Source organism: Comamonas avium (genome assembly GCF_014836675.1).
In the GTDB taxonomy this organism is placed as follows: Bacteria; Pseudomonadota; Gammaproteobacteria; order Burkholderiales; family Burkholderiaceae_C; genus Comamonas; species Comamonas avium.
On the sequence record NZ_JACSQK010000009.1, the window covers coordinates 56,800 to 110,456 of the forward strand.

Here is a 53,657-nt window from a genome sequence, read left to right on the forward strand (position 1 = left end):
GCTGCTCGGCCAGTGATTGGATCGACTGTGGTGCACAGCCCTCGGCATCATTGCTGATCGTGACAAACGCAGTCTGACCTGCTTGGGTTATCCCGCGGATAGTGGACGCTAATACCGATCGCGTATGCGGGTCAGGTGTACGAAGCTCATTGAATGGCTGGTGTTTTTCCTGTGCATCTGCGTAGCCAAAAGGACCAAAACAGTGGTTGAGGTTCCAGCGACAAACGAAAGGTGAGGGCCACAGTTTGCGCAGGATTGGCAGTTGTTGCTCAATGGGGGGCATTTTTCCGTGCAACCCCAGGCACATGGTGGCGTTGTGTGCTTTGAGCACTTGGGCAAAGCCATCTTCAAGCAAGAGGGGGTCTCGCACCTCCACCGCCACGATCACATGGGGCGCATGCTGCAAAGCCTGGCGTGTGGCGGCCAGAACCAGGCCCAACTGGTCAAAGAGCTGCTGGCTCTTGCACAGCAAATCCCAGGGCAAGGGGCTGAGCTGGTATACAAGGACGCCCAGTTTGTCACCTAAGCCTTGCAAGGCGGGGGTGACAAATTGCTCGACTGCCAAAGAGGCATTTAAAAAAGCGCGATTGCGTTGCTGGCCTTTGCCCTCTTCGGAGCGAACCATGGCATCGGTGACTACGTTGGGGCACTTCACAACAAAGCGAAAGTCTGGCGGAACTTGGGCCGCCATTTTTGCGTACTGCTCTACGCTCAACGGGCGCCAGAAAGAGCGGTCTACACATACGGTGCGCATGAGCGGGTGCTGGCTCAGTGCGGTCAAGCCTGTGCGCGATAGGACGGAAGCGTCGTAGGCGCCATCCCAGACCAGGCCTTCCCAGCCGGGATAAGACCAGGTGGAAACACCCATGCGCAGTGACAGGGGTAGAGATTGGGCCAAAACACGCAGCGTCTCGGTTGCTGGAGCCGGGAGTACGCCCTTGGCCTTTCGGGGCGGCGCAGAAGATGGCTGCGGTAACGCAGCATCTGTGCCAAACAGATCGTCTTGCATATCAAAGAATAATTTGAACGATTTTGCAGTTCAACGCAGGTATGGCTACCGCTTCTTGCTATCAATTAAGTATGTATGCAATCGGTAACTTAAAGAAGGTAGCAAGCACTTGTGTCTATGGCACACTTGCCCGCTTCCGGAGAACAAGCGCCGCGGGGCGTGTAACGCATGCAAAAAATCATTGGGCAGATTGCCACAGAGATCAAAGTCAGTGTGCAGCAAGTGAATGCTGCAGTGGAGTTGCTGGATGGTGGTGCCACCGTTCCATTTATTGCCCGCTACCGAAAGGAAGTTACAGGCGGTCTGGACGATGTGCAGTTGCGAGAGCTGGAGGCACGGCTGTCTTACTTGCGCGAGCTGGAAGACCGTCGTGGCACGGTGCTCAAAGCGATTGATGAGCAAGGCAAGCTGACAGATGCACTGCGTCTGGCTATTGCCAGCGCGCCGACCAAGCAAGAGCTGGAGGACATTTACCTGCCTTTCAAGCAAAAGCGTCGCACCAAAGGGCAGATTGCCAAGGAGTTTGGTCTGGAGCCGCTGGCTGACATGCTGTTTGCGGACCCGAGCCTTGATCCGCACAAAGAGGCTGAGGCTTTTTGCAAGCCCGCCACGGTGCTGGATGACGGCAAGCCGGGCCCCGATTTTTCGACTACCTTTGCTGTGCTCGATGGTGTGCGCGACATTTTGTCGGAGCGCTGGGCCGAAGACCCGGCTTTGGTGCAAAAGTTGCGCGAGTGGTTGTGGGCCGAAGGCCTGCTGCGCTCCAAGAAGGTGGAAAGCAAGAACGAGGCTGATGCAGAGGTCGCTAAATTCCGCGATTACTTTGATTACGACGAGCCCATTGGCCGTGTGCCTTCGCACCGTGCTTTGGCGGTGTTTCGTGGGCGTGCACTGGAGATTCTCGAAGCCAAGCTGGTGCAGCCGGTCGAGCCTGAAGTGGGGCAGCCAAGCCTGGCTGAAGGCCACATTGCCTTGCACCTGGGATGGAGCCATGCCAAACGTGCCTCGGACGATTTGCTGCGCAAGTGCGTGGCCTGGACGTGGCGCGTCAAGCTGAGCCTGTCCACTGAGAGAGATTTGTTCAGCCGTCTGCGTGAAGATGCTGAAAAAGTGGCTATCAAGGTGTTTGGTGACAATCTGCGTGATTTGCTGCTGGCAGCTCCAGCAGGTTCACGTACGGTCATGGGTCTTGACCCGGGTATCCGTACGGGCGTGAAGGTGGCTGTTGTGGATAGCAATGGCAAGCTGGTGGATACCGCAACGGTGTACCCGCACGAACCACGCAAGGACTGGGAAGGTTCTCTGCATACCTTGGCCAAGCTGGTAGAAAAACACGGTGTAAATCTGATTGCTATTGGCAATGGAACGGCCAGTCGCGAGACCGATAAGCTGGCTGCTGACCTGATCAAGCTGGCTGGGAAGGCTGAAAAATCGATCGAAAAGGTTGTGGTCAGTGAGGCGGGTGCTTCGGTGTATTCGGCCAGTGAATTTGCCTCGCAGGAGTTGCCAGATGTGGATGTCAGCCTGCGTGGTGCAGCCAGCATTGCTCGCCGGCTGCAGGACCCTCTGGCTGAACTGGTGAAGATTGACCCCAAGAGCATTGGCGTAGGCCAGTATCAGCATGACGTGAACCAGAGCGAGCTGGCGCGCCAGCTCGATGCTGTGGTGGAAGACTGTGTCAACTCTGTGGGCGTGGATTTGAATACGGCTTCGGCACCGCTGCTGAGCCGTGTTTCGGGATTAAGTGGTTCGGTTGCCAAGTCGGTGGTGCGCTGGCGCGATGCCAATGGCTCTTTCAAAAGTCGCAAGCAACTGATGGAAGTGTCTGGACTGGGCGCCAAGACGTTTGAGCAAGCGGCAGGTTTCTTGCGCATTCGTGATGGCGTGAACCCACTGGACATGACTGGCGTGCACCCTGAGACCTATTCGGTGGTGGAGCAAATTATTGCTACCACTGGCAAGCCGGTCGATCAGCTGATGGGCAGAAGTGACGTTATCAAGACCTTGAAGCCTGAGCAGTTTGCCAACGAGCAGTTCGGCGCCATCACCGTCAAAGATATTTTGGGTGAGTTGGAAAAACCCGGTCGCGACCCGCGTCCTGACTTTGTGGTTGCCCGCTTTAATGATGATGTGGAAGACATCAAGGACCTGAAAGAGGGCATGACGCTGGAGGGTACGGTGAGCAACGTGGCGCAGTTTGGCGCGTTTGTGGATCTGGGCGTGCACCAGGACGGTCTGGTACATGTCAGCCAGATGAGCCACAAGTTCATTGAGGATGCGCGCGAAGTGGTCAAGACGGGCCAGATTGTCAAAGTGAGGGTGCTGGAGGTGGATGCGGCGCGCAAACGCATCAGTTTGACCATGAAGCTTGACTCTGCACCTGCCCGCCGCGATGGCCCTCGGGACAATCGCTTTGAGAGTGCGGGCCGTGGTCACAGCAGTGCGCGCAGTGGTGGCTCCGGACAGCCACAGCGCCGGGATGCGCCGCAGGCACAAAATGCCATGGCTTCGGCGTTCGCCAAATTGCAGAGCCTCAAGAAGTAAGCACTGGGTGTGTACAAAACGAAAAAGGCAGCAGTTGCTGCCTTTTTTGTTTTTGCGGTTTTGTGTTTTGCTTTTTTGCTTCAGGTTTGCTACTTGCGCCAGCGTGCGTCAATGTAGTCGTACAGCGGCGTGGGATCACGCTGCAAGCTGGTGGGGGCGCTGGGTGAATGAATCGGCGTATTGCTGTTTTTACTGACGTCGGCATAGGCTAATTGCTGCATCCAGGCAGTATCCAGACTGCCATCTGCTAGCGGACGCGAGTAGATCAGGGCCAGCATGCGCCTGGCTTGGATGTTGCCCATGTCTGAGGCGCGTTTGTAGAGCCTTATTGCTTCTGTGTAATTGGCCGGTACGCCTTCTCCCCGGTGATAGATGCGCGCTTGGCGAAAGGTTTGCCAGGCGCTGCCAGCCTGGCCGATATTGCCACTGGCATGCATGCGCTGGCTGCTCTGCTCTGCCATGACCTGCATATTGCGGCGTGCAGCTTCAGAGGTGGCTGAGGCCGCGCGAAACTGTGCAAGCGCTTGGCTGGTCTGGTTTTCTGCGGCCAGCTCCAGACCCCATTCCACGCGCGCATGGGGGTCATTGGCTTTCACTGCACGTTGCAGGGCCTGCTGTTTGCGTTGCTGCATGGCGTTGTTGACTTGCGGGGAGGTCGATGCCACATCTGCATCCATCGGGGCTACGTCCTCCAGAAGCAGCCAGTCAAGGTATGCAGCGCGGCCTGGGTCCTGCTGGCGCAGCTCCTGCAGCCACCTTGGAGCTTTACTGGGCTGGGGGCGCTGACCACAGCCATCAATAGCACACCAGGCCAGGCCTGCACTCGCCAGCGGATGACCGAGTGCATGGGCACGCTCGAACATGATGTTTGCCTGCGCAGGATCCAGCGGCACATGCAATCCATGCAGCTGTAGCAGACCGAGCTGCCAGATCGCTTGTGCCTGCTGTTTTCGGGCCTGGGCAGTGCGCGGGGCAGGTGCATTGGCAAGGCTTTGCAGCTCTGCCAGGGCTGGAGACACTGCAGGGGTGCTGGCATCCATGCCGGCACTTGGCTTTTGCAACTGCTCAGAGTCAATGCGCGGTGGTGTTTGCGCTTCTTGCACGCTAATGACTGCACGTGGCTGGGCACTTGCTGCGCCCATTGCTATGCCAGCCAGCAAAGCGACCACTGTACGTATATAGGGGTGGCTCATGATGGTGCTCTTATTGCGGGGCAGCTGCGGAAGCTTTGGGTGCTGTGACCTGCCACTTGAGGCTGCTTTGACCAACGAGGCTGTCACCACCCGCTGCCTGGCGCAGCTGCACTCCAATGTCTTCCAGAGAGGAGGCCCCCTGCAATGGGCGAAATGCTGGTTGCTGCAAGCTGGCAGGCAGCTTGCCTGTCAGGTCATTGGCACTGGCAAAACAGGCTACCCGCTCTTGCCCTGGTATGCCGGCATCAAGCACAAAACCTGGTGTAGGACTCATCCAGTCCGGGATGCGAATGGCCTGATTGGCGGCAATCCAGCCAGAGCTATTGGTTGCGTTGGGTAACAGGCGGATAACCTGTTTTTCAGCGTTCTCCATGTAGCAGTACAGGTAGGAGGTGCGTGAGACGGTCGCTGACAAGAAGATTTGCTCACCTGGAAGAAAGTGCTCACGCCCGACCATCAGATTTTCTATCTGCATATCAATGTGCGCAGGCTGCCCTTGCTGGCTGGTGTCTGCGGCCATGCTGATGCCAGCGTTATTGACCCAGCCAACGCGCTGCAAATGACCTTGGGGTGTCAGGCTGACAAAGTTGCGCATGGCCCGTTCGTAGGTCGGGAAATCTAAAACCCCTGTCACCACGAGACGTTCATCTGCCTGGAATTGGGTCAGAGCCTGGCGCAGTGCGCTGTCATCGGGGGTTTCAGTCTCCAGGTAGCCACGGCGAACCAGCGAGCGACGCACGAGCAGGCTGCGGTTGGCAGGCCCTGCATCTTCAAACCATTCACGCATCTGTCGAATAAATTCAGGGTGGGTTTGCTCAAGAGTCAGGCATTGCCAATAGGGCACCCGGGCCCACTTGCCCAAAAGCTCAATCATGGCCAGCTCTACCAATGTACGGATGGCGGGGCCTGAGCCCTGCGCGTAATCCCTGCCGACGTTGAACTGCACACCGTAATTGCCAATACGCCCTGATAAATCCAGCCCCTGACCTCCGCTGCCAATCACAATTTCGTTGGCTGAATCCAGGCCGGGAATAAAGGTACGGCTGCGAAAGTCACCCAGGTGCATTTCAAGGCCAATCACCGTCGAGCGCTTGTTTTGGCTGTACCCCGTCTCCAGGCGCGAGGCAGAGGTGCCTACCTCGACGTTGTTGCTGATCACTTGCTGGTCAACGAAAGCCACCGCCCCAGAAACATAGAGTGCAGGTCGCTGCAAGCGAATTTGGTTGTTGTTGAGCAAAAGGGTGGTGAGGTTTTGTACGGTATCTTGCTGGGCGATATTCACTTCGTAATCCACGAAGCGAAAAGCATTGCTCACGCGAGACATTTGCGACAGGGCCGTCACAATCATTTCTTTGGTTGCTACCGCAATGCGGCCTGAATAGTCAGGAATGGATTTGCTGGTAATCAGCACCGTTCCCATGCCGCTTTCTCTAAACAGGTGATCCATGCACATCAAGGAGTCTGAGAAACTGCTCAGCGACCTTGTCGGGCGTACTGCGGGGCGGTTGATTTCAGGTGCGCGCGCATGATAGGGCGCATCTTTGGCGGGACTCATCGGTGCACAGCCTGCGAGCAGGCCCACAGCGCTTAGCAAAGCGATCGCGGCTTGCCAGCGGGGATGGCTCGTCAAAGAGAAAGTAGGTAGGTAGGGCATGGTGGCTCTCAGGGGTTGTGGGGCTTTACTGAAAACCTGCTTTTCAACGGCAAATATTGACCAGATCCCCGCGCAACACCACGATCTGATCTCTGCCGCCAACGCCAGAGGGGGGCGCTACATTACTGCCAACATCCTGGATGCAGGTTTTACGATTGGCTTGGGTCTCGACCATGCGGTTCACGTCACCGTCGGTATAAATTCCATCTTTCTGGTCACTGAACGTCTTCGCTTCATACCGGACAATCTTGGCCTTCAAGCTGGTGGGAATGCCATCGCCTTCCTGATCCAGACCTTTGGATACGCCAGGGCCGCCAATCGGCAACTGAAGGTGTTCAACCGGATTTTTAAGCTGAATGGTGTCTTCGCCTGGCGCAGACCAGGAGGCAGGGGCCATCAAGCTAAGGCCAGCTGCCAAGATCCAACGGGTGATCTGGATACGCATGATGCTCTCCTGTGTGCCAGCAATGACACGAAGATGCTGGTGTCAGCGTCTTCGTGTTCAAGGGGGGGCTTGTGAAGGCCGCACTATTTACTGGCAAGTTACGCAAGCGTTGTTTGTGGAGATGTTCTGCACAGCGGATGACTGGTCAGAGGCATAGTTGCGCACGGATGTGTTCTTGAGCAGAACCACCTGGGTCAAAGCCTGCTTGACGTCAACATTGCCAACGTTGCTGGCCAGGTTCTGCGAAGCGTAGGCCTGATCTTCAGCGTAGTTGCTGATGTACGCGCCTTTGCCCACTGTGGCCTGCGTAAGAGCTGCACCGACTTTCACCCCTGCAGTGTTGGAGGAGATGTTCTGACGTGCCGTGGCCTGATCTTCGGCCTTGTTGCTCACGTGGCTCCAGCTCAGCGAGGTCAGCTGCAAAGTGGGGCCATTGATTTCAATCGATGGAGCCGCAGCAGGTGTCGGGGTTGGCGTAGGCGTTGGGTTGGGGTGCGTGGGTCGAGAAGATTGAGCAAATGCTGTGGCCGCAATCAGGCTGAGCGAGAAGGCTGCAATGGACTTTTTCATGATTGGCTCCTAGGTGGTTGACGTGTCGCATGAAGCAACTGACAGAGAGCTTGTCTGCCAGTGGGCCTGGTCGGATGTATTGACGAGGCTTGGAGTCAGTGTCTGTTTGCACCCAGGAACAGCCAATCCCATAAATTAGGTAAGTACTCGTTGGCAGAGATCAGGGCTGAAGTTGTAACGCCCATGGCTATAGGCTTTTGACTACTGACGGGCGGTAGTAAGAGGGAGTAAAAAACTAGGTAGTGACAGCTTGTAAGCAGTGCAATGGTTTGAAGGAAAGTCATGACCCCGAGCCAGCAAGGCATCTCACAGCCATATAAGTGGGAAGTGTCGGCAGGAGGCTGTACTCCAGCGATGTCTCAGTGGCCCGACTTCATGGTTGGTCAAAAGAGCAAACCTGTCCGCGTATTTCTGGTGGACGATGATGTGCACCTGCGTCATGTGGTGGAGCGCGAACTGATGGCGGACCCTCGCGTGCAACTGGTGGGGCAGACAGGTGGTTTGCGAGAAGCCAAGCGTGCGATGCGGCAAGAAGTATTTGACGTGCTCCTGGCCGACTTGAATTTAGAGGATGGCTGCGGTCTGGAGCTGATTAGCCTGCAACGCTCTATTCGGCCTGCTGCAGAGACCATCATTATTTCGGTCATGGAGGGTGATGCGCAGTTGCTGCGTGCCATAGAGCAAGGGGCTGCCGGGTATCTGGTGAAGCACTGCTGGTTTGGAAGCTATGTTCAGGCAGTTTTGCAGGTCGCCAATGGCGGTGCATCCATTACCCCGCATGTCGCGCGCCGTTTGCTGCAACGGATGCGAAGCAATACGCCTGAGCCCAAGTGCACCGACAGCGAACAATTATCTGGACGAGAGCGCGAAATTTTGCGTCACGTAGCCAGTGGGTATACCAGCCAAGAAATCGCGGCTCAATTGCTGATTACTTCTATGACTGTTAACACGCACGTGCGTAATATTTACCGGAAACTGCAAGTCAAAAGTCGCGCGCAGGCAGTGCGGGCTGCGTTGCTGCATGGTTTGCTTTGATTGTTATGTGGCAACCAGTTGCTTGGCGGGGGTGGCACATGCTCTGGGAGATTGCAGCCCTGTGGTTTTTCAATGTGGCTGTATTGCTGTTTTGCCTCTGGATACTTCCGCCTGATTTTGAGCAGACGGGCTGGATGCATTGGCTGGTAGTCTTGCTGCTGCAGAGTTTATGTGCAGCGGTTTTTTTTCTGCTGTCACGAAAAGCGATACGCTGGAAAAAGCGTAAAAGTCAGCGCACCTCACCAGAGGTCAAGGCGGAACGCGCACGCATCGCACAGGATTTACACGACGGAGTTGGGGCGCACCTGTTTCAGGCACTGGCTTTGCTGGATGCACGGAATGCCTCTTTCGAAGACGTTCGCCACAGCATTGAAAATGCCATGTGGTGTTTGCGTGTGGAGATGGAGTGCTTGGACGATGTGGATGCGAGTTTGATTGAGCGTCTGGCCATGATGCGCTGGCGTCTGCAGCCGTTGCTGCAAGCGCGAGGGGTGTCGATGGACTGGCAGATGCCAACAGGCGAGAGTGACCTCAGCCCGCATGCCAACCAAGGGTTGCAGCTGGCCATGCTTGCCCAGGAGGCTATCAGCAATGCACTCAGGCACGCGCAATGCAAAGTGCTGCGTATCAGGCTGACATGCCATGAAGCTACGTGGCAGCTAGAGATTGCTGATGACGGATGCGGCTATCAGCCATCACTTGACGATGACAGCTCACAGGAGTGTGCCGGGCGAGGGCTGCAGAGCATGCGCACCCGTGCCCAACAAGCATGTGCTGTGCTGTCCATTGATGCGCAGGCCGGGCGCGGTACGCACGTTGGCGTGCAATGGAGTGCTGTCCGCTAAGTGCCACAAGAGCATGCGGCTCAAGTGACCAATGCTCAGACTGCCGCTATGCTTAGCTGAGCACTAACCGGCGAACTCACGCCCTGACTTTGCCCTCCTATGCACATTGCTGAAGAACTTACTCTGCCCTGTCAGCCTCGTGTCCTGGCGCTGTTAATGCGTGAGCTGCTCAGTGATATGCCTAATTTGCGCCGGGTGAACCAGCTTTTTGGTGGTGACCCGGTTCTGGCTGCGCAACTGATGGAATGCGCCAACGCCAGTGCTTATCAAATGCAGGGCCTAGTGCGTGGCATTCCGCAGGCGATTACGTTGCTGGGTGACAGGCAGTTGCGGGCATTGTTGAAAAAAGCCCAGACGGGTATGACCTTGCGGGCCAGACCGGGCCTGGATATGGTGCAATTTGTACGTGTCAGCCATGCCAGTGCCAAATTGGCGCGCAGTCTGGCTGGCTTAACGGGGCTGGATGCCAGTGCGGCCTATGTGGCGGCTTTGCTGCATGGAATTGGCCAGGTCTTTATGCACCAAACGCAGCCAGAGCGCGTAGCTGCGCTGAATGTGGAAACCAGCGTCTGGGATCCACGCCGGCCTCGTCTGGAGGTGCGTCACTGGGGCTATAGCGCCAACAGTACAACGGCAGCTTTGCTGCGGCAGTGGAATCTGCCTGCCGACGTGATTGCCGCGGTCAAGGCCATGGAGGCGCCGATGGAGACGGCGCAGTTTGATCCGATGGCGGGCGTTTTGCATCTGGCGGTGTGGTGCAGCCGTGTCAAACACTGTGGCTGGAGTGAGCGCACCGTGGCAGATGCTTTCCCCGTTGACGTGGCGTTAGCGCTGGGCGTGGATGTGGACGTGGTCTTGCAGCAGGACGCGGCAGACTGGAGCCAATCCTTGTATTGATTGCTTGCAGCTGTAAAGCAGATGACGGCCAGAGCGCTGAAAAGTCAAAAAGCCATGCGCAGCTTGGCGTAAAAGGATGACAAGGGCACCCAGGTAAGCGCTGTCATTGTTGTGCAGTTAAAACCTGAAGCTGTCCTATGTCTGAGCATCCGCCAACCTCCTCAGGGAAGCACCGCCTGCAGGAGCCATCAACCCAGCCGGTTGCTCCCCCTCCAAAGTCCAGTCACCACAACGAGATACCGCCTTCTGTGCTCGATGACAGAGGCTTGCAGGCGCTGGCGGCGATGGTTCCGGGCCTGCGCTGGCTGGTGGGGCTGCTGATTGCTTCCGTCATCATTGCGGCCCTGTATTTTGGGCGCGATATCTTGATCCCCCTTGCCTTGGCGGTACTGCTGGGTTTTTTACTCGACCCTGCGGTCAGTTTGCTAAAGCGCTGGGGCTTGCCGCGCATGGCAGCAACGTTGCTGGTGGTGGCCCTGTCGCTGGGCGCTCTGACTGGCATGGGGTTTTATTTGGGCAAGCAGGTGCAGTCGCTCAGTGCTGACTTGCCCACCTACCAAAACACCATCAAGCAAAAGCTCAGGAACCTGCGCACGCTCAGCAGTGGCCCCGGCGCGTGGGATGGTGCCCTCAAGACCTACAACGCGGTGGAGGGCGAAATTTCTGCCGCCAGCGCGCAGGCCGAGCGCAGCCAGCCGCGCGTGCAAAAAGTGGAAGTGATCCGCGAAGATGGCAAGCCACTGGAGATTGTGATGAAGTGGCTGGGCAAAGTGAGCGAGCCTGTTGCCATGGTGGGCATCGTGCTGCTGTTTGTGATTTTGATCTTGCTGGACAGGGATGACCTGAGGGACCGGCTGCTGCGCTTGATGGGAGGGAACATGCATGTGGCCACCGATGCTTTGGATGAAGCGTCGGAGCGCATTGGCAAGTACCTGCGCATGCAGTTCATTGTGAACGTGACTTATGGCATCCCCATGGCGCTGGGATTGTGGCTGATTGGTGTGCCCGGGGCCATTTTGTGGGGCGTGCTGGCCACCATCATGCGTTTTGTACCCTATGTGGGGCCCATGATTTCTGCGGTGTTTCCGATAGCACTGGCTTTTGCTGTGGCTCCCGGCTGGGATATGTTGCTGTGGACGCTGGGGCTGATTTTGGTGCTGGAGCTCATCAGCAACAATGTGGTGGAGCCGTGGCTGTATGGTGCCAGCACTGGCCTGTCGACGCTGGCCATCATCATGGCCGCTACGTTCTGGACAGCCTTGTGGGGCCCTGTGGGCTTGATTTTGTCGACGCCTTTAACGGTGTGCTGTCTGGTATTGGGCCGCTATTTGCCGGGGTTGCAGTTCATGGAAGTGCTGCTGGGCAGCCAGCCAGTACTGGACGCGCCGCACCGTTTGTATCAGCGCTTGCTGGCAGATGACGTGCACGGTGCGATTGACGTCGTGCAAGATGCCATTGCTCAGCGCATGCCAGTCAAACCCACAGCCGCAGACAAGGGGCAAGCGCTTGTGCGGTTTTACGGCGATGTAGCGCTGCCAGCTTTGCAGCTGGCCTACAGACACCACTCGGAAAGGGCCACAGTAGGGCATCGTATGCGCTTGTCCAATGGCATGGAGGAGGTGCTGGAGGAGTTGCAGGATGAGTTTCCTGCGCAGCCTTCATCTGCTGGTGCAGGCCTGAATGGGCGTGTGCATTGCGTGGGTGCGAGCTGGGAGGTGGATGCGCTGGCAGCACGCATGGTCTCGCACAGTCTGAATCTCCACGGTATTCACGCTAGCTGCACTGGTCATGCCTTGACGACCACTGTCCGGCCAGATGAGACGCAAGACTGGGCCGATGTGCAGTGGCTGGTTGTATCGGCTTTTCATGTTCAGCCGCAGGCCATGGTGCGCCAGCTTGTGCGCAGGTTGCGTCGCCGTCACCCCAACATGCCAGTCATTTTGGCGCTGTGGAATGCCACGCCAGCGGTTTTGACCACCGATTTTGTGGAGCGTACGGGGGTGAACGCAGTGGTCACCAGCATGCAAGAGCTGGTGCTGCGCATGCAGCAATTGCTCTCTCCTGAGCAAGTGGCGCATGGGTATGTGCCGGCTCCATTGCCGGAGCATGACGATGAACGTGTGCAGCATTTGCAGCGCAGTGGTGCGCTATTGCCTGTGCATTGGCCTGCGTATAAGCAGCTGGCTTTGAAAGCGGCGAATGCATTCGATGTGAAGTACGCGCAAGTGTCGCTGGTGGATCACAACTGGGTGCATACGCCGGGCAGCTTGCTGGCGAGCAGTGACGGGGCGGACGGGCAGGCAGGCCTGCCCCGGGACTTATCGATTTGCGCTTATGTCGTGCACGAGGGTGAAGACGTGGTTGTGGAAGACGTGGCGCGGGATCCGCGCTTTGCTGATAACCCAGTGCTGACCGAAGCGCACGTGAAGTTCTATGCCGGGGTGCCGCTCAAGAACCAGCAAGGCATGGTGCTGGGCAGCCTGTGCATCATGCATGACATGCCGCGACGCATGAATGCCTCGGACATGGATGCCCTGCACGACATGGCTAAAGATTTGATGGAGCGTTTGCGAGAACAGGGACGTGTCACGCAAGAGCCCGCTGCCCCCGCACCGCCAGCGTCATGACTGCCGGGCAACCGTACGCCGCAGATGTATGGTTACAGGCTGCTGTGCAGCATCTCCTCGTAGTCGTGCGCACTGGCCGTGCGTGGGTTGGTGCCATGGCAGTGGTCTTTGAGCGCACCGTCTATCACCTGGGCAAACCATGCAGGCTCTACACCCATGGCGGTCAAGCCTGCGGGCAACCCAAGCCGTGCATTCATGTCACGGATGGCAGCGGGTATGTCGCTGGCACGGCTCAGGCCCATGGCGTGTGCCATTTTTTCAAGCCGCTGCTCGCGCTGCACCGAATCTGCCTGTGCGTTAAAACGTACCACGGCGGGCAAAAACATGGCGTTGAGCGTGCCATGGTGCAGGCGTGGCGAGATGCCGCCCAGGCTGTGACTCAGGCTGTGGACGCAGCCCAGGCCTTTTTGAAAGGCCATGGCGCCTTGCATGCTGGCGCTCATGAGCTGGCGGCGCGCCTCGGCGTCCTGCCCATTGCGTGTAGCGCGTTCGATGTGCGCCCAGCCACGCGTCAGGCCGTCCAGTGCAATTCCGTCGGCGGGGGGGTTAAAGGCTGCTGACATGAAAGTTTCCATGCAATGAGCCACCGCGTCCATGCCGGTGGCCGCTGTGAGCATGGGGGGCAGGCCATAGGTCAGTTCGGGGTCGCAAATGGCCGCCTTGGGCACCAGGTGCCACGAGTGAAAGCCCAGTTTGCGGTGGTCTTGGACGATGATGATTGCGCCACGTGCTACTTCGCTGCCAGTGCCGCTGGTGGTGGGGACGGCAATGATGGGGGCCACGGCCTCGGTGATTTTTGCAGAGCCGCCTTCAATGGTGGCGTACATCTTGAGTGGGCCTTCGTGCGTGGCGGCAATCGCCACGCCCTTGGCGCAGTCAATGGCGCTGCCTCCGCCAACGGCAATCAATCCATCGCAGTGGTGCTGCTTGTACAGGGCGGCGGCCGCGTGAACCGCTGCCTCTGTGGGGTTGCTGGGGGTGCTGTCAAAGACGGTGACGGGCAGATCACCCAGTGCATCCAGTGCCTTTTGCAGCACTCCGGCGGCTTTGACGCCCGGGTCGGTCACGACCAGCGGGCGTGTGATGCCTACGCGCTGGCATTCCTGCGCCAGCAGGCGCACGGCACCAAAGTCAAACTGAATGTGCGTGACGTAATTGATAAAAGCCATATCCTGCCCCCAGCCCCGTGGTGTTCAAACAGACCTTATTTTGGACAAGTGGGGGGTGGATGACCAGCTTGGCAACCCTCAGGCAAGGCTGCGTTGGGTCACGCAAGGGACAATCCACTTGCCTGCAGCGGCCCTGTGATTGCTGCATGATGTGCAGCTTTGTGATTGCTGCTTGCGTGCTGTGAACGACGAAAACGATCTGAATCCCCATCCCCTGACCCCTGCCATGCGCGATGTGCTGCGTCGCATGCGACGTGCCAACCGCCCGCATCTGCATACCTTGTCTGCGCAGCAGGCACGTGTCGCTTATGAAGCGGGCGCGGGTGTGCTGGAAATTGCCAAGCAGGCACTGCCCCGTGTAGAAGACATACGTATTGCCGCACGCGATGGCACTGCATTGCCTGCACGCCTGTATGCGCCAAGCACCTGTGCGCCTTTGCCTGTACTGCTGTACCTGCATGGCGGTGGCTTCACCATTGGCAGTGTGGCTACGCACGATGTGCTTTGCCGCCAGCTGGCGCATCTGGCGGGTTGCGCCGTGGTGTCGCTGGACTACCGGCTTGCGCCGGAGCACCAGTTCCCCACGGCCATTAACGACGCGTGGGATGCCCTGCAATGGCTGGCTGCTCACGGAGACACGCTGGGGCTGGACACCCAGCGCATGGCCGTAGGCGGTGACAGCGCAGGCGGCACACTGGCTGCCGCCTGTGCGATTTTGGCGCGTGATGCAGGCCTGAGCCTGCAGCTGCAATTGCTGATTTACCCCGGCACCTGTGCCCACCAGGATACGGATTCGCACTTTCGCTATGCCCACGCACTGGTGCTGGAGCGCGAAGGCATTCTCTGGTTTTTTGACCAATATGTGCGCAATGACGCAGACCGCGAAGACTGGCGCTTTGCACCTTTGCTGGCTCCTGATGTTGAAGGCGTGGCACCGGCGTTTTTATGCCTGGCTGAGCTGGACCCCCTGGTGGATGAGGGGGTGCAGTACGCCGATATGCTGCGCATGGCCGGGGTGCCGGTGGATCTGGAGATCTACAAAGGCGTGACACACGAATTCATCAAGATGGGCCGCGCCATTCCTGAAGCGCGCCAGGCCCATGCCGACATGGCCGCTGCATTGCGCGCGGCACTGGGCACATCGCCCACTGTTTGAACTGCACCAGAAAGAGAACCACATGCTCCCTCAAGACTTTCGCTGCCGCCATCGCCTGACCGTGCGCTGGGCGGAGGTAGATGCCCAGAAAATTGTCTTCAATGCACACTATCTGATGTACGCCGATGTGGCGATCACAGACTACTGGCGCCAGATGGCTTTGCCATACGCCCAAAGCTGGGGCCATCTGGGCGGCGAGCTGTTTGTCAAGAAGGCCACCGTCACTTACTTTGCATCAGCACAAATGGGCGATGTGCTGGACATTGGCATTCGCTGCGTCAAGCAAGGCAACACCTCGCTGCAGTTTGAGGCGGGCATCTTCCGGGGTCAGCAATTGCTCAACACAGTAGAGCTGGTGTATGTGTTTGCCGATGCGCAGCGCCAGCCGCAACCCGTGCCGCAGCAATTGCGCGACATGCTGACCGCGTTTGAAGCAGGTCAGGAGATGGTGCAACTGCGTTCGGGCAGCTGGAACGATCTGGGTCGTCTGGCTGAGCGCTTGCGCATGGAAGTGTTTGTCAAAGAGCAGGGCGTTCCAGCTGAGATCGAAATGGATGAGTTTGACCCTGTCTGCCGCCACGTTGTAGCGGTAAACGGGCTGGGCCATGCCGTGGGCACAGGCCGCCTGATCACCGATGCCCCCGGTGTGGCGCGCATTGGGCGCATGGCCGTGGCGCGTGAAATGCGCGGCAGCCGCGTGGGTCGCCAGGTGCTGGATGCATTGATGGCTGCTGCACGCGAGCGTGGTGACAAGGAAGCCGTACTGCATGCGCAAGTGCATGCGAAAAACTTCTACGCTCGCGCTGGCTTTGTGCCTGAAGGCCAGGTGTACGACGAAGCCGGCATTGACCACATCACCATGCGTCTGAAGTTTTAATAGCTGCATACGCTCAATAACAAAGGGTTTCAGATACTTTTGATCTGAAACCCTTTGTCGTATAAGCGATGGCTGCTCTTAAATTTTGAATGCCTGCACGCTGTGCGCCATGTGCACGGTTTGATCGTGCAGGCTGGCGGCAGCAGCGCTGGACTCTTCTGCCAGGGCCGAGTTCTGTGACATGGCGTGCTCCAGCTGGTTGATGGCCTGGGAGATGTCTGCCATGGCCGCGTTTTGTGCGTGGGTCGAGCTGACAATTTCACGCATGTGGTCTGTCACGTTGCCTGACGCCTGCTGCAGCAGATGCATGGCGCTGAGTGCCTCCTTGCTTTGCGCTGCTCCCACGCCGATAGATTGTTCCGAGGTCTCAATCAGCTGGCGGATCTGCTTGGCAGACTCGGCCGAGCGCAGTGCCAGACGACGTACTTCTTCTGCAACCACGGCAAAGCCACGGCCTTGCTCCCCGGCACGGGCGGCTTCAACGGCAGCATTCAACGCCAGCAGGTTGGTTTGAAAAGCCAGACTGTCCACCACGGAGACGATGTCCGAAATCTGCTCCGACTGCTGGCTGATGGAAGCCATGCTCTGCGCCAGCTCGTTCACTACGTGCTGGCCTTTTTGTGCGGCCTGCGTGGCGTTGCGTGTCATGGTGTCCGCCTCTGAGGCCAGAGCGCGGGCTTGCTCGACAGTGGCCAGCACGCGGCCAGCCGCATTGGCGGTTTCTTCCAAAGCGCTGCAAGCGGTTTCAGTGCGCAAAGACAGGTCGCTGCTGCCCGCCTCAATTTCCTGGCTCGCCGTCTGTACCTGTGTTGCGCTGTGGCTGACGGTGCGCACAATCGCATTGAGTTTCAGAATAAATTCTTTTAAATCCTGCGCCAATGGCGTTTGAACAGATTGATGGTGAATATTGAGGTTGAATTTGTCGCCGTCGTGAATGGCATCTACAAGGCTTTGCAATTCAATGCCTTGCAAATAGGATTCAGACATTTTCTTGACGATTAATATTTCAACAGCAGTCTGCACAATGACAAATGCGGCGTGCAGAACAATTTTTGCAAAATCCGCTTCAGTGGTGCAGTAAATGCCGTAGCCCCAGGCTTGCAGGCGGTCAAATAAAATATGGTGAATGGCAAAAAAAGCAGCGCAGGCCAGTATGACCCGCCATTGGCGGTACACCATGACCAGTGCCAGCGTGACAAAAACACCAAAGTGAAATTCCAGGGTGCCCAGCGACACCTGAATATGCAAGACAACGGCAGCGCACAGCAGTATCGGCAGCACATAGCGCGCCAGTGCTGTGCCGCTGCTGGTAAAGAAAACCACAGCAGCCAGACCTATGAGGCTGGGGCCGGCAATCAAGGCTATATCAACGCTGGAGTAATGCCAGCCAATTGGAATGGCCAGTAGCGCATAAATGCTGATCAAAATCAGCATCAAACGGTCTGCCTGGCGGCTGACGTCCGTCAGTGCCTCTTGCGTATTGGTTTTTTTGCTTGAATAGCTGAACGAAGACGAGTCTTTTTGAATTGCAAATGAATTCATGAGAAATGCTGAAAGCTTCAATCAGAGATAGAAGCTTTAATGGGTAAAGTAGTAAATGAATGCAGAGGCTCTGAATTTAAATATTTAACATTTATTGGAATAATATAAATATTAATTTCAAGGGAGTCTGCAGCCTTAAATCATAGCAGTGCGCGAGATTTTGTTTTTTCGTCCCTGGCAAAGGGGAGTTAATCGTGGGGGCAGATTGTTAATAAATGACAAATAAGCACAAGTTTCAATTTTGAGTTAATGCAGCCAGATTGGCCAGCTGCAGGCGCTGCAATGCCAGAGCCTGCAGCTGCTGCGCAAGGCCTCCTTCAATGGCGGGGTGCAGGGCCAGATGGCTGCGCAGCAACTGCAGCAGGGCCTGTGCTTCTTGTACCTGGGCGGTGTTCAGGATGGCTACGGTCATGCCTCGGCGTGGGTGTGCTGTCAGAAGGCCCTCATGGCACAGCAGCTTCATGGCTTCGCGCACGGGTGTGCGGCTGACTCCCAGGCTGCTGGCAATCTCTCCATCCAGCAAGCCCGTGCCGGGAAGCCATTCGCCCTGCAAGATGCGCTGGCGCAGGCGATCGGCAATGGCCGTGCTCAGGGATTGGGGCTGGAGGGGCAGGCAGGCAGTCATTCACGCACGGGCGCGCGTTGCACGCGCCACTTTCACAGATAAAGGCGGCGATTGTCTGTGAGGTGCCGGGTGTGTGCTGCAACGCCGCGCAATGGGCGGAGCGCTGCAGCGGTTTTGCCCTGTGGCTTATGCGCGGCTGCGGCCCCAGCTCATGACGGCAGTGCCTGCAATGGCCATGGCCCCGCCCAGCAGCATGGGGGTGTCAATGCGCTCGCCCAGCAAAAAGGCAGAGATCACTACGCCAAACAGCGGCACCAGCGTGATGTAGCCTGAGGCAGCGCCCGCGCCCAGCGCTTTGACCCCGTCAAAATACCAGGCGTAGGCCAGTGCAGTGGCGCCAAACGCCAGAAAGAGCAGGGCCACCCACGCTGTGGTGCCGCTGTCAACCGCGCTTGCCAGGCCGCTGGGGCCTTCCACAATCAGGCTGCCTGCCAGCAAGAGCAGGGCGCCAATGGTGCTGGTGACGGCGGTGGTCGATAGCGCATCTACCCCCGTGAGCATCCAGCGGCCAATCAAGGTGTAGAGCACCCAGCAGACCACGCAGCCCAAAATCAGCAGCTCGCCAATACCCATGGCACCTTGCAAGATTTCAAGTGGTTTGCCGTGCGAAAGGACAACCACGGCCCCCACCACAGCCAGCAGCATGCCTGCGGCAATGATGGCGTTCAGGCGCTCTTTAAACAGCCATGCAGCCATCAGCAGTGTCATGACGGGGTTGAGTGTGATGACCAGCGCGGCTTTTCCTGCTGGCAGGTGCTGCAGGCCTGACAAAAAGAATGCGGCATAGCCAAACACGCCTGTGGCGCCCGCTGCGGCCATGCCCAGCCAGCGCTGTGCGCTCCAGCTCCTGAGCTGGCTAAAGCCGCCTGCCCAGTACATCCACGGAATTAGCACCATGGCAGCCAGCACAAAGCGCAGGCATGCGCCTGCCAGTGGCGGCATGGATTGCGCAATGATGCGCCCTGCAGGCCATGATGCCCCCCATAAAACGGCCATGCCGATAAGCCGCAGGTGCGGGCCAAAACGCGGATGTGATTGCATAGGCATGACTATGCACCAGCGCAGCTGCGCGGCGCAGCAAAACATGTCGCTCAGGCACGGTGCCTTGCGCTGCAATGACGCTTTAGCGCATTACGGCAAAGCGCAGACAGCTATGTTTTTATAGGCTCATATTTCGCTAAGAGCGCATGCGTGCATGAGCAAGCCTTGGCCACGCCGACTAGGATGCGTGGCTGCGAGAAACTGGAATTTTTGGATGCTTGAAGATAAAAAAGCACGCACTTTGCGTGCTGCGCTGTTTGGTTTGTTTGTAGTGATTGGCGTGGCTACATCTACCTGGGTGACACGCACGCCGGCCTTGCGCGATGCGCTGCAGGCCAGTACCGAGCAGATGGGCATGATTTTGTTCGGTTTCTCACTGGGCTCCATGGCGGGAATTTTGTCGTCCAACTGGCTGGTTGAGCGATTGCATGCACGCCGGGCGATGGTGGCGGGCATGGCCGCCAACCTGGCGGGTCTGGCACTGCTGGCAGTGGGCGCAGGCATGGCCAGCGTGACGGTGGTGGTGCTGGGCTTCATGCTGTTTGGTGTGGGCATGGGCTGGGCCGATATTGCGGTCAATGTGGAGGCAGGAGCCATCGAGAAGCTGCAGCAGCGCCCGCTGATGACCACGTTGCACGGCTGCTTCAGTCTGGGGGCCATGCTCGGTGCCCTGCTGGGCACGCTCATGGCCTGGCTGCAGGTGCCGGTCATGCACCATTTGCTGGGTGTGGTCGTGGTGGGCGGCGTGCTGACGGCTCCCTTAGTGCGCCGGGTGGAAAACCTCAGTGCGGTCAAGGCAGCAACTGGGGATGCAGGGGACGCCGGACATGGCGGCTTTGTGCTCAATGCTTTCAAAGACCCCCGCGTGCTGCTGATTGGCTTGTTTGCACTGGGTCTGGCGCTGACCGAAGGTGCTGCGCACGACTGGCTGCCTTTGCTGATGGTCGATGGCTACCAGTTCAGCAATGCGCAGGGCACGTTGATCTACATGCTGTTTACTCTGGGCGTAACGGTGGCGCGCCTGGGCGGACAGTGGCTGCTGGAGCGCTTTACACGCCTGGCATTGATGCGTGCCAGTGCCGTGCTGGCAGGCTCGGGTTTGCTGGTGGTCGTGTTTGCGCAAAACCCCGTGCTGGGTGCCATCGCCGTGGTGCTGTGGGGGCTGGGTGCTGCGCTGGGTTTTCCGCTGGCTTTGTCCGCAGCGGCAGAAGGAGAGGGCAACAGTGCCCAGCGAGTGGGCGCGGTGGCCTCACTGGGTTATGTGGCTATTTTGGTGGGGCCACCAGCGCTGGGCTTTGTGGGTGAGGTGTGGGGTTTGCGCTTGGCCATGCTGCCTGTGCTGCTGGCGTGCTGCGCGGCCCTGGTGCTGACGTGGTACTTCAAGCCGCAGCCGCTCAAGCTGCGCACCATAGCCACCAAAGGGTAATGCTGTAAATCGCTTGGAGCGCCTATGGACCATGGGCGCAGCGAGCTATGGATTCAGAAAATGCCCATCTGCAAACCACTGGCCAAGGCAGCGCCCAGCGCGTGGCATTGCGCCAGGTCGGTATCGCTGATGTGCTTGGCAGCTGCGATCGCCTCTGGCGTTTGGGCGTGGGTGCAGATAATCAGTGGCTCGGCCACGGCGTTCAAGCGCCAGCCAGTGGCAATGCGTGCAATTTGCCGTGCTGCGTTGCTGCCATCACTGCCCGCGCACACCAGCGTGGCATAAGGGCGGCCATTGATGCGCTCTAGTGCGCCGTAGTAGCTGCGGTCGAAAAAGTCTTTCAGCAAGCCGCTCATGGCAGCCAGATTTTCAGGTGTGGCAAACACATAGCCATCGGCCTGCAGTACGTCGTCAGGTCCAGCCTCGCTGGCATGCAGCAGGTGCACTTGCACGCTGCCTTCCGTCAACGCGCCTTCACGCAGCGCATGCACCATCTGGCGCGTGCCGCCGGTGTGGCTGTGGTAGATGATGAGCAGGGTTTTGGCGCGGTTCATGCCTAGCAGCATACGCAAACTGTGCTTAATAAAAAAGAGAGCTGCTATCGCTTATGTATGCTTGTTTTAAGAGTGTTTAAGTTCTGAAAACGTTTCACACAAAGCGATAGCAGCTCTCTTTTAAGGTTCGCTTTACAGCTCTTCGACGCGGCGTGCCGGGTAGCTGTCCCAGCTTTGGCAGCCCGGGCAGTGCCAAAAGTGCTGGCGTGCCTCAAAGCCGCAGGCGGCGCAGCGGTAGCGGCTCAGGGGCTTGCTTGCGTGCTCCAGCGCTTTTTGAATGGCCGGGTGGTGCTCTTCGTGCTCCAGTGTCTCGCCTGCCAGCCATTTGGTGGCGGCCACCAGTGATGGTTCTTTGGACAGGTGCTGCACATACCAGTCGCGGCTGTCGCCACTGGCAGAAGCAGCTGGCGCAGTGTTCAGCGTGACCAAGGCATCAAGCAAATCCAGCGACGGCATCTGCGCATAACGGCTGCGCAGCAGTTGCTCTGCAGCTGCCTGCTGGCCTGTGGCAGCAGCCACTTCCAGCATCAGTGGAGCGGCCAGTGGCAGGCCCTGGGGCGTGGTCTGTGCCAGATCCTGCAAGGTGTTCCAGGCGTCTTGCGATTGGTTCAGCCGGTGCTGAATGCGAGCCAGCTCAATCCGGGGGCGTGGTGTTTGCGGCGCAATGCGTACTGCTTCGTGCAGCAGCTGGCTGGCCACATCGAGCTGCGCATGGCTGGCCTGCTCGTTGGCTTGTTCGCACAGATAGTGCGCCAAGCGGCCACTGAAATCGCCCTGATTGGCGGTTTGCATGCGGCGGGCAATTTCTGCAGCCTGCGCCCAGTCGCGCGAACGTTCATAAATTGCCAGCAACGCCAGGCGTGCTTCAGCTTCGTAGGCAGAGCCTTCCAGGCGACGCAGGGCTTCTTCTGCACGGTCGAGCAGGCCTGCCTTTAAAAAGTCCTGGGCCAGCCCATGCTGGGCACGGTCCCGGTCTTCGCGGCTTAAATCTGCCCGAGACAGCAGGTGCTCATGCACGCGCACGGCGCGGTGGTACTCACCGCGGCGGCGAAACAGGTTGCCCAGTGCAAAGTGCAGATCGGCGGTCTCGGGGTCGTTTTGCACAGCCTCAATGAACGCATCAATCGCTTTGTCTTGTTGCTCATTGAGCAAGAAGTTCAGACCCTTGAAGTACGCCTTGGGCGCTTGGCGGTTGTCCTGACGCACCTGACGCAAGTCCATGCGCGAGGCCAGCCAGCCCAGTACAAAAGCCAGAGGCAGGCCCAGAAGAATCCAGCTGAGATCAAAGTCCATGGAGTGTCGGTGGGATGGGTTCAGGGAGTGTGCTGTTGGCGGCGGCAGGGGTGTCAGCCGCAGCAGCAGGCTGGCTCAGCTTGACGGCGGTGCTGCGCTGTTTCCACCATCGGGGAACCATCACGAGCACGCCCGCGATCAGGCCGCCCACGAAAGCCGTCAGTACCACCAGCACCAATGGTGCTTGCCACTGTGTGCCAAAGAAAAAATGCACAGTCGCGTTTTGCTGGTTGTTGAGCGCGAAGGCAAACAGGGTGAAAAAAATGGCTGCTTTGAGCAGCCACAGCAGGTATTTCATGCGAGCCCTTCCTTGTTGGCCTGAATTTTAGGCGCACAGGGGGGCTGGCGAGCAAACAGTGCGTGTAAGACTGTGGTCTTCAGTCTGCAGCAGGTGCTGCGACAGGCGTCGCAGGCGATGTCTGGAAATCGACGGACTCACGCAAGGCCTTGCCGGGCTTGAAGTGAGGAACGCGTTTTTCCGGAATGCTGACAGATTCGCCGCTGCGAGGGTTGCGACCAATGCGGGCAGGACGGCGCGAAACGGAGAAGCTGCCAAAACCACGAATCTCAATGCGCTGGCCTTGCACCAAGGCATCGCTGACGGCATCTTGAATGGTTTTAACGGCGTGTTCTGCGTCACGCTGGGTGAGCTGGGCAAAACGGGCTGCCAGTTCTTCAACTAAATCGGATCGAGTCATGGAGCAATCATCCCAAGCGGTACTTGGAAAAAACGACGGGCGCCTTGACAGCGCCCGTCGAGGGTCTTAGCCACTGCTCAGGTGAGCAGTTTTAAAGACTTTTTACTTGTCGGCGTCCAGCTTGGCGCGCAGCAAAGCGCCCAGGCTAGTTGTACCGGCATTTTCCTTGGAGGACTGAGCCGACAGGGAAGCCATGGCTTCTTGCTGCTCAACCATGTCCTTTTGCTTGATGGACAGCTGGATGTTGCGGGTCTTGCGATCCACGCTGATCACCACGGCAGTCACTTCGTCGCCTTCCTTGAGGATGGAGCGAGCATCTTCCACGCGGTCACGCGACAGCTCGGAGACACGCAGGTAACCCAGAATGTCTTCGCCCAGGTCGATTTCAGCGCCCTTAGCGTCCACAGTCTTGACCTTGCCGGTCACGATCTGGCCCTTGTCATTCACAGTTGCGAATGTAGTGAACGGATCGCTGTCCAGCTGCTTGATGCCCAGGGAGATGCGCTCGCGCTCGACGTCAACGCCCAACACGATGGCTTCAACTTCTTGGCCCTTCTTGTAGTTACGAACAGCGGCTTCGCCAGTTTCGTTCCAAGACAGGTCAGACAGGTGCACCAGGCCGTCGATACCAGCAGCCAGACCCACGAACACGCCGAAGTCGGTGATGGACTTGATAGGGCCCTTCACGCGGTCGCCGCGCTTGGTGTTCTGAGCAAATTCTTGCCAAGGATTGGCCTTGCATTGCTTCATGCCCAGGGAGATGCGACGCTTGTCTTCGTCGATTTCCAGAACCATGACTTCCACTTCGTCGCCCAAAGACACGAGCTTGGAAGGAGCGATGTTCTTGTTGGTCCAGTCCATTTCGGAAACGTGCACCAGGCCTTCGATGCCGGGTTCCAGTTCCACGAATGCGCCGTAGTCAGCAATGTTGGTGACCTTGCCGAACAGGCGAGTAGCCGAAGGATAGCGGCGAGCAACGCCCATCCATGGGTCATCACCCATTTGCTTCAGACCCAGAGACACGCGGTTCTTTTCGGTGTCAAACTTCAGGATCTTGGCTGTGATTTCCTGACCAGCTGTCACCACTTCGGATGGGTGACGTACGCGACGCCATGCCATGTCAGTGATGTGCAGCAGGCCGTCGATACCGCCCAGGTCCACGAACGCACCGTATTCGGTGATGTTCTTGACCACGCCTTGAACAATGGCGCCTTCCTTCAGGGTTTCCATCAGCTTGGCGCGTTCTTCGCCCATGGAAGCTTCCACCACAGCGCGGCGCGACAGCACCACGTTGTTGCGCTTGCGATCCAGCTTGATGACCTTGAATTCCAGGGTCTTGTTTTCGTAAGGAGTCAGATCCTTGACGGGACGTGTGTCGATCAGCGAACCGGGCAGGAATGCACGGATGCCGTTGACCAGAACGGTCAGGCCGCCCTTGACCTTGCCGGAAGTTGTACCGGTCACGAATTCGCCAGATTCCAGCGCCTTTTCCAGCGACAGCCAGGAAGCCAGACGCTTCGCTGTGTCACGGGACAGGATGGTGTCGCCGTAGCCGTTTTCGATCGAACCGATCGCCACGGACACGAAGTCACCAACTTGAACTTCAATTTCGCCCTGGTCGTTCTTGAATTCGTCGATTGGCACATAGGCTTCCGACTTCAGGCCAGCGTTTACCACCACGAAGTTGTGCTCAACGCGCACGACCTCAGCAGTGATAACTTCGCCGGGACGCATTTCAGTGCGTTGCAACGATTCTTCGAATAGGGCGGCAAAAGATTCAGACATGTATTTCCTTGTCCACTTACAGGTTTCCGGCTGCACTATTGCGGCACGTTTTTATGGCTGTAAGCGAAGGTGCAGGCAAAACCTGCGGGTTAAATGGTTGATAACCGCAGAGCCAGTGCGCATGTAGCGCGGATGTGGTCTGCGGGCCATGGGTGTCAGCTTCAAGCGACGGGCGCAAAAGGCTGGCGTTGCTCCCACCAGGTCAACACTTGCTGCACGGCCTCATCAATCGTGCTGTCGGAGTTGTCCCAGTGAAGGGCGTCTTGTGCGGGCTTGAGGGGCGATGCCGCGCGATTGATGTCGCGCGCGTCGCGGGCTTCAAGGTCCGCAATCAGGTCTGCCATGTTAGCAGAAAGTCCCTTGGAAATCAATTGCTTGTAGCGGCGTTCTGCGCGGCATTGCACACTGGCCGTTAAGTACACTTTCAAAGGGGCGTCGGGGAATATGGTGGTGCCCATGTCGCGGCCATCACCGACCAGCCCTGGCAGCCGGCAAAAGTTGCGCTGCACCTGCAGCAGCGCTTGGCGCACGGCAGGAAATGTGGCCACTTGCGAGGCATTCATGCCCGCCTGTTCGGTGCGGATGTCCAGCGAAATATCATCGCCATCGAGCAAGACTTGCTGATCGGGCAAGAAGGTGATGACCTTGCTGCTGACAAGGTCTGCAATGGCCTGGGCATTGGCTTCGGTCAGCTCAATGCCTGCGCGAGAGGCCGCCAAGCCGGTGATGCGATAGAGCGAGCCAGAGTCCAGCAGGTGATAGCCCAGGCGCTCGGCAACGATGGCGGCAATGGTGCCTTTGCCGGATGCGGTGGGTCCGTCAATGCAGATGACGGGCGCGGGCTCAGAGGGCTGGGTCACACTGAAGAATGCTTCGAAATAGTCCGGGAAGGTCTTGCCCACGCACTGGGGGTCTTGGATGCGCACGGGCAGGCCTGCGGGGTTGAATGCGGCCAGCGAAAAACACATGGCGATGCGGTGATCGTCATAGGTGTGGATGCTGGCGGCTGTCCAGTCGCTGCGCGAGGCGGGTGGAGTAATGCGGATGTAGTCCGCACCTTCTTGCACAGTGGCGCCCAGTTTGCGCAGCTCATTGGCCATGGCAGCAATGCGGTCGGTCTCTTTGACGCGCCAGCTGGCGATGTTGCGCAGCGTGGTGGTGCCGTCGGCAAACAAGGCCATGGCACCCAGCGTCATGGCGGCATCTGGAATGTGATTGCAATCCATGTCGATGGCCTTCAAAGGCCAGGTGCCGCGTGAGATGTGCAGCCAGTTGGGGCCACTTTGCACCACAGCGCCCATGGCCTGTGCCGCTTCAACAAAGCGGATATCTCCCTGAATGGAGTCTTTGCCTACGCCCAGCACGTTGATGCCATTTTGACCATTAGCGCCCGTAGTTAGTGCACCTAGCGCTATGAAATAGCTGGCAGATGAGGCATCGGCCTCCACATGGATGTCGCCGGGCGACTGGTAGCGGCTGCCAGCGGCAATGGTGAAGCGCTGCCAGTTGTCGTTTTTTACGGCAATGCCAAAGCGCGCCAGCAACTGCAGCGTGATGTGGATGTAGGGCTTGGAGATCAGCTCGCCGATCACCTCGATGGTGATGTCCTGCTCGGTAGCCAGCAAAGGCAGGGCCATGAGCAGCGAGGTCAGGAACTGGCTGGAGACATCCCCGCGCACCTTGATGGATTCGCTGCCCAGCTGGCTGAAGTCGGGCTGGCCGATCTTCAGGGGCGGAAAGCCTTCATCCTTAAGATAGTCGATCTTGCATCCCAGCTGGCGCAGCGCATCCACCAAGTCGCCGATAGGGCGCTCGTACATGCGGGGCACACCTGTCATCTCAAAATTGCCACCCAGCACGGCCAATGCCGCCGTCAGCGGACGCATGGCGGTGCCGGCATTGCCCAGAAACAGCTGGCCGCGCGCATTGTTGGGCAAGAAGCCGTCGATGCCGGTGATGCGCAGGGGCTGACCGGCGACCACGGCTGCAGGTTCCACCACGCAGCCAATTTGCTGCAAGGCCTGCAGCATGACGCGGGTGTCATCAGAGTCGAGCACGTCATGCACAACCGTGGTGCCCTGGCTCAAAGCGGCCAGCAGCAGCACGCGGTTAGAGATGCTCTTGGAGCCGGGCAGTTGTACGCTGCCGCTGGCCGTGGCCAGGTGAGGCAGGTCAAGAAAGGCGGTGTGGTACATGCGTAAAAACGAAAAAAGTTAAGCACAGGCCGGGGGTTACGCGGCGCTGGCAGTGGTCGGCGGGTTAAAGCGGCATTGCGTGCGGGCAGCGCTGGCCAGTGTGATCATGTCTTCCAGAGCCTGGGCGTCATCCGTTAGCAGCACTTGCTCAAACGCTTGCATGGCTTGTTTGAAGTGCTGCGTTTGTGCCAGCACTTCTGTTTTGTTGGCCAGCAAAATATCGCGCCACATCTTGGGTTCGCTGGCTGCAATGCGGGTGAAGTCGCGAAAGCCAGGACCCGCCAGAGCGAGGAAGGCATCGGCTTGATCCTGGCGCATGACGCTTTGCATCATGGCAAATGCCAGCATGTGCGGCAGGTGGCTGATGGCGGCAAAAGCGGCGTCATGGGTCTCGGGAGACATGATGCGCACATCGCACCCCAGTGCCTTCCACAGGGCCTCGGCCTTGTGCAGGTGCGATGTCAGTGTGCGCTCGGTGGGGGTGAGGATGACCTTGGCACCCCGGTACAGATGCTCGTCTGCGTGGGCTACGCCAGCCACTTCTTTGCCGGTGTTGGGGTGGGCCGGGACAAAGCTGCAAATGCGGCTGCCCAGCGCATCGCGTGCGGCCTGCACGACATCAGTTTTGGTAGAGCCCACATCCATGATCAGCATCTCTGGTGTCACCAGGTGCTTGATGGATTTGAGGGTGGCTTCGGTGGCTCCCACGGGCACGGCCAGCAGCACAATGTCGGCCCCGGCTGCAGCCAGCAAGGCCGAGGGGGCTTCCACGTCAATCACACCCATCTGCAATGCGCGCGCTGTGGTTGTGGGGGATTTGCTGTAGCCCACCACGCGCTTGACCAGGCCCGCTTTTTTCAGCGCCAAGGCGAACGAGCCGCCCATCAAGCCGCAGCCAATCAGTCCTAACTGTTCAAACATTCCTGCGTTTCCTTACGCTGTCACGGGGTAGGTGCCCAGTACTTTGTAGAAGGCCGACAGTGACTGCAGCTCTTGCAGTGCCCGCGCAACGTTGGGCTGCGCGGGGTGGCCTTCCAGATCGATGTAGAAGTAATACTCCCACTGGCCGGTGCGGGCAGGGCGTGATTCAAAGCGCGTCATCGATACACCGTGCGTCTTGAGGGGAACCAGCAGATCGTGCACCGCACCAGGCTGGTTGGGCACCGAGATGACCAGGCTGGTGCAATCTTTGGCAGTGGGTGCCGGTGTGGACAGTGTGTGCGGCAGGCAGATGACGGCAAAACGCGTGCGGTTGTAGGCGTCGTCCTGAATGGCGTGGCTGACGATGTGCAGGCCAAACTGCTGCGCCGCACGTTCGCTGGAGATGCCCGCCCACGTGGGGTTCAGGGCTGCCAGGCGTGCGCCTTCGGCATTGCTTTCGACGGGGCGGCGCTCTGCGTGCGGCAGGTGTTTGGACAGCCAGGCGTGGCACTGGGCCAGTGCCTGCGGGTGTGCTGCCACCACGGTGATGCCTTCCAGCGAATTGTTGCTGCACAGCAGGTGGTGACGAATGAGCATGCTCACCTCGCCCACGATGTGGCAAGGCGTGTTGCGGAACATGTCCAGCGTACGGTTGACCACGCCTTCGGTGGAGTTTTCAACCCCCACTACGCCATATTGCGCGCTGCCTGCAGCAGTGGCGTGGAACACTTCTTCAAACGTGTTGCAGTACAAAAAGTCTGCAGCGCCGCCAAAATATTGCACGGCCGCTTCTTCGCAGAAAGTGCCTGCAGGCCCGAGCACCGCCACGCGCTGGGGCGATTCCAGCGCCAGGCAGGCCGACATGATCTCGCGCCAGATGGCGGCCACGTGCGCGCCCTTGAGTGGGCCGGGGTTGTTGTTCTTGATTTTTTCGATGACCTGCGCCACGCGATCAGGGCGAAAGAACGTGGTGCCTTCTTTTTTCTTCAGCTCACCCACCTGCTCGGCCACGCGTGCACGCTGGTTCACCAGTTCCAGCAGTTGGTTGTCCAGACTGTCGATCTGGTTGCGCAGCTGCAGCAGCTCCGGTGTGGCTTGGGGTTGAGTGCTCATGTTTTCCTCGAAAAGCAGAGCAGCTAACGCTTATGTATAAAGGCTTTTAGATATAAAACTATCTGAAAACCTTATCTGGTAAGCGCTGGCAGCTCTTATTTTTTAAATCAATGCAAATGCAGTTTAAGCGCTGGTGCGTTCGAAATCTTGCATGTAGGCCACCAGGGCCTGCACGCCTTGCAGGGGCATGGCGTTGTACAGGCTGGCACGCATGCCGCCCACCGACTTGTGGCCCTTGAGCTGCAGCAGCCCGCGTGCCTTGGCACCTGCCAGGAAGGCATCGTTGCGGCTTTCATCGCGCAGAAAGAATGGAATGTTCATGCGCGAGCGGTAAGCCACATCTACCTTGTTCACGTACAACTGCGAGTTGTCCAGGTACTGGTAGAAAAGCTCGGCCTTGGCTTTGTTGCGCACTTCCATTGCGGCCACACCACTTAAGGCACCTTCGGTCTGGCGCTTGAGCCATTGAAAGGTCAGGCCCGCCATGTAGATGCCCCAGGTGGGAGGGGTGTTGAACATGGACTGGTTATCGGCCACGGTCTTGTAGTTGAAGGCCGAAGGGCAGATGTCCAGCGCATGCCCCAGCAAGTCATCACGCACGATGACAATGGTCAGGCCCGCAGGGCCAATGTTCTTTTGCGCCCCGCCAAAGGCCAGACCCACGCGGCTCCAGTCCAGCGCGCGGGAGGCAACGTTGGACGAAAAGTCGATCACCAGCGGGGCATCGCAGCCCAGCGCCTTCAGGTCGGGCAGCTGTTGAAACTCCACGCCGTGGATGGTTTCGTTGCTGCACAGGTGCACGTACTGTGCATCCTTGCCCAGCTCCCAGCTGGCAGCATCAGGCACGCTGGTGAAGTTGGATGCTGCACCGCTGGCAGCCAGGCGGTTGCTGGCGTACTTGCCCGCTTCTTTGTGCGATTTTTGGCTCCAGCTGCCCGTCACGACGAAATCGACCGCCCCGCCCCTGGACAGGTTCAGCGGCACGATGGCGTTCTCGGCCAGGCCGCCGCCTTGCATGAACAGGATGTGAAAGTTGCTGGGCACAGCCAGCAGTTCACGCAAATCGGCTTCTGCGGTTTCGTAGATGCTGATGAACTCTTTGCCGCGATGGCTCATCTCCATCACGCCCATGCCCGAGCCGCCCCAGTTGAGCATTTCATTGGCAGCTTGGTGCAGGACTTCTTCGGGGATTGCGGCGGGACCAGCAGAAAAATTGAAAGGGCGGCTCATGGTGTGCAGTCAAATCACGTGCCAGTGCAACCAAGTGCGGCTAACTCAATCCTTGATACGTCGCTTGCTCAATCTCGCGCAGTGCTGTGGGCACTGCGCCACATCGAGCCCCTCGTATTCGGTGCAATGTTTAACTTGCTGGCCTGAATTAGCTGCGGTGGATGCTGGCAGCTATCAAAAAAATGATCTTAGGTGAAAAAACACCCCACAGTTTGCGCAGTGGGGTGTCGTTCTTTTATTGCTCGGTGGATGTATCCGGTGCTTGGCCACTGTCAGCTTCTGTGTCTTCCTCAGCTTCAGCACCTGCGGCATCGTTTTCAGCAATACGTTGCAGGCCAATCAGCTTGGCGCCTTCGTCCAGTGCCATCAGAGTGACGCCTTGCGTTGCGCGGCCCATTTCACGGATTTCCGCCACACGTGTGCGCACCAGTACGCCCTTGTCAGTGATCAGCATGATCTCGTCTTCTGCAGCCACCAAGGTGGCAGCCACCACCTTGCCGTTGCGCTCGGACTGCTGGATGGCAATCATGCCCTTGGTGCCACGGCCATGGCGGGTGTATTCGCTGATGGCCGTGCGCTTGCCGTAACCGTTTTCGGTGGCGGTGAGCACACTTTGTGAGCCTTCCACCACGTTGCCGGTGCCGTCATCGGCTTCGGCCACCAGCATGGCGATCACGCTTTGCGTGTCGTCAATGTTCATGCCGCGTACACCGCGAGCATTGCGGCCCATGGGGCGCACATCGTTTTCATCAAAGCGCACGGCCTTGCCGCCATCAGAGAACAGCATGACGTCGTGCTTGCCGTCAGTCAGTGCTGCACCAATCAGGAAGTCGCCTTCGTCCAGGCCCACGGCAATGATGCCGGCCTTGCGCGGGTTGCTGAACTCGGTCAGCGCCGTCTTTTTAACGGTGCCCATGCTGGTGGCCATGAAGACGTAATGATCTTCAGGGAAGGTGCGGTTGTCGCCCGTCAGTGGCAGCACTACGTTGATTTTCTCGCCTTCTTGCAGCGGGAACATGTTGACGATAGGGCGCCCACGCGAGTTGCGCGAACCCGATGGCACTTCCCAGACCTTGAGCCAGTACATGCGCCCACGGTTGGAGAAGCACAGCAGGTAGTCGTGCGTGTTGGCGATGAAGAGCTGGTCAATCCAGTCATCTTCCTTCGTCGCTGTGGCCTGCTTGCCGCGGCCACCGCGTTTTTGTGCACGGTACTCGGACAGGGGCTGGCTCTTGATGTAGCCGGTGTGGCTGAGCGTGACCACCATGTCAGTGGGCGTGATCAGGTCTTCGGTCGACAGGTCTTGCGCGCTGTACTCGATGGTGGAGCGGCGAGCGCCCAGTTTGGACTGGCCAAACTCGGCCTTCACGGCGATCAGCTCATCGCCAATGATGGTGGATACACGCTCGGGCTTGGCCAGAATGTCCAGCAGGTCTTCGATGGTAGACATGATGTCGCGGTATTCGGCCACGATCTTGTCTTGCTCCAGCCCTGTCAGGCGCTGCAGACGCATCTGCAAAATTTCCTGCGCTTGCGTGTCCGACAGGTGGTACATGCCGTCCTGGTCCAGACCGTATTCGCGCTCTAGCGATTCGGGGCGGTAGTCATCGGCATTGATCACGCCACCATCTTCGCGGGTGCGGGTGAGCATCTCGCGCACCAGCTTGCTGTCCCACGACTTTTCCATCAACGCAGCCTTGGCTACGGGGGGTGTGGGGGCGTTGCGGATGATGGCGATGAAGTCATCAATATTGGCCAATGCCACGGCCAGACCTTCCAGCACATGGCCACGATCGCGCGCCTTGCGCAACTCGAACACTGTGCGGCGCGTCACCACTTCGCGGCGGTGCTGCAAGAAGACCTTCACCAGATCCAGCAGGTTGCACAGCTTGGGCTGGCCGTCCACCAGCGCCACCATGTTGACGCCAAAGGTGTCCTGCAGCTGGGTCTGCTTGTACAGATTGTTGAGTACGACTTCGGGCACTTCGCCACGCTTGAGCTCAATGACCAAACGCATGCCGGACTTGTCCGACTCGTCCTGGATATGGCTGATGCCCTCGATCTTCTTTTCGTGGACCAGTTCAGCCATGCGCTCTTGCAGCGTCTTTTTATTCACCTGGTATGGCAACTCATCCACGATGATGGACTGGCGCTGACCACGGTCAATGTCCTCAAAGTGCACCTTGGCACGCATCACGATGCGACCACGGCCTGTGCGGTAGCCTTCCTTGACGCCATTGATGCCGTAAATAATGCCGGCAGTTGGGAAGTCGGGCGCAGGCACTATTTCCATCAGGTCGTCTACGCTGGCGTCTGGGTTGCGCAGCAAATGCAGGCAGGCATCCACCACTTCATTCAAGTTGTGTGGAGGAATGTTGGTTGCCATACCTACGGCAATACCTGCAGAGCCGTTCACCAGCAAATTAGGAATGCGCGCTGGCAGCGTCAGCGGCTCTTGCTCGGAGCCGTCGTAGTTGGGGCCGAAATCAACGGTTTCTTTGTCGATATCGCCCAGCATCTCGTGGGCAATCTTGGACAGGCGAATTTCCGTGTAACGCATCGCGGCGGCGCTATCGCCGTCCACCGAGCCGAAGTTGCCTTGCCCGTCAACCAGCATGTGGCGCAGCGAAAAATCCTGTGCCATGCGCACAATGGTGTCGTACACCGCGCTGTCACCGTGAGGGTGGTATTTACCGATCACGTCACCAACGATACGTGCCGACTTTTTGTAGGGGCGGTTCCAATCGTTGTTGAGTTCGTGCATTGCAAACAACACGCGACGATGCACTGGCTTTAAGCCATCGCGCGCATCAGGGAGGGCGCGGCCCACAATCACGCTCATAGCGTAATCAAGGTAGCTGCGGCGCATTTCCTCTTCTAGGCTGATAGGCAAAGTTTCTTTGGCAAACTGGGTCATGTAGTTGTGCTGAGTTATGCAATGACGACGAAGTGAATCATTTTAGAGGTAATGCAATGTTGTTGGCTGGCAACATCTCATAGCCATTAGGCTTTTGTCCTACCTCAAGCTGTAGTGCCAGCCATCCATTCGAATATTACGTATGGCACAATCATTTCCAGCGTTCTTGGTGATGGTCACTAATGACGTCCATGAATTTCGCAGCTTGACTGCGGCTAATCCCCAAGAGGAGAACCATGAAGAAACTGAACAAAGTAGCAATCCTGTTTGCAACCGCAGCTATGGCAACTGCTGCCGGCGCTCAAGTGAAGGCTGCCGATGGCGGTCAGGTTATCGATAACTGGAAGAACGGCACCAGCGAGCTGGTGTGGAAGAACGGTACCAACGAACTGTGCTGGCGCGATGCCAACTGGACACCTGCAACTGCCGCTGAAGGCTGCGACGGTGCTCTGGTGAAGGCTGCTGCTCCTGCTGCAGTTACTCCAGCACCTGTGGCTCCTGTTCCTGCAGCTACTGCTTCCAAGGTGACTTTTGCTGCTGATGCTTTCTTCGACTTTGACAAGTCTGTATTGAAGCCAGAAGGCAAGGCCAAACTGGATGATCTGGCCTCTAAGGTTCAGGGCATCAACCTGGAAGTAATCGTTGCTGTGGGTCACACTGACTCCGTTGGCTCCGCTGCTTACAACCAGAAGCTGTCCGAGCGTCGTGCTCAAGCTGTGAAGGCTTACTTGGAATCCAAGGGCATTGACAAGAGCCGTGTGTACACAGAAGGCAAGGGCGAAGCTCAGCCTGTTGCTGACAACAAGACCAAGGCTGGCCGCGCACAAAACCGTCGCGTCGAAATCGAAGTGGTCGGTACACGTAAGTAATCTCTCGTAGATTGCTAAAAAAGCCCCGGAGACGGGGCTTTTTTTTTAAGCATTCAACTCGTTGCACAATCATCAACATGACCGACTCGATCAATGTGGATCCAGCAGAGCTGGAAAAATTCTCTAATCTTGCTCACCATTGGTGGGATATGGACAGTGAGTTCAAGCCACTGCATATGATCAACCCTCTTCGTTTGGGTTGGATTGATGAGCATGTAGGGATTGAAGGAAAAACCGTACTGGATGTAGGTTGCGGCGGCGGTATTTTGGCCGATGCAATGGCTCGCAAGGGGGCCACAGTCATGGGTATTGATCTGGCTACCAAGTCTTTACGGGTGGCGCAGTTGCATGCTTTAGAAGCTGGGACACCCAACATTCAATACCGTGAAGTTCCTGTGGAAGTGCTGGCGGCAGAACGACCGGCAAGCTTTGATGTTGTGACTTGCATGGAGATGCTCGAGCACGTGCCGGACCCCGCATCCATTGTGCGTGCATGCGGAGAACTGGTAAAACCGGGTGGATGGGTGTTTTTCTCCACAATCAACCGCAACATAAAAGCCTATGGCTTAGCGATTGTGGCGGCAGAATATGTGCTCAATATGCTGCCCAAAGGGACGCATGAATTTGAGAAATTTCTGAAGCCCAGCGAAATTGCACTCTTTTGCCGCCAGGCAGGGCTTGCTGTAACGGATGCCAAAGGTTTGCAGCACAATCCATTGACAGGCCGTTACTGGCTCAATGAAGACTGCAGCGTGAACTATATGCTGGCAGCAAAGCGCCCTTTGTGATGAGTCTGAGTAGAAAAAACATAGATGCCGTCCTTTTTGATTTGGATGGAACATTGCTCGACAGCGCTCCGGACCTTGCTTTTGCAGCCAATGAGTTGCGCCTTGTTCGGGGTCTGGCGCCTTTGCCGTTAAGCCATTACCGACCATTTGTTGGCACCGGTGCGAGAGGTATGCTTCGAATTGCGCTGGAAGTGACCCAGGAATCTTTGGCTTTTGAAGCTCTGAGGGAAGAGTTCTTTGCAGCTTATGCGCGCTGCATGGGCCAGCATTCTCAATTGTTTGAGGGCGTGGCTAGGTTGCTGCAGCAGCTTCAACACAACGGCTTGCGCTGGGGGATTGTGACCAATAAGGCGGAGCGTTTTGCCCTGCCGATTGCGCGCACTATTGATGAGTTTTCTACTGCGGGCGCTGTTATTTGTGGTGACACAACGGAGCACTCCAAACCCCATCCTTTGCCTTTGCTGCACGCAGCTAAACAGATGAATGTCGAGCCCGGGCGCTGTATTTATGTCGGCGATGATGAGCGAGACATGCAGGCAGCTCATGCTGCCGGGATGCAGTCCGTAGCTGCTGCGTATGGATATTTGGGTGGAACTGAGTCGGTTGAGGAGTGGAAGCCCGGTGCCGTGATCAAATCTCCAATAGATCTCACGCACTTACTCAGATTGGATTAGAATTACGTGTATGGGGCTGTCCTGGTTTCGACGTGGGTTCGGGATCAGCGTGGTGCATGTCGAGCTTGAGTTACGCTCGTAAATCTCGATTCAAAAAAACTAACTGCAAACGACGAACGTTTCGCACTCGCCGCTTAAATCCGGTGAGCCTTGCAACAGCACGCTGATGGGCTGGGCAAGGGGGTAGTAATACCTCCAGGCTGCAAGGGAATTTTCATCAGCTGGCTTTGTACCGTGCACCTTGGTATGAAGCAAGATCATAGGGTGCTGGCCTTATCTGCAGCGTGTGCCTGCGCGGTTGATGAGGTGAGATTTAAATCAGAGCACTAAACATGTAGATCTGCCTGACGAAGGCTTGCGGACGCGGGTTCAATTCCCGCCAGCTCCACCATACAAGACCCCCCTAGACCCTGAGAAATCAACGGTTTAGGGGGTTTTTCTTTTTCCGAGTGGGTCTGAAAAGGTCTTGATTTCAGCACCGAAATAGCACCGATTTAGCACGGGGATAGCACCGATCAATTCGCTGTTGCTAGAACGGCCTTGGGCTTTTGATAGTCCTCACGAATGAACTTGCCATAAGTTCTGAAGACCATTTCCACATCTTCGTGACCCAACTGCTGGGCGACGTACCAAGGATTGGCACCAGCAGTCAGCAGTGTCGACGCGTAGGTGTGCCGGATTTGGTAAGGATTGCGGTACTCAATACCCGAGCGCTTCATCAGCGGAAGCCAAGAGTTTTTACGCACTTGGGCATCGGTAGACCATGGCTGCAGCGTTGCATGATTGAGAAAGACTCGCTGGCCACGCAGGCCGCTCATGGTTTTTTGGGCCTCTAAAGCCTTAATTGCTTCGGGGTTGAGCTCTACAGAGCGGATGCCTGCAGCTGTTTTTGGCGCTTTAACAACACCTACGACCTGATTTTGCTCTATGCGTGCTGTGGCATTGTCAAAATTTATGTGCCTCCATTCCAAAGCCTGTAGTTCACCAGGGCGCAGTCCGGTGTTTAACCAAAACTGATACATGGGCCACTCGTCGGAACGGCAAGCCCTCAATATAAGGTCGCACTCCGCCTGTGTGAAAGGCTGAATCACATAATCACTTGCCTTGCTGGTTTGTCGAATCAGCTTTGCCAGTGCAATACGGTCAAAAGGGTTGAACTCTATCAAGCCGTCATTTAACGCATCCTCCATCACAGAGCGCAGCGGAATCAGCATGTTGCGTATGGCTTTGCTGGTGCAATCCATGTCGCCTATCCAGTCACGCAACGCGGAAGGTGTGACGCCACCCAGCTTCCAGCCATGCCAGTGGCGCATGCGCTCTCCTGTGAGGCTTTTGGCGTAGCCGCGGAAGGTAGCAGGGCTCATCTTTCCATTGGCCACCTGTCTTTCGTACAAGCTAAATTGCTTTTCTAGGAGTACCTCCATCAACTCCGTATCGCGTTCTGGTTTTTTTGCGCGTGGGCTTTCAGGAAAGTAAGCTGCGTATTCAAATGAGCCATCACTAACCTTGCGCTTGATTTCGTTGCGCAGGTTGTCTGCATATTGAATGGATGATTTATTAATGGTGCAGGGAGGGAGCAATTCTCTGCACTGTTGACCAGCCCACATGAACGATATTTGCAGGCGGTCACCAGTAACCATTTCTCTAATAACTACGCCCGATGGGGTATTGATACTTGTTCGCTTATCCATTTGTCTGCAGCTTTAATGTTGACGTAAATTCGACGTAGAACAACTTTTGTGTGCTTGCCATCCAGCCAAACCCCACGCTTTCTACGCATGCGGATGGCTTCGCAAGTGACACCGGTAAGTTCTTCGTACTTCTCAGCCAAGACCCATTCAGGACTGAGTGCTGCTTGCACGGTAGTTAGTGCTTTAAGCTGGCTTGTATCTATTTGTGTCATGACTTGCACCTAAAAAAGCCCCGACTTAGCGGGGCTGGGTTTCATCAAATTCAAGGATGGGAGCGCGGCGGTCGCGCTGGGTGCGTTTGCGTCTACTGGCCATTTGGCGCTCCCTGCTTGGCTGCTCGCGCAGCTAACTGCTCTGCAGCTTTTTTGAGCTTGGAGTTGAACCATCGGCGCACCACATAAGAGCGCGCTACGCTGATGCCTGTATAGATCAGCCCAAGGGTTAAGTTCTGGCCAGCACTGATGCTCCAGCCAAAGACTGGAAATATCAGCATGTTTGCAGAGAAGTTGATGCCGAATCCAATCAGTACATTGATGACGGCTTCAATCAGGCTGCCGAGTTTTGTCTGTGTCATTGCTTCTCTCCCTGCTTGGCTGCTTGGGCAGCGCGCTCGATCACAAAGACCCAGCCGTCACCGGCACATGTTTCGCAGTCAAAGCCATGCTCTTTGCTTGATCCGCTTCCGCCACACGCATCGCATACAGCCGTTGGCGTGTCTTCAATGTCATTGGGCATATCAACCATTTGCTTGCTCCCCTTGCTTGGCTTGGGCTGCAAGGGCTGTAACCAGAGCATTGTGTGCCGCTTGAAGCTCTGGCAGCGTCTGGAACTTTGCGACCAGCTTGTAGCTGCCTGCCGCGCCATCAGACTCGCTGGTGATGAATGCATTCGTCATCGCATCCAGCATCCCCTGCGCTGCTGGCTGGGTGGCGGCGCGCTCTTTGCGAAGATCTGCTGCGAAGGCCGCAGAGCGATCAATGGCGGGAAGCCCCACGGCGTGCCGCTGCCCGTCGATGTGAGCGGTGCGGATGGCTTCAACAACCCAGTTATGAGCTACAAAGTCAGCTCCTTTGAAGTAGCTTGGCCGGAAAGCAGCTGCTGCTTGGAATGCGATCTTGTGTGCCGAATCCCAATCGATCAGTTCGTGCGCTGGCACTCCCTCTGCGGGGTGCGCATACAAGGGCATGGTGAATTTGCCTACATCTGTTTTGCGTGCTGGCAGATATCGACCTGCTTCTGATTCCAAGTGGTCGGTGTGGCTTTCAAGCTGCTCACGGCTTACGAAAAGCACTGGTACGGGGGGCTGCACTGCCTGCGGTGCTGCTGCACGTTGCCATGCATAGGCGAAGGCCCCACCGACGTCTGCCACGATTTGGTTCTCTTCGCATTCCTTGAGATATTGCTCCAGTGCAGCTAGGCCAAGGTCACGTGCAGCATGAGGTGCTGCAGGCTCTGCAATCTGGTGCAGGCACTTGCCTTGCTCCAGCTCCAGGATGCGGGCGTGCATGCGGTTCAGTTCATCCGCGACAGGAAACATGCCTTTGGTTTCGCAAATGGCAGCAAGGCGCTGAGCTTCTGATTGTTGTGCTTGTGTCATGGTGGTGTTCTCCTTGATCAATGCCCGCAGGGCAGGCCTTCGCCCTCGGCGGGCTGGTGGTGGATTGGCGCGCCGCAGCTTGCGCAGCGTTTGTAGGGTTCGGGCTGCTGCGCCGGTACCGGCGGTGTGGTGGTGCTCATTGGGTTGGCTCCAAAAACAAAAAAACCTGCTCAAGGCAGGCTGGATAGAGACAAACGGATACGACTAGCGGCAATTTGTCTTACGTGAAAGGAAAAGTCTCAGGCGTAAGCTCCTGTTATGACTAAAGCACTCCCCAACTTCAAAAGTCGAGTGACAGCCTTCGAGTACGTAGGCACACAAACCATTCGTCGCGCTTTGCAGCTTGCTTTTGCTTTTGTCGCGGTCATTCTGGTTACGGCTTTCGCACCCATTTAATCAGGCAAAAACTTCGTATTTGGGCTCTGTGCGGACAAGCACGGGGACGTGGATGCAGCGCTTAGCGAGTTCGGCCTTTTGCTCTGACACGGGTGGTGTGATGGTGTTTATGGGTTTGGCGCCATAAAAAGCCGGTGCGGTGTGGGCTGAGTGAGTGGGTGATAAACAAAAGCAGACAATTCACCTAGAGAACATTGTCTAAACTGCATTTATTCGAACTTTTTTAGTGAAAAAAATGAAGCAACTCTTTGGTTTAATCTTGGTGGCCACTTTCTTAACAGGCTGTGCGGTGTATACACCGAGCGGCTCAGTGGTCGTGGACCCTGGACATAGTGGTGGGCACGGCCATGGAGGCTTTTGCCCCCCCGGCCAAGCCAAGAAAGGCAACTGCTAATACCAAGTGCTCATAAAAAAAGCCCGCTCGATGCATCATCAGCGGGCTTTGTTTGTATAAAAAGTGGCACTAATTCTTATCTAGTAAGCGGCATTTGCTATGTTTTATTTTAGGAAGAGAATTTCTTTCTCCTCTCCATCATTGATACGTTGCATCACGATCAGACCATCGTCATGCAGATAAATACGCACCCCAGGTGACGTGTTGGAATCCCAGTGGCAGGGGTTCTGGTCAAGGTTGTGCCACCCATGCGCAGTACTCAAGTTGTGCGACTTCATGCGCTCGACCTGTGTTTTGGGCAGCCCGTTCTTTTCGCAAATCAGAACCCAATGTTTCAAGAGCAGATCATGTGCTTCTTGGCGGCTTGTACAACGAGGCTGTGGGTCAACAGCTTTTAAAAGCGCGTGAAAACGGCGCTCGAAAGTCGCTTGGTAATTCATGGTCAATGTGTAACCGAGAGAGTTAACAATTGCAAATGACCATTTTTTGATTGCCGATAACAGGTTGCACTAAACAGCTGTTTGATGCATGTCATATGAAAGCCCACGCTAGGTGGGCGTGGTGTTGTCAGACTGTGGTGGCTTGCGGCCGCACTATCCATTCAGGCGATGAGTGACTGAAACCGGAAATGGGTTAGCTGCCGTTGGCGTATTGCTAATAACAGGCAATGTTGTTGCTGGCTCCAAGAAATCACTGCGGTCTGCTCCAGTGGCCTTGATGTAATCGATCTCTACCTTGGCGGTCTCAACCAGGACAGTGGCTACTTGGGCAACAGCCCGAGCACGATCGACTTCCATGGGGTTGTCTCGGTTACGCAGGTCTGCCAGCGTATCCAGAAGGCTTTGGCGAACTTGGGTGATATGGGGGCTAGACATTCTGTTTGGCCTCTTTGGTGATGCGGTTGAGTTGACGGGTGATCGCGCCTTTGAGCTGGATGAGCTTGAGCAGCTCAGGATCTCGGGCGCGGTTGCGGCGAAGGTTTTCCGCTTTCGTGATGCATTCCAAGCGGTCAACGGTTATTTCTTCTGGAACTGCGGTGCGGCGCTTGTCTTTGAATATGACGATGTGGCCATCTGGGATGGGCCCGTGCTCACGCTCCCACACCAGGCGGTGCTCTGCCACCCAGCGACGGGCTGGCACAGGGTGGTCATCCGTTACCTTGCGCTCGAGCCAGCCATCCTTGGATAGACGCAGGCTGCCGATGGGCAGGTAGTTGCGGCTTTCTTGAGGTGCGCGGCCCTTCTTGAACTGTGTGGCCCGACTGCTGGGGTGCAGACCTGTAATGCCCTTGGTGCCTTTGTTCCATGACGTGTGCCCTTTTTTGAACTGAGTGGCCTGCATGCGCGGATCTTGTTGACCGCGCTGCACCTGTCCTGATTGATCGCTTTTCCAGAATTCGTCGGACTTCTCAACCCCCAGCTCAAAAGCCTTGCGATAGATGCTGCCGACTTCGCGCCCAAGCACATTGGCTACAAATTTGGCTGTGTGATTGGGGTACAGATCTTTAAGCGTCTCCAGCTCTACAGGAAGCCACTGCTGTTTTGAGTTCACGAGAAGTCCAGACGTAAAAAAGCCCGCTCAGTGGCGGGCTGTGGAATCTATTAAGGTAGGTTTTCAGGGTAAATCACCAGAAGAAAGAGGCTGATCTGTATAGAAAACTGTGCAATTCCTGGAGATGTTTAGATCAGGTACGAAAGCATAAAGGTGCTGAGAAATGCAGCCAAGTTGCTAAGTTCAGCTAAGTGAATGGTGGACACATTCGACCATTTTCAATCATTCAACTTGTCTTAGCACGGGCAGCAAAATGCCTGAAAAGTCATGGCATGGAACTTCATTTGCGGCACTTGGTGACGATAGAAAAGTGGCTATGGTATGAATCAATAAACCGAATAATCTGTTATGTCTCTAGACGCGTCATTTATGGACAATTTTTTGTCTTTGAGCGTTGCTTCATACATCTCAATTTTTTCCAAAATCGCAGCGAAATGCAGTGATTCGGAGCTTCCAGGAGGCGGAGGAAATGGAGCTGACAAGAATGGTTGAAATTCTGCCAAAGCAATTTCATATTCTTGCTGAGTGACTTGCATCGGCGTATGTTATTTAATGTTTCTTTGTTGGCAAGCCATCGTTAGCTATCGATAGTGTCTGACTTATTCAGTGACAGCTATTGGCTGCCGATTGCAAATCTAGCATCCAGAGAAATCAGGACAGCACCCAAAGGGCGCTGTGCGCATACCTCTGGGGCTTAGTCGGTGTAATAGTCAGGGCGGGGCGTGCCGTCCAGATCGGCTTGGGCGTCGGCTTCGGTCAGCACTGGGCGTGGGCGGCAGTTGCTGCAGCCCTGATTCGGCACACAGGTACAAGGCATCGTGTTGGCCAACTGACTGCGTAGCTCGTATCCCATCAATGGCCAGATCTTCTGTACGGCGTTGGCGCGGGCAATGTTGCGGCCAATCTCGGCATCAAAGTTCTCGGGGCTGGCGCAGGCGCTTTCACCAGTGACTGTGAAGTCGTTGCGCAGCACCAGAACGCATATCGTCAGCAGACCTAGTTCGGGGGGAATGTTGCTGAAGTTGCGCGGGTTCATGGCTTTCGGATGACAAGCACCTTGCGCAGCGGTGAAATAGTGCTCACTGACGATGTTGGCTTCAATGTCTTTAGGCGTGATGCGCGGGGCAGTCTTGCCCTTGGCTTGGATCTCTTGCTCAATTTCAGAATCGTTCATGTCATTCCTTGGTTGGTGACAAAAAAAGACCCGCTCAAGGCGGGCTGCTGCAAGACGTAGACTTGATTCATGGAAAACATCTACGACTCAATGATTGGTGCTCTGCGCGAGCACTGGAAAGCCAACAACAACGCATACCCCCAGCGGTTTGAGCTGACACAGAGCACCTTTGATGGGCTGCTGGCAGACCGCCGCTTGGTGAACGAAACCATGAACTACCCGTTGAACCTAAAGAATGGGTACGAGAGGGAGTTCTTGGGCGTCCCTGTGGCAGTGTCTGCAGAGGGCAATGCAATGGTTGCCCTTGATGGCACGCGGGTGCAGCTGAGCGTCTAAAGGCGTGAGTTAGGCGCGCTTTTAGCTGGATACGGGAATGGCAGCACGCGGCCATCTGGGTAATGGAGACGGTCACCCACCCGGCTTGGTAGATCAAACGCCAAGAAGCGGGAGCCAGGCACACCCGTATCGCGGTGCAGCTCGGTGCCTTGATATTGCCAATAGGGCGGCTTGTAGGAGTTCGCGTTTTGGTTCACGGTGGTGTCTCTTCAAAAGGTACAGGGAGGGCATCGGGACAAAGCGCACAAGCGCCTTGTGCTCATGCCCCTAAGCCTGCAAACGGGCTGGGGCGAAAATCTTGGTAGGTACGGCCAGAGCGGCACGAATGGACAACGGAGAAATTCACGTTCATCTGGCGCGCAAGCTCTCGCGCGGTCGTGCTCAGTTCAAACTTGATTCGTTGCACTTGCTCTGGCGTCAGAACGCGAATGCTCTGTTTTGTCTCTGCGATCCGTTTTCGGCGCAGGGTGGATGTGGCGAGGTCCATGTTTGCCAAGCCCATGGCGATAGGTACGCCACGGCGAACGTAGCGGGAGCAATCAGGACAGATGCACTCTTGATTGAGGCAGGTATTGCTGACCACGATGCTGCGTGGTGTCTTGGCTTTGGTGGGTGGGCGCTTGTTGCTGAAAAGCTCCAGCATCAGAGCGCGCACACGGATTTGTTGCGGCGGCTTTAGGGCAGGGTCATTGCAGCGACCCATTCGACGGTGAGGCATGGCCATGACAGGTGTTCCCACATCAATCGCACCATGCCAGTTCAGGCATGCACCTTCTTCTGTGGTGTTCAGGGTGATCTTGCGCAGCACGGTGTCCAGCAGGTGGTAGTAGAGATAGAGCACGTATGCGCGCTGCATGGGAATCTCCAGAAAGCAAAAAGCCCGACCAGGCGGGAGCCAGATCGGGCTAGAGGGGCAGCGTTGGTGCTGAATTACTTGGAAGGGCTACCGTTCAGGATTGGCAGCTCTGTTTGTGCGGCGATATCGGCGCGCAATTGCTTCACAGCGTCTTCAATGATTTTGTGCGGGCGGATCAGCTCCAGCCACATGATCAAATTACCGCCGTCCTGGATGCGGTAGCGCAGGCGCACATCAGCACGGTACTTTTCGCCGTTCTCAAACACTGGGATGCCCAGGCTGAACTGCTCGGGAACAGCCAACTGGCCTTGGCGTGCGCTGCCTTGAACGTCTTCGTCGTAGGTGAACTGCGTAGAGCCATCGGCCAGGCGAATGGCAGACTTGAAATCCACCTTCTTCTTGGCTTCCAGGGTACGGCAGACTTCCAAGAGCGTGGCGCCATCGGGGCTGCCCACTTCGCCAACAGGCATGCCGGGAGCGGCCTTGTCGATGAAAACTACATCCACCAGGTTGTTCTCGATGAACTGGGCCAGATCCACCTGGCCAACCTTCTTGCCATCCATTTGTGTCCAGGCCAGCCACTCAGGCGCCAAGGGGGCGTTGTATTGCGCCTTGTGGTCACCCCAGCCAGCTTCGGCCGCATTGTGGTTGAACACTGCCGTGAAGGTGGGTGGGTTGATGGTGCTGAAAATGCGCGTGTCTTCAGTCATTTGGTCATTGACCACAGCCACAAAGGATTCGGCATCGTTCAGCACAGCCGTGCCGCGCTTACGGGCAGGAGCTGCCAGCAAGTGAGCCAGATCAGCCGCTTTGAAACCTTCAGGCAGTACCAGCACAGGCGTGCCGGCCACATCGCGCACAGTTTGATTGCAGGCTGCCAGCGTGTCGCGAGCAATCGTTTCGGTTTGAGTGTCGTTCTGAGACATGGTGTTTCCTTATGAATGGAATGGGTTGAGGGAGAGGGGAATGGGTTCTTAGCCAACTGCACGCAGTGGAGCGGCTGCGGGGCGCTGTTCGGGCTGGCGCAGCTCTTTCTGTTGTTGGGCGGTGGATTCCTGGGACACATCGCGTACACCGTCCAACGTCTGCTGGCGCGGGTCTTGGCGCTGCAGGTTGTTGTCGGTGGTGGTGAACAGGATGGTTTTGCCCTTGGTGGGCGCGGGCAGCTTGGCCTTCACATCAGTTTCCAGCTCCATCTGGCCGGCCTTGCCGCCGATGGGTTTCATCTTGATGGTCAGGGTCAGCGAACCGGCCTTGCCTGTTTCGGTGGTGGCGTGCACCAAGTCGTTCAGGGCTTCGGTGGCTTCTTCGCCCAGGAAAGGCGCGCTGTGGGCCAGAAAATCGGCAAAGGCTTGACGCTTTGCTTTGAGGGTCGGATTGATCAACTTGTTCATGAGTACTCCTGAAACAAAAAAACCCGCAATTGCGGGGACTGGCTGGGTGGGGAAAAGTGGGCTACTAACGCTTGCTCAGAAAGGAATTGGAAAGAAACTGGCTACCACTGCGGCAGTGCATGTCGCAGCGGATGAAACGAAAATCCAGTACAGCCCGTAAAGCATCAACCACCTCGTTTTTGCGTGACGCTGCAGGCATGGCGATTAGGGAAACAGGCATCAGCCCAAGCGCGCGCGGTGCGGTTGTCGGGAAAGTCGATGCCCTGAATAACTTCTTTGCCAAACTTGACGATGAATCGCATGCTGGTATCTCCAGAATGAGAGAAGCCCGCGCAGTGGCGGGCCTTGGTGGGTTGATGGGTAAGCTCTGAGAGCTATTGTTTTTGCTTAAAGTGCATGGCCGAACGCTGCGCGGTTGCCACCTCTGCCAAGGCGCATTGAATGGCCTGGCGCACCGCTGCGTGCAGTGGGCGCGCCTGTGAGGACATGGGTGTGCTGACGACTCCGTTATCCAAAGAGATGGTCGTTTTTCCAGAGTCCACCGTCACGATGATGGAGTGCGTTTGCGGCAGCTCGGTTTCAGCGTTGACCAGCTCGCGGCCAAGTAGGCGCAGCTCACAGCAGGAGTCGCGCATCGATGCCCCAATGGTGGCGCGAATGTCAGCCAGCTGACTGGTCTGGTAGAGCTTGGCGTTGCGGTATTTGCGCCATGCTTTTTCAGAAAACATGTCAGCTTTAAGCGCGCTTTTGTCGAATGGGAAAAAGCCCAGCGCTTCCAGCTGCATCGAGTTGACACTGCAGGTGCCCAGCAGCTCATTGAGTTCAGCCAGGGTTATGAAGTTGTTGTACATGGCTCACTTTCGGTTGTGGTTTCATCAGGCCAGCTCTCTGCAGCAGCCAGGGCACTGACACCAATGACGATGCAAAAAGCAGTCAGGCAGGCGAGGGCGGTAGGCATGGTGCTAGTCCTAAATGGCGTCGGCACTGCCGATAGGGTTGGTGGGTGTGCACAAGCTCTGGCGGATCTCTTCTGGTGACACAGATTTGGTGTGGCGCGCCAAGCGCTCGACTTCTGACTGCCGCATCAGTTCGCGCTCTTTGAGCCATTCAGCGTGGGAGTGCGGTTCGTAGCGGGCTTTACCGGCAAGGCCGCGAAAGCGTTTAAAAGTGGCCATATCGATCACCAATAAAAAAACCCGCCGTGCGTGTGCAGGGCGGGTGAGGAATAAAGAGCCGGTGCCTTTCGGCATGCCATGGGAAGAAGAAGAGGGAGGGAGGAGACGCCCACGGCCCGGCTGAAAAAGGTTGATGGCGCCGTATGAGCCCCGGCTTACCGACAAGAGGGAGGGGGTCGACTTTCACGCCTTGCAGGGAGGCAAACCCCTGTCACGATTGCCATCAGGCCAGGTGTTTGGATTGCCAAACAACTCACCAGATGGCCCTGCTTGAGCAGGCAATAAAAAACCGCCTCGGTGGGCGGTTTGACTGGCTTGGAAAATCAACTTTGATCAAGCTCGGCAAGCGTCTCCTGCAGGCTTTTGATAAGCCGCCGCACATCATCTGGCGGCATATCGATCCACACAGTTGACACGGGCAGGTCTGCCGCCCCTTTGGCTGTGTGCTTTAGCCCGATAAAAGGCTTTCCGCCCACTAGGCTAGTGCGAATGCTGGTGTATTGGAGTAGCAGGGTAGTCATTGTGAGCATCGTGCCATAAATGAAAATTTCTAACCACATCCAAACTGCAGCCATTCGTCACAAGATCCGCTCAACCTCACACGCGGGAAGCAGCAAGCCTTTTGCGCGACAGTAATCAAACTGCTTTTCGTAATCAGCAGCCACTAGAACCAGCGTTCCGTCTGGTGCATAGATGTTTCGGCAGCGTGCCTGTGGACGGCCTGGTGGCAATTCAGAGCGGTACCCGTGGCGCTGCCAGCATCCATTCGGGCTGTTTGGGTGTGGAAAGCCCATGTTGTTTCTCCTATTCAAACCACAACCCTCTGTCACAGGGCTCTGGTTTGTGGTCGTAGCTTTCCGACCTGTCATCGCTTGCGCGACGGGCTTTGCTGTTCTTGGCAACCCGGTATGCCTCAACGCCGTATAGATCCCAGCGTCTGGATTTCGCGTGACCTTTGATGTTCCTGTTGCCTATCCCATCCAGGGGCAGAGCAGTACTGACTACAGCGCACGATGGCCTTTTGTTACTCGCTACCACCTGCGAGGGTTCTTTATTTACCCAGCCTGCCAAGCTGCATGAGCATGGGGTGCTGGCTCGATCACTTGGCACCCGTCGCTTTGGTGCACCTCCTGCATCGCCCCTTTAGGAGCTAACCCCGCCTTTGCTTCCTGTTGGCTTCGGCCCCGGATCGCTGGGCCTTTGGTGTTTCGCGGTTTAGTGCTGCGATGAGTTGAATTGAATCATGATTCACTTGCGAGTGTCAATCATGATTCAGTTCTTATTTGAATATTTATTCAATCAAGATCACAATCTACCCATGACCACACACCACACAGACGAAAAAAAGCCCGCTCGGGGCGGGCTGTTTGGCTGTCAATTGACTGGCTATGTGTTGTGTGGGGTACCAAGGAGTTTGGTGCCTGCCCAGTCCGTTACCTCTGAAACCATCAAGCGATCGTCGGCATCGATAAATTGTCGGAAGTGGTCCCGCCAAGCTTCGCTTGCACCGGAGTGTTGCCCCTTAAAGCTCCACGCTGAAAGGAGGTGTTTCTTCGCGTTAAGTCGCTCGAGCTCGTCATAGAGCGGTTGATAGTTCTTTTGTTTCACCAAATCGTACTCAAGGAAATACAAGGCCATGGATAACACCTCTCTTAATCAAAAGTCATGCGTTTGGAGGATCCCTGCAGGATCCTTAATTCATATTGCCGGATTGCCTTACGAAACTGTTAAAGAAACTGAAGCCATTGGCTTTACCGCGCCTGACTTCAGTTTGTTAAAAACCAAGAAAAATCTCAAATCAGATGAGCAATTTAATCAACCTAGATTGGCTGCTGACAATAAACAGGTCAGCTGCAAGTTGGACATGGATTGCAATGGGCGCTACTACCTTCAGGCATATACCAGCGATGGTGAGGCGATCTTGCACAAGATGCTTGTTGATCGCGCCGTAGTGTCAGTTACGCCAGTCGCTGGTGCATGCGTTGCTACAGGCGTTGTTTCAACCACTGAATGACGAGTTCGTCTTGTTGCCCATACCAAGGGAGACTCAGAGTAACAATCAAGCAGTTGTCGTTTGCATCAAGTAAATGCCCGAGGGATTTGTAGATCTGATCGGGCGTCGAGTTGGTGGAAACCGCATAAGAAGACTCGGAAAGCATTGCCCAATCTGGGTAAAGCTTTTTGAGCGTCTCCAAAAAAGGCGGGCGGCGTACCTCTTTGTTTAGGTCATACGTAATCAATAAAACTGCCATATCTCCTCCTTTGGTTGCAATTAATTCTTGGCTTTACGTCGCCATCCACTCCCAAGCAGCCCACACCAAACCAACCACTACCCAGAAGGCAAAGGCATAGGGAAGGGCGCGGCGTAGGAGGTGCATCAGTCAAACTTGCTTGAACGTCCGCCGGCCTTTGAGGCGGCCAGCGACTTTCACAGCATCAGCTGCAGAACTCATTCCATGCTGACTGAAACGCCCCAGCCTCTAGCCTTTTGTCGTCTTCAAGAAAGACCATGTCCTTTCCGCCAGCGATAAACCGTTTAAACCCGGCGTAGCCACCAAGTGAGTTCTTAGCGTTGACCTCTCCACAGAATCCTATTTGATTTCTGAATTGCGCTGACTCAGGGTCTTTGAGATATAGCATGACCTGTTCTCTAGCCAAGCGCTGGTACTTAATTTCTTGCAACTGAGCATCGCTATCCGCCTTCTTGCTTTGCAAACTAGAAGTGCTCTTGCTATTTGAGGCAATGACAGCCCCCAAAACAAGGATCGCTAATGCACCAATAACCCACACCCAAGCTGCAGAAGATTTTTGATCTGAATCCTTCGCTGCTGGATGAGGGGTCTTGATTGGCCCATCTTCATGTGCTTGCGCCTGATCTTTGGTGGCAAATCCGACTCCCTTTGAATACCAAAGCCCGTATTTCCCTTGCTCGATAGCCATCATGCCCCCGATTTCAATATTGATCGCTGCGCCAGACGTTCAAAACCTCCCTAGCTCAGACTGAAAATTAAATTAGTCCACCAAGAGAAGCGTCGACCACAACCCCGCACCACACGTCACCAGGCATGAGCTTCAAATACTTCTCGTCTTTGGGCCAATCCGGGTTAATAGCCTCTAGGTATGGCGCTCCTTCAATCTGGATGTAGCGCTTAAAGGTAGTTTCGTCGGTAGAGCTGCGGCGGACAACAACAAAGTTGCTAGGCATGGGGTCAATATCAGGATTGACATGAAGAATCATGCCCTCAGTAAAACTCGGAGACCCCCCTGGGTTCTCCATAGACCGGCCTCTAACTCTCAGCATGAATCCGCAAGGCCCAAGATTCTTGGTGGATGGTCTCCAGTCTGCCGCGTCAGTTGGCTGAAATATTGGGCACAACTCGGTCCATCGGCCTGCTTGTACCTCGGATAGCAATGGGTACATACCTTTCACATCGGGGCCAGGCAATGTGTTTGCCTCTGTTTGCATTTGACCGACGCCTGTTGCCAGCCAATCGGGGTTGACGCGCAAATACGCAGCGGCCCTTGCATTGTTGGCGGCAGAAAAAGCCTTAGAGAGACCGTCCAATACTCGTTTAACGGCTTGGTAGCTGACTCCCATGCCTGCGGCGAGCTGGGAAACGGACGCTGAGCGAGCTTCCATCGCTGCCTTTAGGCGATCACTGTATTCAATCATGGTTGAAATATGCTTCAAAGGGATTGAATAGTGATTGCTTTGGCATCTGAATCATGATTCAATCCGGGTATGAATAAAGATGAAGCTATTGAACAACTGGGTGGCTCCATTCCGGCTGCCGCAAAAGCAATCGGCGTGAGTTATCAGGCTGTGAATCAGTGGCCTGAAATTCTCCCACCCCGTATCGTTGATCGTGTGCAGGCTGCTTTATGGCGCATGCAACAACCCCATGCTCAGGACACAACCCAAGAGGTGGTCCATGGGTGAGCAGCAAACCTTCACATTGCCAGCAGGCACAGTATGCAAGCGCAACAGCATCCCCTTCACGCTGCAACACGCAACCCAGATTGATTGCCACCCTGGTGTTTGGCCTTTGATCAAGGGCGAGCCACCAGAGCTTGAGGGTGAAGCATTTGCCCAAACGCCACCACCTTTTAAGCCAAGTGCTGGTGCAGTTGTTGAGGCGCTAAAGGCCGCGCGACTGGCGCTGTTATCACACGACAACTGTCTGATTACAGACAGGCCGGACTTGCCTCTGTCACGAGAGACGTGCTGGACAACAGACTTCTCTCGGCAGCTTGAGCTGATTGATGTGGCTATCGCCCGTACTGCTTCTCTATGTGCAAATGAAAGTACGTGCCTGCGGACGACGTCGAAATCAAGCCCTGCCATATGTGAGCAGGGACCCCGTAGTAATCGTAGCCCAGAGCAGGATCGCTTGTGAACCAGATCGTAAGCGTTCGCGACTCTGCACTGTATCCAGCCCGTCTGATGGCTGATGAATTCAAGTTCCGAATTTCCATGTCTGCCTCCCTTGGAGCTATTGATGGTTGTGTCAGCAGCTCCATCGTAGCCCAGGGTGTGGTGGGCACCATTTAAGGGATAGGTGCCATGCAAACACCTCACACCAATTTCTCTCCTGCAGAAGCTGCCGCTTTCAAGAAGGTGGTTGCTGCTATTGCAGGCTTGGAACCGGATCAGGTTCTGAAGATCTTCGAGCACGTTCAAAGCCAACTGTCGGACGAGGGCGACGACATGCCCATGTTTGCCCGTGGCATTGCTGGGCCGCTTGGAAAGCTGGACTTCCCGCTCAAGACCAAGGTGGACGAACAAACCCATACCTTGTTCCTGCAGCAGTGCAACATGCGCCGCACTGATACCAGCAGTGTGCTGCGCGATGCCGTCTACGCCATGACGTATGGGAAGACGCATACCCAGATGGTGATTGAAAAAGCGAGCCATGACGATCAGTGTGCCCAAGCGATGACTAGGCTCATAGGGCCTATGTGGGGCCCCGAATCGAAAGGGGGTGGCCGATGAGCACGATCATCATGTCCGCATGCTGGGACTTGCAAGGCATGACGCCTGCGCAAAAGGCGGTGCTTGTGTCGCTGGCAGACCAGGCCAATGACTCGGGCGTGTGCTGGCCGGGTATCAAGACTATTGAGCGGCGCACTTGCTTGTCTGAGCGCGCTGTTCAGGAGGCTTTGCGCTGGCTGCAAACCACAGGCGCTGTTTATCGTGATTACCAGCCCAACAAGACCACGGTTTACACAGTAACGCCTCAAAATTTTGACCCTGCCAAGGCACCATCAAAGCGAGAAAGAAACAGGGGTGCAGATGGCGCACCCCCCGCAGATAGCGCACCCCCCCGCAAATGGCGCACCGGGTGCAGGTAGCGCACCACCCCCCGCAGGAGGCGCACCTCTAGACCCGCAGGAGGCGCACCCCACCCCCGCAGCAGGCGCACCCAAATCTAAAGGGAACCGTAAAGGAACCATCAAAGAACCTTTTCCGCCTGCTTCGCAGCCGGGGCAGCAAGGCGTTGATTCTGAGAAGCAAGCGAAAGAGGAGGCGTTCAAAGAGTTGTGCCGCGAGACGTGGAATGCGTACAGCGCCGCCTATGCGCTGCGCTACAAAACCGAGCCTGTGCGCAACGCTAAGGTGAACACGGCAATTGCGCAGTTTGTGAAGCGGATTGGCAAAGAGGCACCGGACGTGGCGAAGTGGTTTGTGGCCAGCGCTGAAGAGGCGTTCATCCTCAAGCGCTTCCATGACGTTGGGGACTTGCTGGCTTCGTGCGAGGCGTACCGCACTCAATGGGCCGTGGGTGCTACGGCCCAAACCCAGTCTGGCAACTTGAACAAGCAAGAGGCACTTGAGCGGCGAAACCGCCGTGTCGGTGAGGCTTGGGCGTCGCAGGGAGGTGAGCATGCAGCAGCATGAACGTGGCGCATTTGCCGATCTACTCACCGATGTGATGGCCTATTACGGCAAGGACGTGTCCGAGTTCTTGCTCGGCGTGTGGTGGAGCGCTTGCGAATCGTTCGACATGTCTCAGGTGTCCAAGGCGATTCAAAAGCACGCTTGCGATCCTGAACGCGGTCAGTTCGCCCCCAAGGTGGCTGATGTGGTCCGGGCGCTGCAGGGCACCAGCACCGACCGTGCTGCATTGGCGTGGGGCAAGGTGCTGGAAGCCATGGGTGCTGTGGGTGCTTACACAGACGTCGTTTTTGATGACCCGGCGATACACGCCGTGATCGAAGACCTTGGCGGCTGGCCAAAGGTTTGTCGCACTGAAGTGGCCGAACTTTCCTACGTTCAGCACCGTTTCCAAGTGGCACACAAAGCCTATACCGAGCGCGGCCAGTTCGACTACCAACGCCGATTGGCTGGCGACAGATCACCGGACCACGAATACAGCAGCCGCGGCATTCCTCTGCCTCGCCCCGCCTTGGTGGGCAACCGTGAATCAGCCATCGCGGTACTGAAGAACGGCGCGGTGGCAGGCAAGACGCTGATCACATCGCTACCAAAGCAGGCCATGCAGTTGCTGGCTAACACCACCACAGCAAAGGAGCAGCGCGCATGAATGTACTGATGAATACTGCTGCGGCTCTGACCATGAGCAGCTTGGAAATCTCAGACTTGGTGGAGTCGCGTCACGACAACGTGAAAGTCACGATTGAGCGTCTGGCAGCGCGAGGCGTAATCCAACTCCCTGCATTGCAGGAAGTTCGCAATCACATAGGGCAGATTGTGAGCGTCTACCCACTTGAGAAGCGAGATAGCTATGTCGTCGTGGCGCAGCTGTCGCCGGAGTTCACTGCGCGTTTGGTTGACCGCTGGCAGGAGCTGGAGGCCAAGCAGGGTCCTGTACTGCCACAAACCATGGCGCAGGCGCTGCGCATGGCAGCAGAGCAGGCAGAGCACATCGAGGTGCAGGAGGCACAACTGCGCGAGGCTGCGCCAAAAGTCGAATACGTTGATCGCTACGTGGCTGCCAATGGTGCGAAGGGTTTCCGGCAGGTGGCCAAGTTGCTGAACGCGAACGAACCCGACTTCCGCCTGTTTCTGCAGGAAAAAAAGATCATGTACCGCTTGGGCAATGAGTGGACTGCGTATCAGAACCACATTGATGCAGGCCGCTTTGTGGTCAAGACCGGAGTGGCAACGCGTAACGAGCATGCATTCAGCACAACCAAGTTCACGCCCAAGGGTGTTGAGTGGATTGCTGGTGAGTGGGCCAAGCACCAGGTGGCGCAGAAGGTGGTGGCTGCATGAATGTGTTGAATATCACGCTGCCATGGCCGCCCAAAGAACTGAGCCCCAATGCGCGTCTGCACTGGAGCAAGCTGGCCAAGGCCAAGAAGTCATACCGCCACGTGTGTGCAGTACAGGCCAAAGTGCAGGGTGTACAACGCATTCAGGCAGACAAGCTGCACTTG

The 53,657-nt window shown here is 56.7% G+C and carries 62 protein-coding genes and 1 other RNA gene (2 of these 63 only partly in view); 25 read left to right on the forward strand and 38 right to left on the reverse strand.

Features of this window, described 5'->3' with window-relative positions; all coding sequences use genetic code 11:
* On the reverse strand, window positions 1-1,009 hold the 5' portion of the coding sequence (locus H9646_RS16510) for a DUF72 domain-containing protein (protein ID WP_191724488.1). Its footprint begins 20 nt before the window's first position; only the first 1,009 of its 1,029 coding nucleotides appear in the window; its start codon is at window positions 1,007-1,009; the stop codon falls past the left edge of the window.
* A 168-nt stretch (window positions 1,010-1,177) separates the two neighbouring features.
* Here H9646_RS16510 and H9646_RS16515 point away from each other — a divergent pair, with 168 nt between their 5' ends.
* A complete protein-coding gene (locus tag H9646_RS16515) occupies window positions 1,178-3,553 on the forward strand; it encodes a Tex family protein (protein WP_191724489.1) in 2,376 nt (791 codons plus the stop codon).
* Window positions 3,554-3,642: 89 nt separating this feature from the next.
* On the opposite strand, the gene H9646_RS16520 is transcribed toward H9646_RS16515, so the two are convergent.
* The 4 genes from H9646_RS16520 to H9646_RS16535 form a co-directional block, all read right to left on the reverse strand.
* Entirely contained in the window at window positions 3,643-4,746 is a 1,104-nt protein-coding gene (locus H9646_RS16520; protein ID WP_191724490.1) for an SEL1-like repeat protein, read from the reverse strand.
* Between the two features lie 10 nt (window positions 4,747-4,756).
* A complete protein-coding gene (locus H9646_RS16525) occupies window positions 4,757-6,400 on the reverse strand; it encodes a DUF4384 domain-containing protein (protein WP_191724491.1) in 1,644 nt (547 codons plus the stop codon).
* A 43-nt stretch (window positions 6,401-6,443) separates the two neighbouring features.
* Window positions 6,444-6,845 carry a hypothetical protein gene (locus H9646_RS16530; protein WP_191724492.1) on the reverse strand — a complete coding sequence of 134 codons (402 nt, stop codon included), beginning with the start codon at window positions 6,843-6,845 and terminating at the stop codon, window positions 6,444-6,446.
* A gap of 87 nt (window positions 6,846-6,932) precedes the next feature.
* Window positions 6,933-7,415, reverse strand: a complete 483-nt coding sequence (locus tag H9646_RS16535; protein WP_191724493.1) for a hypothetical protein — start codon at window positions 7,413-7,415, stop codon at window positions 6,933-6,935.
* 354 nt (window positions 7,416-7,769) lie between these two features.
* Between H9646_RS16535 and H9646_RS16540 the strand changes: the two genes are divergently transcribed.
* The 4 genes from H9646_RS16540 to H9646_RS16555 all read left to right on the forward strand — a co-directional run bounded on the left by H9646_RS16540 (window position 7,770) and on the right by H9646_RS16555 (window position 12,819).
* A complete protein-coding gene (locus tag H9646_RS16540; protein ID WP_225561073.1) occupies window positions 7,770-8,450 on the forward strand; it encodes a LuxR C-terminal-related transcriptional regulator in 681 nt (226 codons plus the stop codon).
* Window positions 8,451-8,488: 38 nt separating this feature from the next.
* Window positions 8,489-9,295 (forward strand): sensor histidine kinase, encoded by an 807-nt coding sequence (locus H9646_RS16545; RefSeq protein WP_191724495.1) that lies wholly within the window; start codon window positions 8,489-8,491, stop codon window positions 9,293-9,295.
* 99 nt (window positions 9,296-9,394) lie between these two features.
* On the forward strand, window positions 9,395-10,192 hold the full coding sequence (locus H9646_RS16550; RefSeq protein WP_225214278.1) for an HDOD domain-containing protein: 798 nt from the start codon (window positions 9,395-9,397) through the stop codon (window positions 10,190-10,192).
* Between the two features lie 284 nt (window positions 10,193-10,476).
* On the forward strand, window positions 10,477-12,819 hold the full coding sequence (locus H9646_RS16555) for an AI-2E family transporter (RefSeq protein ID WP_225214285.1): 2,343 nt from the start codon (window positions 10,477-10,479) through the stop codon (window positions 12,817-12,819).
* A gap of 32 nt (window positions 12,820-12,851) precedes the next feature.
* Here H9646_RS16555 and H9646_RS16560 read toward each other — a convergent pair whose 3' ends face one another.
* Window positions 12,852-13,988: an iron-containing alcohol dehydrogenase gene (locus H9646_RS16560; protein ID WP_191724498.1), complete on the reverse strand. Its 1,137-nt coding sequence runs from the start codon at window positions 13,986-13,988 to the stop codon at window positions 12,852-12,854.
* Between the two features lie 226 nt (window positions 13,989-14,214).
* On the opposite strand from H9646_RS16560, the gene H9646_RS16565 reads away from it, so the two are divergent.
* Together H9646_RS16565 and H9646_RS16570 are read left to right on the forward strand one after the other, a co-directional pair.
* Window positions 14,215-15,144 carry an alpha/beta hydrolase gene (locus H9646_RS16565; RefSeq protein ID WP_191724578.1) on the forward strand — a complete coding sequence of 310 codons (930 nt, stop codon included), beginning with the start codon at window positions 14,215-14,217 and terminating at the stop codon, window positions 15,142-15,144.
* 22 nt (window positions 15,145-15,166) lie between these two features.
* Window positions 15,167-16,021 carry a GNAT family N-acetyltransferase gene (locus tag H9646_RS16570; RefSeq protein WP_191724499.1) on the forward strand — a complete coding sequence of 285 codons (855 nt, stop codon included), beginning with the start codon at window positions 15,167-15,169 and terminating at the stop codon, window positions 16,019-16,021.
* A gap of 78 nt (window positions 16,022-16,099) precedes the next feature.
* On the opposite strand, the gene H9646_RS16575 is transcribed toward H9646_RS16570, so the two are convergent.
* From H9646_RS16575 to H9646_RS16585, 3 genes are all read right to left on the reverse strand, one after another.
* The gene (locus H9646_RS16575) at window positions 16,100-17,563 is read right to left on the reverse strand and encodes a methyl-accepting chemotaxis protein (RefSeq protein WP_191724500.1); all 1,464 of its coding nucleotides are present in this window, start codon (window positions 17,561-17,563) and stop codon (window positions 16,100-16,102) included.
* A gap of 235 nt (window positions 17,564-17,798) precedes the next feature.
* Window positions 17,799-18,188 (reverse strand): GntR family transcriptional regulator, encoded by a 390-nt coding sequence (locus tag H9646_RS16580; RefSeq protein ID WP_191724501.1) that lies wholly within the window; start codon window positions 18,186-18,188, stop codon window positions 17,799-17,801.
* Window positions 18,189-18,314: 126 nt separating this feature from the next.
* A complete protein-coding gene (locus H9646_RS16585) occupies window positions 18,315-19,235 on the reverse strand; it encodes a DMT family transporter (protein ID WP_225214279.1) in 921 nt (306 codons plus the stop codon).
* A gap of 208 nt (window positions 19,236-19,443) precedes the next feature.
* Here H9646_RS16585 and H9646_RS16590 point away from each other — a divergent pair, with 208 nt between their 5' ends.
* Window positions 19,444-20,655: an MFS transporter gene (locus tag H9646_RS16590; RefSeq protein WP_191724502.1), complete on the forward strand. Its 1,212-nt coding sequence runs from the start codon at window positions 19,444-19,446 to the stop codon at window positions 20,653-20,655.
* A gap of 53 nt (window positions 20,656-20,708) precedes the next feature.
* On the opposite strand, the gene H9646_RS16595 is transcribed toward H9646_RS16590, so the two are convergent.
* The 10 genes from H9646_RS16595 to gyrA all read right to left on the reverse strand — a co-directional run bounded on the left by H9646_RS16595 (window position 20,709) and on the right by gyrA (window position 33,361).
* Entirely contained in the window at window positions 20,709-21,209 is a 501-nt protein-coding gene (locus H9646_RS16595; RefSeq protein WP_191724503.1) for a flavodoxin family protein, read from the reverse strand.
* A 132-nt stretch (window positions 21,210-21,341) separates the two neighbouring features.
* Window positions 21,342-22,502, reverse strand: a complete 1,161-nt coding sequence (gene lapB / locus H9646_RS16600) for a lipopolysaccharide assembly protein LapB (protein ID WP_191724504.1) — start codon at window positions 22,500-22,502, stop codon at window positions 21,342-21,344.
* Complete coding sequence (locus H9646_RS16605) at window positions 22,492-22,800, reverse strand: LapA family protein (RefSeq protein WP_191724505.1); 309 nt, start codon at window positions 22,798-22,800, stop codon at window positions 22,492-22,494. The genes lapB and H9646_RS16605 overlap by 11 nt, the downstream gene beginning before the upstream one ends.
* Window positions 22,801-22,879: 79 nt before the next feature.
* On the reverse strand, window positions 22,880-23,200 hold the full coding sequence (locus H9646_RS16610) for an integration host factor subunit beta (protein ID WP_191724506.1): 321 nt from the start codon (window positions 23,198-23,200) through the stop codon (window positions 22,880-22,882).
* A 102-nt stretch (window positions 23,201-23,302) separates the two neighbouring features.
* Window positions 23,303-24,985 carry a 30S ribosomal protein S1 gene (gene rpsA, locus H9646_RS16615; protein WP_191724507.1) on the reverse strand — a complete coding sequence of 561 codons (1,683 nt, stop codon included), beginning with the start codon at window positions 24,983-24,985 and terminating at the stop codon, window positions 23,303-23,305.
* Between the two features lie 161 nt (window positions 24,986-25,146).
* Window positions 25,147-27,180: a bifunctional 3-phosphoshikimate 1-carboxyvinyltransferase/cytidylate kinase gene (locus H9646_RS16620; RefSeq protein WP_191724508.1), complete on the reverse strand. Its 2,034-nt coding sequence runs from the start codon at window positions 27,178-27,180 to the stop codon at window positions 25,147-25,149.
* Between the two features lie 36 nt (window positions 27,181-27,216).
* Window positions 27,217-28,101: a prephenate dehydrogenase gene (locus H9646_RS16625; protein WP_191724509.1), complete on the reverse strand. Its 885-nt coding sequence runs from the start codon at window positions 28,099-28,101 to the stop codon at window positions 27,217-27,219.
* Window positions 28,102-28,113: 12 nt separating this feature from the next.
* Window positions 28,114-29,214 (reverse strand): prephenate dehydratase, encoded by a 1,101-nt coding sequence (gene pheA, locus H9646_RS16630; protein WP_191724510.1) that lies wholly within the window; start codon window positions 29,212-29,214, stop codon window positions 28,114-28,116.
* A 123-nt stretch (window positions 29,215-29,337) separates the two neighbouring features.
* Window positions 29,338-30,444: a 3-phosphoserine/phosphohydroxythreonine transaminase gene (serC, locus tag H9646_RS16635; RefSeq protein WP_191724511.1), complete on the reverse strand. Its 1,107-nt coding sequence runs from the start codon at window positions 30,442-30,444 to the stop codon at window positions 29,338-29,340.
* A gap of 235 nt (window positions 30,445-30,679) precedes the next feature.
* Window positions 30,680-33,361, reverse strand: a complete 2,682-nt coding sequence (gene gyrA, locus H9646_RS16640) for a DNA gyrase subunit A (protein WP_191724512.1) — start codon at window positions 33,359-33,361, stop codon at window positions 30,680-30,682.
* A gap of 236 nt (window positions 33,362-33,597) precedes the next feature.
* Between gyrA and ompA the strand changes: the two genes are divergently transcribed.
* The 4 genes from ompA to ssrA all read left to right on the forward strand — a co-directional run bounded on the left by ompA (window position 33,598) and on the right by ssrA (window position 36,083).
* Entirely contained in the window at window positions 33,598-34,230 is a 633-nt protein-coding gene (ompA, locus tag H9646_RS16645; RefSeq protein WP_191724513.1) for an outer membrane protein OmpA, read from the forward strand.
* A 77-nt stretch (window positions 34,231-34,307) separates the two neighbouring features.
* Window positions 34,308-35,018: a bifunctional 2-polyprenyl-6-hydroxyphenol methylase/3-demethylubiquinol 3-O-methyltransferase UbiG gene (ubiG, locus tag H9646_RS16650; protein WP_191724514.1), complete on the forward strand. Its 711-nt coding sequence runs from the start codon at window positions 34,308-34,310 to the stop codon at window positions 35,016-35,018.
* Window positions 35,018-35,692 (forward strand): phosphoglycolate phosphatase, encoded by a 675-nt coding sequence (gph, locus tag H9646_RS16655; protein ID WP_191724515.1) that lies wholly within the window; start codon window positions 35,018-35,020, stop codon window positions 35,690-35,692. The genes ubiG and gph overlap by 1 nt, the downstream gene beginning before the upstream one ends.
* 12 nt (window positions 35,693-35,704) lie before the next feature.
* Window positions 35,705-36,083: a transfer-messenger RNA gene (gene ssrA / locus H9646_RS16660) on the forward strand.
* Between the two features lie 124 nt (window positions 36,084-36,207).
* Here ssrA and H9646_RS16665 read toward each other — a convergent pair.
* The 4 genes from H9646_RS16665 to H9646_RS16680 all read right to left on the reverse strand — a co-directional run bounded on the left by H9646_RS16665 (window position 36,208) and on the right by H9646_RS16680 (window position 38,980).
* Window positions 36,208-37,383, reverse strand: coding sequence for a site-specific integrase (locus H9646_RS16665; RefSeq protein ID WP_191724516.1), 1,176 nt, complete (start codon window positions 37,381-37,383; stop codon window positions 36,208-36,210).
* The gene (locus H9646_RS16670) at window positions 37,344-37,595 is read right to left on the reverse strand and encodes an excisionase (RefSeq protein WP_191724517.1); all 252 of its coding nucleotides are present in this window, start codon (window positions 37,593-37,595) and stop codon (window positions 37,344-37,346) included. The genes H9646_RS16665 and H9646_RS16670 overlap by 40 nt, the downstream gene beginning before the upstream one ends.
* 92 nt (window positions 37,596-37,687) lie before the next feature.
* Window positions 37,688-37,957, reverse strand: a complete 270-nt coding sequence (locus tag H9646_RS16675) for a DUF7220 family protein (protein WP_191724518.1) — start codon at window positions 37,955-37,957, stop codon at window positions 37,688-37,690.
* Between the two features lie 162 nt (window positions 37,958-38,119).
* Window positions 38,120-38,980, reverse strand: coding sequence for a hypothetical protein (locus H9646_RS16680; protein WP_191724519.1), 861 nt, complete (start codon window positions 38,978-38,980; stop codon window positions 38,120-38,122).
* A 258-nt stretch (window positions 38,981-39,238) separates the two neighbouring features.
* Between H9646_RS16680 and H9646_RS16685 the strand changes: the two genes are divergently transcribed.
* Window positions 39,239-39,376, forward strand: a complete 138-nt coding sequence (locus H9646_RS16685; RefSeq protein ID WP_191724520.1) for a hypothetical protein — start codon at window positions 39,239-39,241, stop codon at window positions 39,374-39,376.
* Window positions 39,377-39,874: 498 nt separating this feature from the next.
* On the opposite strand, the gene H9646_RS16690 is transcribed toward H9646_RS16685, so the two are convergent.
* From H9646_RS16690 to H9646_RS16705, 4 genes are all read right to left on the reverse strand, one after another.
* Window positions 39,875-40,210, reverse strand: coding sequence for a hypothetical protein (locus H9646_RS16690; protein WP_191724521.1), 336 nt, complete (start codon window positions 40,208-40,210; stop codon window positions 39,875-39,877).
* Between the two features lie 153 nt (window positions 40,211-40,363).
* Window positions 40,364-40,645: a hypothetical protein gene (locus tag H9646_RS16695; RefSeq protein ID WP_191724522.1), complete on the reverse strand. Its 282-nt coding sequence runs from the start codon at window positions 40,643-40,645 to the stop codon at window positions 40,364-40,366.
* Entirely contained in the window at window positions 40,638-41,321 is a 684-nt protein-coding gene (locus H9646_RS16700; protein WP_191724523.1) for an HNH endonuclease signature motif containing protein, read from the reverse strand. The genes H9646_RS16695 and H9646_RS16700 overlap by 8 nt, the downstream gene beginning before the upstream one ends.
* Window positions 41,322-42,015: 694 nt before the next feature.
* On the reverse strand, window positions 42,016-42,495 hold the full coding sequence (locus H9646_RS16705; RefSeq protein ID WP_191724524.1) for a Gp49 family protein: 480 nt from the start codon (window positions 42,493-42,495) through the stop codon (window positions 42,016-42,018).
* A gap of 69 nt (window positions 42,496-42,564) precedes the next feature.
* Between H9646_RS16705 and H9646_RS16710 the strand changes: the two genes are divergently transcribed.
* Entirely contained in the window at window positions 42,565-42,831 is a 267-nt protein-coding gene (locus H9646_RS16710) for a hypothetical protein (RefSeq protein WP_191724525.1), read from the forward strand.
* On the opposite strand, the gene H9646_RS16715 is transcribed toward H9646_RS16710, so the two are convergent.
* The 4 genes from H9646_RS16715 to H9646_RS16730 all read right to left on the reverse strand — a co-directional run bounded on the left by H9646_RS16715 (window position 42,828) and on the right by H9646_RS16730 (window position 45,081).
* Window positions 42,828-43,028, reverse strand: a complete 201-nt coding sequence (locus tag H9646_RS16715; protein WP_191724526.1) for a hypothetical protein — start codon at window positions 43,026-43,028, stop codon at window positions 42,828-42,830. The two genes, H9646_RS16710 and H9646_RS16715, sit on opposite strands and share 4 nt — an antisense overlap.
* Window positions 43,029-43,090: 62 nt before the next feature.
* On the reverse strand, window positions 43,091-43,687 hold the full coding sequence (locus H9646_RS16720; protein ID WP_191724527.1) for a hypothetical protein: 597 nt from the start codon (window positions 43,685-43,687) through the stop codon (window positions 43,091-43,093).
* A 74-nt stretch (window positions 43,688-43,761) separates the two neighbouring features.
* Window positions 43,762-44,613, reverse strand: coding sequence for a DUF2303 family protein (locus H9646_RS16725; protein WP_191724528.1), 852 nt, complete (start codon window positions 44,611-44,613; stop codon window positions 43,762-43,764).
* 48 nt (window positions 44,614-44,661) lie between these two features.
* Window positions 44,662-45,081: a hypothetical protein gene (locus H9646_RS16730; protein ID WP_191724529.1), complete on the reverse strand. Its 420-nt coding sequence runs from the start codon at window positions 45,079-45,081 to the stop codon at window positions 44,662-44,664.
* Between the two features lie 131 nt (window positions 45,082-45,212).
* On the opposite strand from H9646_RS16730, the gene H9646_RS16735 reads away from it, so the two are divergent.
* A complete protein-coding gene (locus H9646_RS16735) occupies window positions 45,213-45,452 on the forward strand; it encodes a hypothetical protein (protein WP_191724530.1) in 240 nt (79 codons plus the stop codon).
* A gap of 3 nt (window positions 45,453-45,455) precedes the next feature.
* On the opposite strand, the gene H9646_RS16740 is transcribed toward H9646_RS16735, so the two are convergent.
* Window positions 45,456-45,932, reverse strand: coding sequence for a hypothetical protein (locus H9646_RS16740; protein ID WP_191724531.1), 477 nt, complete (start codon window positions 45,930-45,932; stop codon window positions 45,456-45,458).
* 117 nt (window positions 45,933-46,049) lie between these two features.
* Entirely contained in the window at window positions 46,050-46,256 is a 207-nt protein-coding gene (locus tag H9646_RS16745) for a hypothetical protein (protein WP_191724532.1), read from the reverse strand.
* 260 nt (window positions 46,257-46,516) lie between these two features.
* On the opposite strand from H9646_RS16745, the gene H9646_RS16750 reads away from it, so the two are divergent.
* On the forward strand, window positions 46,517-46,669 hold the full coding sequence (locus H9646_RS16750; RefSeq protein ID WP_191724533.1) for a hypothetical protein: 153 nt from the start codon (window positions 46,517-46,519) through the stop codon (window positions 46,667-46,669).
* A gap of 973 nt (window positions 46,670-47,642) precedes the next feature.
* On the opposite strand, the gene H9646_RS16755 is transcribed toward H9646_RS16750, so the two are convergent.
* Entirely contained in the window at window positions 47,643-47,894 is a 252-nt protein-coding gene (locus tag H9646_RS16755; protein WP_191724534.1) for a hypothetical protein, read from the reverse strand.
* Here H9646_RS16755 and H9646_RS16760 point away from each other — a divergent pair.
* Window positions 47,893-48,270, forward strand: coding sequence for a hypothetical protein (locus H9646_RS16760; RefSeq protein ID WP_191724535.1), 378 nt, complete (start codon window positions 47,893-47,895; stop codon window positions 48,268-48,270). The two genes, H9646_RS16755 and H9646_RS16760, sit on opposite strands and share 2 nt — an antisense overlap.
* Here H9646_RS16760 and H9646_RS16765 read toward each other — a convergent pair.
* The 3 genes from H9646_RS16765 to H9646_RS16775 form a co-directional block, all read right to left on the reverse strand.
* A complete protein-coding gene (locus tag H9646_RS16765; RefSeq protein ID WP_191724536.1) occupies window positions 48,242-48,508 on the reverse strand; it encodes a hypothetical protein in 267 nt (88 codons plus the stop codon). The genes H9646_RS16760 and H9646_RS16765 overlap by 29 nt on opposite strands.
* Window positions 48,509-48,692: 184 nt before the next feature.
* Window positions 48,693-49,199 (reverse strand): hypothetical protein, encoded by a 507-nt coding sequence (locus H9646_RS16770; RefSeq protein ID WP_191724587.1) that lies wholly within the window; start codon window positions 49,197-49,199, stop codon window positions 48,693-48,695.
* A 64-nt stretch (window positions 49,200-49,263) separates the two neighbouring features.
* Window positions 49,264-49,929, reverse strand: a complete 666-nt coding sequence (locus tag H9646_RS16775) for a LexA family protein (protein WP_191724537.1) — start codon at window positions 49,927-49,929, stop codon at window positions 49,264-49,266.
* 69 nt (window positions 49,930-49,998) lie between these two features.
* On the opposite strand from H9646_RS16775, the gene H9646_RS16780 reads away from it, so the two are divergent.
* Complete coding sequence (locus tag H9646_RS16780) at window positions 49,999-50,196, forward strand: helix-turn-helix domain-containing protein (RefSeq protein ID WP_191724538.1); 198 nt, start codon at window positions 49,999-50,001, stop codon at window positions 50,194-50,196.
* Window positions 50,197-50,525: 329 nt separating this feature from the next.
* Here the strand turns inward: H9646_RS16780 and H9646_RS18745 are convergent, their stop codons facing one another.
* Window positions 50,526-50,717, reverse strand: coding sequence for a KTSC domain-containing protein (locus H9646_RS18745; RefSeq protein WP_404813112.1), 192 nt, complete (start codon window positions 50,715-50,717; stop codon window positions 50,526-50,528).
* Between H9646_RS18745 and H9646_RS18605 the strand changes: the two genes are divergently transcribed.
* The 7 genes in view from H9646_RS18605 to H9646_RS16815 are tightly spaced (at most 38 nt apart) and all read left to right on the forward strand, a layout consistent with a single transcriptional unit that may run on beyond the window.
* The gene (locus H9646_RS18605) at window positions 50,650-50,808 is read left to right on the forward strand and encodes a hypothetical protein (protein WP_263598963.1); all 159 of its coding nucleotides are present in this window, start codon (window positions 50,650-50,652) and stop codon (window positions 50,806-50,808) included. The genes H9646_RS18745 and H9646_RS18605 overlap by 68 nt on opposite strands.
* 12 nt (window positions 50,809-50,820) lie before the next feature.
* Window positions 50,821-51,249 (forward strand): hypothetical protein, encoded by a 429-nt coding sequence (locus H9646_RS16790; RefSeq protein ID WP_225214280.1) that lies wholly within the window; start codon window positions 50,821-50,823, stop codon window positions 51,247-51,249.
* Between the two features lie 38 nt (window positions 51,250-51,287).
* A complete protein-coding gene (locus tag H9646_RS18750) occupies window positions 51,288-51,608 on the forward strand; it encodes a helix-turn-helix domain-containing protein (protein WP_225214288.1) in 321 nt (106 codons plus the stop codon).
* Window positions 51,550-52,155: a hypothetical protein gene (locus H9646_RS16800; RefSeq protein ID WP_191724540.1), complete on the forward strand. Its 606-nt coding sequence runs from the start codon at window positions 51,550-51,552 to the stop codon at window positions 52,153-52,155. Before H9646_RS18750 ends, H9646_RS16800 begins: the two co-directional genes overlap by 59 nt.
* Window positions 52,142-52,801, forward strand: a complete 660-nt coding sequence (locus H9646_RS16805; protein WP_191724541.1) for a DUF6475 domain-containing protein — start codon at window positions 52,142-52,144, stop codon at window positions 52,799-52,801. The genes H9646_RS16800 and H9646_RS16805 overlap by 14 nt, the downstream gene beginning before the upstream one ends.
* Window positions 52,798-53,493 carry a phage antirepressor KilAC domain-containing protein gene (locus tag H9646_RS16810; RefSeq protein ID WP_191724542.1) on the forward strand — a complete coding sequence of 232 codons (696 nt, stop codon included), beginning with the start codon at window positions 52,798-52,800 and terminating at the stop codon, window positions 53,491-53,493. The genes H9646_RS16805 and H9646_RS16810 overlap by 4 nt, the downstream gene beginning before the upstream one ends.
* Window positions 53,490-53,657, forward strand: the beginning of a protein-coding gene (locus H9646_RS16815) for a RusA family crossover junction endodeoxyribonuclease (RefSeq protein WP_225214281.1). The gene runs 183 nt beyond the window's last position; 168 of the gene's 351 nt are visible here — the first part of the coding sequence; it begins with the start codon at window positions 53,490-53,492; the stop codon falls past the right edge of the window. Before H9646_RS16810 ends, H9646_RS16815 begins: the two co-directional genes overlap by 4 nt.

Excerpts from the sequence above, each read along its gene's own strand:
- H9646_RS16515 (WP_191724489.1), top strand. The coding sequence starts at position 1,178 with ATGCAAAAAATCATTGGGCAGATTGCCACAGAGATCAAAGTCAGTGTG.
- H9646_RS16520 (WP_191724490.1), bottom strand. The coding sequence starts at position 4,746 with ATGAGCCACCCCTATATACGTACAGTGGTCGCTTTGCTGGCTGGCATA.
- H9646_RS16525 (WP_191724491.1), bottom strand. The coding sequence starts at position 6,400 with ATGCCCTACCTACCTACTTTCTCTTTGACGAGCCATCCCCGCTGGCAA.
- H9646_RS16530 (WP_191724492.1), bottom strand. The coding sequence starts at position 6,845 with ATGCGTATCCAGATCACCCGTTGGATCTTGGCAGCTGGCCTTAGCTTG.
- H9646_RS16535 (WP_191724493.1), bottom strand. The coding sequence starts at position 7,415 with ATGAAAAAGTCCATTGCAGCCTTCTCGCTCAGCCTGATTGCGGCCACA.
- H9646_RS16540 (WP_225561073.1), top strand. The coding sequence starts at position 7,770 with ATGTCTCAGTGGCCCGACTTCATGGTTGGTCAAAAGAGCAAACCTGTC.
- H9646_RS16545 (WP_191724495.1), top strand. The coding sequence starts at position 8,489 with ATGCTCTGGGAGATTGCAGCCCTGTGGTTTTTCAATGTGGCTGTATTG.
- H9646_RS16550 (WP_225214278.1), top strand. The coding sequence starts at position 9,395 with ATGCACATTGCTGAAGAACTTACTCTGCCCTGTCAGCCTCGTGTCCTG.
- H9646_RS16555 (WP_225214285.1), top strand. The coding sequence starts at position 10,477 with ATGGTTCCGGGCCTGCGCTGGCTGGTGGGGCTGCTGATTGCTTCCGTC.
- H9646_RS16560 (WP_191724498.1), bottom strand. The coding sequence starts at position 13,988 with ATGGCTTTTATCAATTACGTCACGCACATTCAGTTTGACTTTGGTGCC.
- H9646_RS16565 (WP_191724578.1), top strand. The coding sequence starts at position 14,215 with ATGCGCGATGTGCTGCGTCGCATGCGACGTGCCAACCGCCCGCATCTG.
- H9646_RS16570 (WP_191724499.1), top strand. The coding sequence starts at position 15,167 with ATGCTCCCTCAAGACTTTCGCTGCCGCCATCGCCTGACCGTGCGCTGG.
- H9646_RS16575 (WP_191724500.1), bottom strand. The coding sequence starts at position 17,563 with ATGAATTCATTTGCAATTCAAAAAGACTCGTCTTCGTTCAGCTATTCA.
- H9646_RS16580 (WP_191724501.1), bottom strand. The coding sequence starts at position 18,188 with ATGACTGCCTGCCTGCCCCTCCAGCCCCAATCCCTGAGCACGGCCATT.
- H9646_RS16585 (WP_225214279.1), bottom strand. The coding sequence starts at position 19,235 with ATGCCTATGCAATCACATCCGCGTTTTGGCCCGCACCTGCGGCTTATC.
- H9646_RS16590 (WP_191724502.1), top strand. The coding sequence starts at position 19,444 with ATGCTTGAAGATAAAAAAGCACGCACTTTGCGTGCTGCGCTGTTTGGT.
- H9646_RS16595 (WP_191724503.1), bottom strand. The coding sequence starts at position 21,209 with ATGAACCGCGCCAAAACCCTGCTCATCATCTACCACAGCCACACCGGC.
- lapB (WP_191724504.1), bottom strand. The coding sequence starts at position 22,502 with ATGGACTTTGATCTCAGCTGGATTCTTCTGGGCCTGCCTCTGGCTTTT.
- H9646_RS16605 (WP_191724505.1), bottom strand. The coding sequence starts at position 22,800 with ATGAAATACCTGCTGTGGCTGCTCAAAGCAGCCATTTTTTTCACCCTG.
- H9646_RS16610 (WP_191724506.1), bottom strand. The coding sequence starts at position 23,200 with ATGACTCGATCCGATTTAGTTGAAGAACTGGCAGCCCGTTTTGCCCAG.
- rpsA (WP_191724507.1), bottom strand. The coding sequence starts at position 24,985 with ATGTCTGAATCTTTTGCCGCCCTATTCGAAGAATCGTTGCAACGCACT.
- H9646_RS16620 (WP_191724508.1), bottom strand. The coding sequence starts at position 27,180 with ATGTACCACACCGCCTTTCTTGACCTGCCTCACCTGGCCACGGCCAGC.
- H9646_RS16625 (WP_191724509.1), bottom strand. The coding sequence starts at position 28,101 with ATGTTTGAACAGTTAGGACTGATTGGCTGCGGCTTGATGGGCGGCTCG.
- pheA (WP_191724510.1), bottom strand. The coding sequence starts at position 29,214 with ATGAGCACTCAACCCCAAGCCACACCGGAGCTGCTGCAGCTGCGCAAC.
- serC (WP_191724511.1), bottom strand. The coding sequence starts at position 30,444 with ATGAGCCGCCCTTTCAATTTTTCTGCTGGTCCCGCCGCAATCCCCGAA.
- gyrA (WP_191724512.1), bottom strand. The coding sequence starts at position 33,361 with ATGACCCAGTTTGCCAAAGAAACTTTGCCTATCAGCCTAGAAGAGGAA.
- ompA (WP_191724513.1), top strand. The coding sequence starts at position 33,598 with ATGAAGAAACTGAACAAAGTAGCAATCCTGTTTGCAACCGCAGCTATG.
- ubiG (WP_191724514.1), top strand. The coding sequence starts at position 34,308 with ATGACCGACTCGATCAATGTGGATCCAGCAGAGCTGGAAAAATTCTCT.
- gph (WP_191724515.1), top strand. The coding sequence starts at position 35,018 with ATGAGTCTGAGTAGAAAAAACATAGATGCCGTCCTTTTTGATTTGGAT.
- H9646_RS16665 (WP_191724516.1), bottom strand. The coding sequence starts at position 37,383 with ATGGATAAGCGAACAAGTATCAATACCCCATCGGGCGTAGTTATTAGA.
- H9646_RS16670 (WP_191724517.1), bottom strand. The coding sequence starts at position 37,595 with ATGACACAAATAGATACAAGCCAGCTTAAAGCACTAACTACCGTGCAA.
- H9646_RS16675 (WP_191724518.1), bottom strand. The coding sequence starts at position 37,957 with ATGACACAGACAAAACTCGGCAGCCTGATTGAAGCCGTCATCAATGTA.
- H9646_RS16680 (WP_191724519.1), bottom strand. The coding sequence starts at position 38,980 with ATGACACAAGCACAACAATCAGAAGCTCAGCGCCTTGCTGCCATTTGC.
- H9646_RS16685 (WP_191724520.1), top strand. The coding sequence starts at position 39,239 with ATGACTAAAGCACTCCCCAACTTCAAAAGTCGAGTGACAGCCTTCGAG.
- H9646_RS16690 (WP_191724521.1), bottom strand. The coding sequence starts at position 40,210 with ATGAATTACCAAGCGACTTTCGAGCGCCGTTTTCACGCGCTTTTAAAA.
- H9646_RS16695 (WP_191724522.1), bottom strand. The coding sequence starts at position 40,645 with ATGTCTAGCCCCCATATCACCCAAGTTCGCCAAAGCCTTCTGGATACG.
- H9646_RS16705 (WP_191724524.1), bottom strand. The coding sequence starts at position 42,495 with ATGAACGATTCTGAAATTGAGCAAGAGATCCAAGCCAAGGGCAAGACT.
- H9646_RS16710 (WP_191724525.1), top strand. The coding sequence starts at position 42,565 with ATGGAAAACATCTACGACTCAATGATTGGTGCTCTGCGCGAGCACTGG.
- H9646_RS16720 (WP_191724527.1), bottom strand. The coding sequence starts at position 43,687 with ATGCAGCGCGCATACGTGCTCTATCTCTACTACCACCTGCTGGACACC.
- H9646_RS16725 (WP_191724528.1), bottom strand. The coding sequence starts at position 44,613 with ATGTCTCAGAACGACACTCAAACCGAAACGATTGCTCGCGACACGCTG.
- H9646_RS16730 (WP_191724529.1), bottom strand. The coding sequence starts at position 45,081 with ATGAACAAGTTGATCAATCCGACCCTCAAAGCAAAGCGTCAAGCCTTT.
- H9646_RS16735 (WP_191724530.1), top strand. The coding sequence starts at position 45,213 with ATGAAACGAAAATCCAGTACAGCCCGTAAAGCATCAACCACCTCGTTT.
- H9646_RS16740 (WP_191724531.1), bottom strand. The coding sequence starts at position 45,932 with ATGTACAACAACTTCATAACCCTGGCTGAACTCAATGAGCTGCTGGGC.
- H9646_RS16745 (WP_191724532.1), bottom strand. The coding sequence starts at position 46,256 with ATGGCCACTTTTAAACGCTTTCGCGGCCTTGCCGGTAAAGCCCGCTAC.
- H9646_RS16750 (WP_191724533.1), top strand. The coding sequence starts at position 46,517 with ATGGCCCTGCTTGAGCAGGCAATAAAAAACCGCCTCGGTGGGCGGTTT.
- H9646_RS16760 (WP_191724535.1), top strand. The coding sequence starts at position 47,893 with ATGGATAACACCTCTCTTAATCAAAAGTCATGCGTTTGGAGGATCCCT.
- H9646_RS16755 (WP_191724534.1), bottom strand. The coding sequence starts at position 47,894 with ATGGCCTTGTATTTCCTTGAGTACGATTTGGTGAAACAAAAGAACTAT.
- H9646_RS16765 (WP_191724536.1), bottom strand. The coding sequence starts at position 48,508 with ATGGCAGTTTTATTGATTACGTATGACCTAAACAAAGAGGTACGCCGC.
- H9646_RS16770 (WP_191724587.1), bottom strand. The coding sequence starts at position 49,199 with ATGATGGCTATCGAGCAAGGGAAATACGGGCTTTGGTATTCAAAGGGA.
- H9646_RS16775 (WP_191724537.1), bottom strand. The coding sequence starts at position 49,929 with ATGATTGAATACAGTGATCGCCTAAAGGCAGCGATGGAAGCTCGCTCA.
- H9646_RS16780 (WP_191724538.1), top strand. The coding sequence starts at position 49,999 with ATGAATAAAGATGAAGCTATTGAACAACTGGGTGGCTCCATTCCGGCT.
- H9646_RS16790 (WP_225214280.1), top strand. The coding sequence starts at position 50,821 with ATGCAAACACCTCACACCAATTTCTCTCCTGCAGAAGCTGCCGCTTTC.
- H9646_RS18750 (WP_225214288.1), top strand. The coding sequence starts at position 51,288 with ATGACGCCTGCGCAAAAGGCGGTGCTTGTGTCGCTGGCAGACCAGGCC.
- H9646_RS16800 (WP_191724540.1), top strand. The coding sequence starts at position 51,550 with ATGGCGCACCCCCCGCAGATAGCGCACCCCCCCGCAAATGGCGCACCG.
- H9646_RS16805 (WP_191724541.1), top strand. The coding sequence starts at position 52,142 with ATGCAGCAGCATGAACGTGGCGCATTTGCCGATCTACTCACCGATGTG.
- H9646_RS16810 (WP_191724542.1), top strand. The coding sequence starts at position 52,798 with ATGAATGTACTGATGAATACTGCTGCGGCTCTGACCATGAGCAGCTTG.